Origin of the sequence: Embleya sp. NPDC059213, assembly GCF_042754445.1 — a bacterium.
GTDB lineage: Bacteria > Actinomycetota > Actinomycetes > Streptomycetales > Streptomycetaceae > Embleya.
Map to the genome: position 1 here is coordinate 1 of NZ_JBHZAV010000009.1, position 57,671 is coordinate 57,671.

A 57,671-nucleotide genomic window follows, 5' to 3' on the forward strand; every position below is an offset into this window, starting at 1 on the left:
CGCGGGGCTTTTCTTCGGCCTCGCGGGGGGGGGCGCGGGGGCGGGGCCCCCGGCCGCCCCCGCGCTGGGGCGGGGGGGGCCCCCGCCGCGACAATGAGTCATCTCGCACCGGCGGACGAACCGGCGTGCCGGGCCGCGCCGATGGAGTCGTACGGCGCGCGGTGACGTGATCGTCGACATCGCGCCGGCCCTGGTGAACGCCGCGAAGCAGCCCTCGATGTTGCGACGGGAGCCGGTACCGCCGAGCGGGCGGGGCGGCTCCCGTCGTCGTTGCCGGACGACGCCCGGCACCCGGAGGGTGGGACGAATGTCGCACAGACCCTTGACTGGTATAGACCATTCGTATTGAGTGAGCCCCGCAACATCCCGTCCAGGGGCCTCGAACGAGGCACGCGCCGGTCCCGGTACGGCAGTTGGAGTACGCCTAGCGGTACTTCCCGTCGTCGATCAAGCGCGGTATGTCCCCCGCGTGAGGGAGTTGGCTTTCCATGTCGAGACTTTCCAGGTCCGGGCCGTCCTCCGGGCTCGCCGTGCCCAGAAGCCGGATCATGGTGTTCCTGTTGGCCATCGCGGTCGTGGGCGCGTGTGCGGCGGTGTTGCCGTTCGCCTCGACCGCGGCCGCGGCCGGCTGCGCGACCGGATGGAGTTCGTCGGCCGTCTACACGGGTGGGGCGACCGCCTCGTACAACGGCCACAACTGGGGTGCGAAGTGGTGGACGCAGGGTGAGACGCCCGGCACCACCGACGTCTGGGCGGACCAGGGTTCGTGTGGTGGCGGGGGCGACCCGACCACCGGTGGCTCGACCGGCGGTTCGACCGGCGGCGGGGGCGGCACCTGTACATATCCGAACTGGGTCGCGGGCCACGACTACGCGGTCGGTGACGTGGTGCGCTACACGAACGGCAACCTCTACCGGGCGAAGAACGCGAACCCGGGCTACGACCCGGTGATCAGCACCTGGTTCTGGGAGCCGTTCACCTGCACCGGATCCACCACCGGTGGCACCACCGGCGGAAGCACGGGCGGCAACGGCGGCAATCCGGGCGACTTCGTGGTGAGCGAGGCGCAGTTCAACCAGATGTTCCCGAGCCGGAACCCGTTCTACACGTACGCCGGCCTGACCGCCGCGTTGAGCGCCTACCCGGGCTTCGCCAAGACCGGCAGCGACACGGTCAGGAAGCAGGAGGCGGCGGCCTTCCTGGCCAACGTCAACCACGAGACCGGTGGCCTGGTCCACATCGTCGAGCAGAACACCGCGAACTACCCGCACTACTGCGATGCCAATCAGCCGTACGGGTGTCCGGCCGGTCAGGCCGCCTACTACGGGCGCGGCCCGATCCAACTGAGTTGGAACTTCAACTACAAGGCGGCGGGTGACGCCCTGGGCATCAACCTGCTGAACAATCCCAACCTGGTCCAGAACGATCCGGCCGTCGCCTGGAAGACCGGCCTCTGGTACTGGAACACCCAGAACGGCCCCGGCACCATGACCCCGCACAACGCGATGGTCAACGGGGCGGGCTTCGGCGAGACGATCCGCAGCATCAACGGCGCGTTGGAATGCAACGGCGGCAACCCCGCACAGGTGCAGAGCCGGATCAACAGCTACCAGTCGTTCGTGGCCGTTCTCGGCACCACCGCCGGGAACAACCTGAGCTGCTGAGCATGAGCGCGGGGCGGACCGGTCCGGCGGCCCGCCCCGCGCGCACGCCATCGTGGGTCAGGCCGGCGGCGCGGGCGGCTCTCCCTCGACCGTGATCCGGGCGACCGTGTCGTAGAAGCACAGGTGGCCGGCGATGTCGGGGACCGAGTCGATCGGATCGGTGTACGCCCAGGCCACGTCGGTGCGCGGGCCGGTGCCGCCGTTGCCCTGATAGGTCCAGTAGGAGGCTTCACCCTTGAACGGACACGTGGTGTGCGTGTCGGTGGGCTCGAAGCGGGTCAACTCCACGTCGTCCGGCGGGAGGTAGTACCGGATCGGCAGTCCGGTCTCGTAGAGCACCACCGGGCGCTCGGATCGAGCGACGATCTCGCCGTCGATCTCGACCGTCACGGTCTGTGTGCTGTGCACGGTCGTCACGAGGTGGCCCTGCGGGGGTGTCGGCATGCGCATCTCCTCCGGTGCCGCCGGCGATCGTGGCGCCGCCGGCCGTCCTACGTGCAACGGTCGCGGTCGGCGAAGCATTCCGGCGCGGTGCGCGAGCCGGTCGTCCGCGCTCCGTGTGAGAAGCGTGTGGATCGATTCGATTGGTATAGACCTATTGCTCGCGACCCGGCCGGCGGCTAGCGTTTTCCGAGTGCGCGCCGGTACCGCAGCACGGCCCGAATTACCGTTCCACTGACCCGAGTTGCCCTCGGGGCGAGAAATGGAGTCGAGCACATGCGCAAGGCTATGGCGGGTGTCGCGTTGACCGCGGCGTTGTTGGGTGTAGGGGCTGCCGCGCAGCCCGCGATGGCCGATCCGTCACCGGGCGGCAGCTTCTTCCTGTACGGCTACTACCCGACGCAGGCGTCCTGCGACGCGGCCGGCCGGGCCGCCGCGCCGGCACACGGCCCGGTGTACCTGTGTCTCAACAACGGCGGCACCGTGTGGTCGCTCTGGGTGCACTAGCTCCGGGCGCACCGACTGCGGGCGCATCGACTGCGGGTGCAACGGCTCCGGGCCCACCCGCCCCGGGCGCACCGGCGGAGGCACCGCACTGATACCGGCGAGGCCACGGCGCACGGGCTGTGGCCTCGTCGTTCGTGCGGGCTCTCGGGTACGCGGCGAACGGATCCCGGTCCCCGTCGCCGATCAGGTCGCGGCGGGTACCCTCGCCAGACGCTCCCGGCGAGCCGCGCGGATGTCCTCGTCGTCCGGAACCAGCTCCGCGGCCACATCCAGATCGGCCGGCGCGTCGTCCCAACGCCCCACCTCCTGCGGGATGAACGCCCGGTTGTAGCGCACCGCCGGGTCGTCCGGGACCAGTTGGAGCCGAGGGCATCGGCCTCGCTGGGGCGGAGGGCGGCGCCGCTCGCGATCACCGCTCGGCGATGCTCCGGGTCCGGTCGGGCCCGTCGGCCCGGCGGCCGAACAGGTGGGCGAAACGGCGGCACCAAGGCCGCCGAGACCACCGGCCGTTCGCCGATGGACAGCGGGCGCCGCGGTCGGCCGGCGGCCGGGACGAGTCCGGCTCCCCGTCCCCGCGCCCGCCGGCCGAGCCCTCGACCGGCCGAGCCTGTCGACCGGATGCGCGCGGCGTCAGACCGGGGTGGCCACGATGGCCGAGGCGGCTCGGGAGGAGTCCTTGGCGCGAAAGGCGACCAGGCGGCGGTCGGGGGAGACCGCGGTGCTGGGCGGGACCAGGGCGAAGGCCATCACCAGTTCGTTGCGATCGGGCTCCATGGTCGGGTAGAGCAGCAGACAACCGCGCCGGGGCGCGACCAGGCCGTCCGCGACGGTGTCGCCGATCGAGGCGGCGCTGCCGGCGATGCGCCGGGCGACATAGCGGTGTTGCGGAAAACTGACCTGGTTGAACAGGGTGCCGGTACGTCGGCTGCGGCTGACCACGGCGAGCGGGCCGAAACCGTGCAGGGTCACCGAATCGCGGTCGGGACTCTGCAACTGCGGGGCGATCACCACCCAATCCTCGATGTGGCCGGAGATCTTGGGGTTTTCCAGGTACATCAGGTCGGGGCCGAACTGGCCGGGGTCGGACCAGCGCAGCTCACGCAGCACCGGCAGCAGCCGCTCGTTCGTGATCCGACCCAGGTAGGCCGGGAATCGGCGCAGCCGATCCTCCTGCGGAAAGGCCAGTTCGACCTGTTCGGGCTGCAATGCCTCGATCACCGGGGCGAACTGTTGGACGTTGTAACGCAGTTCGGCCGCCTTCGTCGGATATCCGGCCCGCTCCACCCACAACCCCGGCGACCGGGTCTCCACCAACTCCGCGTTGAACATCTTGTTCCGTGCCGTCGGCTTGAGCCAGGGCAGTCGCTGGGTGACCAGCGGCGGGATCTGGGCCGGCGTCACCTGCGGCGCCCCGTCGACGAGTTCGGCGTACAGCCGGAGTTGGTCGCGAAACTCCTCCTCGTCCCGACAGATCGCCTCGAACGCCTCGTACAGGTCGCCGTTGCGGCCACCCTCGTCCCGGCCGATGTAGAGCCGGACCAGGTCCCGGTAGTTCTTGCGGAATCCGAACCAACGCCCCATCTGCATGAGCGTGTCGGCGGCGAGCGTCTTGCGCCGGTAGTAGGAGACGGTCAGGCCCTCGATGGTGAAACCGCGCGAGAGCTTGGCGCCACCGACCAGGATTCGCCAGACCTTCTGCCGGTCGAAGTCGGCCGTGCGCTGCTCGATCTCCTTGTCGCCGTTGATCACCACGACCGGGCTGCCGATCGAGTCCTCGATCCGCATCGCGGCGATGCCGATGTACGGCGCGATGTCGGTGTAGGACGCGGGGATCGCCGCGCCCGCCGCGTGCGCCTCGCTGACCGGCCACACATCCTGCTCGTACAACTGCCGCAGCCGCGCCTGCGCGCCCGAGCCGAGGTAGCCCGCGCGGCGCCAGATCGCGTTGATCAACTCGGCCTGGTCCCGGTGTACATGCGTCTTCACCGACTCGTGCACGAGCATCGTGTGGTGTCGGAAGTGGTCGGCGCCCAGGCCGTGGTCCTCACGGAACAACTTGATCGCGCCGGTCAACACGAACATGTCGATCGCCGTGCACAGGTCGGTCTCGTCGTCGTCGTGCAGCGGTCGCACCGAACGCACGTGCGCGAGTCCGGCCGAATTGGCCACCGTGCGCTCGTCGACGGGGATGGTGGAATCGATGTCGTGGAAGTCGGCGACGCCCATGTAACCGTCCGGGCGGTCCAACGAGATGACGAAGTCCTTGGGGAAGATGTCCTCGGCGTCGGCCGGATCGATGAACACGTTGGCGAACGGCGTCGCGGTGTAGCCGATGTACTGGGCGCGCGGCAACATCCCGAGCAACTCCGAGATGATCCCGTTGATCGCGGTGCGCTGGACCTGGTCCTGCGCCCACTTCTTCGGATCCGAGGTGTTCACCGACGCCTGATCGGACTCGTCGTCGATGATCAGCGTCGGGATCTCGCCGCGCTCGGTCTTGATCCGCCCCAGGTCCTTGACCAGCTTCTTGAGCACCGAAGCGTTCTTCTTGACCACCATCAGCCGGGCCGAGCTGCGGTGCAGGTTCTCCGGCGCGTACAGCGGGGTGAACCGGTCGGCCTTCTCGAACTCCAGCGCACTGAGCCCCTGGCGCAGCGCCTGGTAGTCGTCCTGATGCCGGGTCAGCCGGACGATGTCGAAGCCGCCGAGCCGGGACGGCAGCGCGCCGTGCCGCAGGAACCCGCCGTCCAGCCGGTCCCGGTCGTCCAGGTAGTCGTAGTCGCGGAAGGCCAGGGTGCCCGAATCCGGGTCCTGGCCGTAGTAGATGTTCTCGACCCCGACCAGTTCCATGTCCAGGCGGCGCTGGGTCTGGGCGCGCAGCGCCTCGATCGTGCCGGTGAGCACGATCACCAGCCGATAGCCCGCGTCGATCGCCTTGGCGATCACGCCGGTGAAGTTCGCGGTCTTGCCGCTCTGCACGTAGCCGACGACCAAGCCCTTGGACTGGTACGGCTGTTCACAGGTCGGGTCGGCCAGTCGCTCGACCACGCGGCTGGTGTTGCGATCGAGTGCGGCAACCGCCTCCGGGGCCCACTTCTTGCCGAGCAGGGTGTCCCGGTAGGCATCCCAGTAGTGGCTGTGGTGTCGGGCCACTTCCTGGGTGTACCAGGGATCCCAACCCTCGTCGGTGATCACCACGGCGCCGCTGCTCCGCGCGAACGGCGAGCGACGGTCCAGCAGTTCACGGGTCGCCGGCTCCAGGCCGAGGGCCTGGTAGGTCGCGGTGCGGCGTTCCTCGGTGTTCGGCGCGGTCTCGCCGTCGGCGAAGTCCCAGCGGCTGAGCCGATCGCGCCACAGGATCAGCAGCGGATCGTCCGGGTGGGCGTGATGCAGTCTGCGGCGCAGCGCCCCCTCGCCGAGGTCGGGAAGTGCCCCGGTGTGCTCGTCGGCCTGGTAGGCCAGTGCCTTGGCCAGGTTCTTCGGTCGCACCGACATGCCGCCGAAGGCCGCCCGGTGCAGCGCGAGCAGCGCGAGGTCGTCGGTCATCGGTGCTCGTCCTTCGGGTGGTTCGGCTCGGACAGGTCCGACGCGACGTCGGGCGGCAGCGCGTGCAGGTCGACCGCGCGATCGAGCCCGTCCGGGGAGGGCGCGATCGAGGGGATCAGATCGGCGACGTCGATGCGGTAGTCGATGTCGCTGATGCGGGCCACCGCGGGCTCGGGCAGCAGCGCGAAGATGTCGTCGGTCAGTCGGGGGAAGGCCGCGTCGACGGGAAACGCCAGGGGGACGCCGGCGGGGGCCCAGTGATGTTCGCGCGGGATCGCGCTCTCGTTTCCGGTGACCAGTTTCAGGCGGGCGTCGAAGTCGTCCAGCGCGCCCGGCGCACGCACCCGGATCGTCGAGCGGATGCCCTCGATCACGCCGAGCACCGTGCGGCCGTGGTCGTTTTGTTCCAGCACATGCGAGACGAACCACAGTGGTCGCTTCGAGTGCGGCGCGAGTTGGCCCAGGCCGTGGATGGTGTGGATGCGGGCCGGCCCGGCCACGGTCTTGACCTCGACGTCGTACGGGCCGACGGTGAAGTCGTGGTCGGTGCACTCCGGGTGTTGCCACGCCGCGATGGCCGCGTGCCAGCCGCGGACCGCCGCCAGGCCGATCAGCGTGAGGAGTTCGCCGAACAGGCCGATCTCCTCCTCCAGCGACATCCGCCGCCCCCGGGCCAACAACCTGCGCCACGCCAGCACCGTGGTCTGCACGGCAACGACCGGCGCTGTGTCCTCCTGCTGGATGCGATCGGCGATCTCACAACACACGATGTGGAACTCGCGCAGCAGATCCACGCGTTCGATGAACACGTGCAGGAACTGTTGACCCCCGTCCAGCACGCACACCGCCCGAATGCCCTGCATCCCCAACCGCGGTGCCTTCGTCCCGGGCTCGACCGGGATACGCAGCGCCGGCCGCTGTCCGCCCGCCTCCAGGTGCCAGAACAACGGCGGGTCGCCCTCGACCGGGATCAGCATCGGCATCCGGTTGTCGAGATGGTCGCGCAGCGCGTCGCAGCTCAGATGCCTGCTGCGCCGGTCCGCACTCAAGAGGCCCCCTCGGAGCCGTACTTCGCCGTCTCGTTCTTCACCGCGGCCAACAACAGCGACTGCCACAGGTCCAGGTTGTCCTTGACCCGGGGGCCGATCCGCTCGCCCGTGAACGCCTCGTTCATCAGCAGGTACAGCAGCGTCTTGAGCACCGGCACGTCGTTGAGGACGGCGCGTCGTCCGCCGAGCAGCGCCGCGCGGAACTGCTTGTTCAGCAGCAGCCTGCGCTCCTCCCGGTCGATCTCGAAGAATACGTCGCCGCCCAGCGGCACCCAGCGCACGTCGATCGGCTCCTCACCCGGCACGAACGGGAGTTCCTCCTCGATCGCGGCACGCAGCTCCGGGGCGAAGCCCTTCCCGGGCGGCAACACCGCCTTGCGCTCGCGGGTGGTGGTGCGGGCCTGGCGGTAGGCCCCCTCGGCGTCCTTCAGGAAGTCCAGGAAGGTCCGGCCCTCGGCGTCGGTCGCGCGTTCGACCGCGTCCACGAAGCCCGGGATCGGCTGGAGTTCGGCCTTCTTGACGGTGAGTCCGAAGGCGTGTTCCGACTCGGCCGGCAGGTCGAATTCGATCCTGGCCAGCGACAGGTGTTGCTCGCTCTGACGCAGCCCGTGCCAGCCGCCGGCCTGCACGAGGCGGTCGTTGCGGTAGGCGTACAGGCCCTGGCGGGCCACGATGCCGCCGGGCAGGCGGAACTGCTCGGCGTTGGAGCGCGGCGTCCACACGTGGGCGGTCAGCTCCAGCGGACCGACCCCCTCCAGGGTGGTGGTGAACGTGCGCGGGTAGCCCGGGAGTCCGGAGATCGGGTAGCCGAACGGGTCGACGCCGATCACCTGCCAGGTCATCGGGGGCGTTTCCTCGTCGCTGCCCGAGACCGCGATGGTGATCCGGATCCGCCCGTCGGCCAGGAACCGGTGCAGGTGCAGACCGAGGTGGTCGGCCAACGAGCGCATCGTCTTGGTCAGGTAGATGTCGGTCTGCCCGGCGTCGCCGCGGGCCGGGAAGTCGCGGACGCCGTCCCAGCGCACCGCCGTGCCGTTCCACATCACGTACTCGTCGTAGCGATCCAGGAATCGTTTGGCGAACTCCAACTCGACGATGTCGCACTGGAAGCTCTCCTGCGCCTGCTCGGTACGCCAGCGCCGGCCCACCGTGCCGGCCCGCTTGGCCCGGCTGATCACGGTGACGCTGTCCGCGTGGCTGAAGGACGCCGCCTTCAGGCCCATCCCGAACATGCCGAGCGCCCGGTCGTCGTACGCGCGCCGCTTGCCCACGGTCATCGCGGTGTCCAACTCGGCCTCGGTCATCCCGCGTCCGTTGTCCACGATGACCAGCGAGGTCAGCAGGTCGCCGCTGCGTTGGAAATGCACGACGACGTCCGAGGCGCCGGCGTCGATCGAGTTGTCCACCAGGTCGGCCACGGCTTCCTCGAAGCGGTAGCCCTGACTGGCCAGTCCCTTGATGTACCCGGGATCCGGAGGCAGGTGCTTGCTGCCGCTCGTAGGTACGTCGAAACGCCAGTCGTCCATGCCCACCCCTGGATCCCACACCCTCGGTGCGCGCAGTCGCGCGCCCGCCCCACGTGCGCTGGGACCGACCGTAGCGGTTGGCTCGGCAACCCAAAAGCGGAACGCCCGACTCGTGATCTGCGCGCGCTCGGATCGAGGCCCGGTCGGCCCCGGTCGGCTACAGGCCCCGGCGTACTCGCGGGCGGGCGTAGTCGGCCCACTGGGCCGGGAATTCCGCCTCGATGCGCCGTGCGAGAGCAACCTCCTCGCCGTAGAGCAGGCCCCACGTGAAGGCGCTCTCGCCCGCGCTGTGCGCCCCGATGGCCAGTCGGCGCAGGGCCTTTCGGGTCTGCACGGTGTCCTGGTGGGTGCCCAGCAGGCTTTGCAACTCCTTGGCTCGCCTGGCGAGCCGCTTGGCGGGTTTGCCCAGCGCCGGGCGGGTGGCCTCGCCGGCGTAGCGGACCCGCTTGGCGGCCTTGCGCACCTCGTGCAGGGCGGCGTCGCGGGCCGGCCCGGCGGGGGAGCGCAGCGCGACGCGGGCCCGCCTGGAGATCCGCCGGTCGCTGCGACGCAGGGCCGCTGCGGCCGGACGGCGGGCCGGTTGGGCCGCTCGGGCGGTGAACGGTGGGCGGGCGACGAGGGTGTCCAGCGCGTCCAGGAGGGCGAAGTAGCGCGCGCCGTCGAGTTCGCCCAGGATCCGGACCCGGGCCTCGGCGGTGCGCCGGGCGTCCCACGCGGTCAGCCGGGCCTCCACCGGCCCCAGTACCGCCTCCGCGGGCAGCGCGTCGAGGCGGTCGCGCAGCCGTTGGGCCAACACCTCCTGGTCCCGAGCCCGGCCCAACTCGGCGGCCAGCCATTTGAGTTCGGCGCCCAGGATGCCGGTCACCCGTTCGTCGAGCACACGTGCGAAGACCCGGAACGCGCTGCGCAGCCGCCGGGTGGCGACCCGCATCCGGTGCACCGCGTCGGGTTCGTCGAGCCGGACCCGGGGGTCGTACGCGAGCAGCGTGTCGATTTGCTCGCGCACGTAGTCCAGTGCCACCGCCCCGGCGCTTCCGGCGCGCGGCTTCGCGACCTTGCGGCGCGGTCGCAGACCCGCCTCGGTCAGCGCGTGTCCGAGCTTGGACGCCGTCGGGGCCCGCCGCCAACCGCCCTTGACCAGCCGCCGATCCAGCGCGTCGAGCAGCGCCGGCTCACCGTCCACCAGTTCGACCTCGACCTCGGTCCAGGACACCGTGGTCACACCGGACTTGACGAACACCTCGGCCGTCACCGAGTCGTGCGCGATCTCGGCCAGGGTCGGCCCGCCCGCCCGGACCAGCCGCACCTCGCGCACGGTCCGCAGCCGCACGGTCGGCACCGGCTCGCCGTCGCGGGTGTGCGCCCGGATCCGCACCGCGAGCTCGGCCGGCACCACCCGCTCGGACGCGCCCAGCGGCACCCGCACCTCGTCCCGCGCGTCCACCCCGGCGGGCAGCTTCAGATGCCACCCGGCATCCGCGCCCCCGGTCCGCCGGCGCAGCGTGATCCCGTGCGCGGCCAGCGCCAGACCGGGCGTGTCGAAGTACATCGCGTCCAGCTCGACGGTCTTGCCGACCTCGACCCGCACCCCGGCCGACATCCCGGCGAAGTCGGGCACCCCGACCCCCTCCGGCGCGACATACTTGCGCTCGATCTCACGCACGACCTCGGCCATGGCACGCACCTGCTTCCTCGGGGCGTCGCGAGGGGCTCGACCGGGCGGTCGCACGCCACGCGGGGGCGGATGGTGGACGGATCCGGAGCTCGCCGACCCGGCTCGCGGATACGTGTGCCCGATTCGGCCGACCCGACACGGACGAGCGCGCCGGCTCAGTCGTCGAAGGTCCAGCCGAACATGACGTGGTCGGACTCGGTGTCGGCGGCGGCGGTGCGGTAGGTCGCGACGGCGGCGTCGTTGTCGCGGTCGGTGAGTACCCACATGCCGTAACAGCCGCGTTTGCGGGCCAGCTCGGCCAGCGCCTCGGTGAGGGCGCGGCCGATGCCGTGGCGCCGGTGGTCCTCGGCGACGGCCAGTTCGTACAGGAACATCTCGGTGCCCTTGTCCGGGTGCGTCGTCTCGACGCCGGTGACCATCCCGACCGGGGCGGCGCCCAGGTAGGCGAGCAGGATGTGATGCCCCGCCTCGCCCAGGAAGCGGGCCGCCCAGTCCGGGCGTACCGGGTCGTCGAACAGGTCCCCGGCCGCGATCACGTCCGCCACCGTCGTCACACGCCGAATCGTCGCCACATTCGTATCCACGACGACATTCAACGAGATTTGGGCCCATTCCAGAAGCCGTTGCAGGCAATGGACACCCCATGGTCGGGACAGGATTCGGGGTGGTTCGGTCGCTTTGCAGGTATTGGTGCGGGCGGATGCGGATGCGGATGCGGATGCGGATGCGGATGCGGATGCGGGTCGCGGGCGGGCGGCGGGCCCGGCTACTTGTCGGACGACCGGGTGCCGAAGGAGAGGGCGCGGCGCACGTCGCGGCCGGCCGCGCGGGATTGGGCCCGGACGGTGCGCGAGATCGCGCCGATCGGGGCGAGCGTCGCGCGCCAGGTGTGCGCGATCGTGCGGATGGCGGGCGCCAGGACCGCCGTCCTCGCCCAGACCAACGGTCGCCCGATCACCAGCCGGGCCGCAGACGCGCTCTTGCGCCCGGCCCAACGCGCGGGCAGCACGGTCAGCAGGCGCAATGTTCGGCCGATCCATCGGGCCAGGAGTACGGCCCTGCGGCCGATCCAGCGCAGTGGGAGGACGATCAGGAAGCGCAGTGCCCGGATGATCCATCGGGCCAGGAGCACGGCCTTGCGCCCGGCCCAGCGCAGTGGGAGGACGATCAGGAAGCGCAGTGCCCGGATGATCCATCGGGCCAGGAGCACGCTCTTGCGGCCGGCCCAGCGCAGTGGGAGGACGATCAGGAAGCGCAGCGCCCGGCCCAGCGCGCGGACGAGCCGGACGACCCGATGCCAGGCCCAGACCACCGGTCGGGCGACGACCAGCACGAACGCGACCCCGATGGCGCGCCCGACGACCACGAGGCCGCGCCCGACGAGCCGCAGCGTGTGCAGCGCGCCTCGGCCGGCCCAGCGGATCGGGACGACGACGCCGAGGTACAGCGCACGTACGGCGAACCGTGCGCCCAGGAGCAGGCCGCGCCCGACCAGGCCGGCGGTGCCGACCAGTGCACGCCACAACCACCGGGCCGGCGTCAGCACGGCGTGCCGGAGCACGAAGCCGACGCCTCGCCCGAGCACGACCAGACCGCGTCCGGCGACCCGCGCCCCGGCCACCACCCCGCGCCACAGCCACTTCAGCGGCACGATCAGCACGTAGTGCAGCCACCGCCGGAAGCCGCGACCGACCACCCGGGCGGCCCGCCAACCCCAACGGGCGGGTACGACGACCAGGAAGTGGCAGGCGCGTGCGATCGCGGCGCCCAGCAGTGCGGCGGCGCGGATCGCGAGCCGGGCCAGGGCGAGCAGCCCCGCGCCGAGCCGGCGCAACGGCCGGACGACCCCGTACCGGGCGACCAACCACAGCCCGCGCCACACCACCTCGACGGCCAGCCACCGCAATCCGCGGCCGAGTGCGAACACGGCGGCGCGGGCGGCCTTCGCGAGGGGGACCAGGAGGAAATCCCAAATCCACACATCGAGCGCGCGTCCCGCGGCCCGCAGCGCTCGCACGGCCGGGATCAGCAGCCAATTCCGGATGGCGAACCCGAGGCCGCGCCCGAGCAGCAGCACAAGGCGACCGGCCGGCGACAGGACCCGATCCCGGATGCCCCGGCCGAGCACCTTGAGCAGTTCCCAGGCCAGCCGGATCGGCAACAACACGACGACCGCGACGATCCGGATCGGCCAGCGGATCAGGTCGTAGAGCAGACCGGTCGGTTCCGACCCGGACGCGGCCACCCGAGGAGCCGTCACCGGTTGGTCGGCCGCCGGGCCCTTGCGTAGCTCGACCGGAACCGGATCGACCGATCGAGCGCCGCCGTGCACGATTTCCCCCATGCGTCCCCCCGAGATGGCCCGGCTTCCCGCCGGTCCTGCCTCCTTGGGACACCGCGGCGGGCGGATCCTCACGCTCGGCGCGCGAGCAATCCGCCGGCGGACCCGGTCCGCGCCGCCGCAGCGGTCGCGGGCCGGGCCCGGGGCCGGTCACGCCTCCTGGTGGGCCGGTTCCGGCAGCGGCGTGTCCTGGGCCGGCGAGGCGTCCGGCGCGGCGGCGGCCGGTGCGCGGCGCAGCACCAGGCCGACCGCGCCGACCACCACCGCGATGGCGATCAGATAGCCGAAGGTGCCCTGGAACGCGGGTACCACGTCGTGGCTTTCGGTGCGGTTCTGGAGGACCAGTGCGGCGATCGCGATGCCGAGCGTGCCGCCGATCTGGTTGGCGAGGTAGACGGCCGCGGTCGCGCTCGGCACCGATTCCGGGGCCACCGAGCCGAAGACGGAGGACATCGCGGGCGCGCCGACGAAGCCCAGGCCCGCGCCGGTCACCAACGAATAGCCGACCAGAACGGCGGTGTTGGTGCCCGCGTCGGCGGTGCTGAAGCCGAGGATGCCGAGCGCGGCCAGCAGGCCGCCGAACGGGATCAGCGCCCGGGCGCCGATCCGGTCGAAGAGTTGGCCGGCGATCGGCATGCCGATCCAGACGCCGATCCCCTGTGGCACCAGCAGCAGGCCCGCCGCCAGCACGCCGCGGTCGCGGGCCACCTGGTAGTACAGCGGGATCAGGAACAGCAGCGAGAACAGCAGGATGCCGGTCAGGAACACCGCGCCGATGCCGCCCGCGAAGCCGCGGATCCGGAACAACCGGACGTCGATCAGCGGGTGTTCGGTGCGCAGCGCGTGCAGGACGTAGCCCACGATCAGCGCGACGCCGGCGAAGAGCGCCGCGAGCACCTGTGGTGCGCCGAAGCCGCTGTCGCCGGCGGCCTGGGACAGGCCGTAGACGACCGCCGCGAAGCCGGGGCACAGCAGCGAGATGCCGCGCGCGTCCAACGGCGGCGGGTCGCCCGCGTGCGGCGGGTCGGCCGGGATCTGCCGGTAGGCGAGCGCGAGGGCGATCACCCCGATCGGCAGGTTGATGATGAACATCCAGCGCCAGTCGGCGTGTTCGAGCAGGACGCCGCCCAGGACCGGGCCCAGGATCGGCCCCAGGGTGACCACCGCGCCGACGATGCCGATCATCTTTCCGGCCCGCTTGGGTCCGGCGGCCAGGGCCAGCATGGTCAGCAGGGTCGGCTCCAGGGCGCCGACGCCGACGCCTTGGAGCACCCGGAACGCGATCAGGCTCTCCGCGTTCCAGGCGATCGCGGACAGGGCCGAGCCGGCCAGGAAGACGGTCAGGCCGCTGAGCCAGACCGTCTTGCCGCCGAACCGGGCCGCGGCCCAGCCGGCCAGAGGCACGGTCGCGGCGAGGGCCAACAGGTAGCCGGTGGCCACCCATTCGATGGTCTTGAGGGGTGCGTCGAACTCCTCGCCGAGGGTTTCGATGCCGACGTTGACGATCGTGGTGTCCAGGATGCCCATCACGCCGCCGAGCAGCATCACCAGCATCAGGCGCAGGAGTGGTCCGTCGATCTTCGTTTCCGGATCGGGGGGTGCGGTGGCCATGAACGCCTCCAAGTTACCGATGAGATCAGTTAACTAAACTCGCAAGTAAAAATTAACAGCACGTCTGGTAACGTCGCAACATGGTCGAGGGAACGAAGAGGTCGACGACGCGAACCGCCGGCGACACGCGCGGACGGATCGACAAACGGCGGGCGATCCTGGCCGCCGCCGAGGCGGTGTTCACCCGCGAGGGCTACACGCTGGCCGGGATCGACGCGATCGCCGCCGAGGCCGGCGTGTCCAAGCCGACCATCTACAACCACCTCGGCGGCAAGGAGAACCTCTTCCGCACCGTCGTGGTCGAGGCCGCGATCGAGTCCAGCGGCCGGATCCTGGCAGCCCTGGAGGCGTTTCCCGCCGATGCCGAGGAACTGCATCCGCGGCTGACCGCGATCGCCCACCGTGTCGTGCAGTGTCAGGCGGGCGAGAAGGGCTGGGCGCTCCAACGGCTGGTGTACGCCGAGGCCGCGCGCTTCCCGGACCTGTACGACACCATCCGCGAGGGCGGCACCGTACGGATCATCGACGCCCTGGCCGGCCGACTGGCCCGGCTCGCGCACGGCGGACACCTGGACATCGACGACCCGGTCACCGCCGCGAACCAGTTCCTGGCGCTGATCTCCGGCGACCTGCCCACGCTGACCGCGCTGGGTACCCGGCCGGTGGACGACGCGGCGCTGGATCGGGCGGTCACCGCCGGAGTGACCACGTTCCTGCGCGCGTTCGCCCCGCGCTCCGGCGCGATCACGGCGCCGCCCCGCCGCTGAGCACCCGTCCACCACGCGCGTGCGGGTCCGCCGCCTGCGCCGCCGGGTCCGCCACCGCCCCGACGGTCGCGATCGGGCGCGGTACGGCGGCCAGCAGCTCGCGGGTGTAGGGCGCCTCGGGCCGGGTGAACACCCGCTCGGCGTCGCCGCTTTCCACCACCCGGCCGTCCTTCATCACCAGGATGCGGTCGCTCACGTGCCGGATCACGCCCAGGTCGTGCGAGATGAACAGCAGCGCCAGACCCAACTCGGCGCGCAGATCGGCGAGCAGGTCCAGGATCTGCGCCTGGATGGACACGTCCAGCGCGGACACCGGTTCGTCGCACACGATCAACTCGGGCGAGGGCGCCAGGGCCCGGGCGATGGCCACCCGTTGTCGCTGACCGCCGGACATGTCGCGCGGCCGCCGATCCAGCAGATCCGTGGACAGGCCCACCAGATCCAGGAGTTCGGCCACCCGGGCCCGATGCGCCGCTCTGGTGGCACGCCATCTGCCGCCCGGCAGGCCCGCCGCGGCGACCGCCTCGCCGAGGATCCGAGCGACCGGATACCGGGGGTCGAACGAGCCGAGCGGGTCCTGCTGTACGGCCTGGATCCGTCCCCGCGAGGGGCGTCGCGCGGACTCGGGCAGCTCGCTCCACGGCGCGTCCCGAAAACGCACCGCTCCCGCGTCGGGGCGCTCCCAACCCAGCACGATCCGCGCCGCCGTGGTCTTGCCGGACCCGGACTCGCCCACCACGCCCAGCGTTTCGCCCGCCCGAAGCTCGAACGAGACGTCCCGGACCGCGTCGTGCCGGGTCCCGTCGGGTGCCCGGAAATGTTTGCCGATCCCGGCCACCTCCAGCAACACCGCACCGACCGGCGGCGCGGCGGGTACCGGCGCCCGGGTCGGGCCGACCGGTCCGGACAACCGGCTGCCCTTCGCCCGGCCGGACGGCACCGCCGCCAGCAGCGCCCGGGTGTAGGCATGCTCCGGCTCGGCCAGGACCCGTTCGGTGGGCCCCTGTTCGACGATCTCGCCCGCGTACATCACCGCGATGCGATCCGCCAGCTCGGCCACCGCGGCCAGATCGTGGCTGATCAGCAGTACGGCGGTGCCCTGTTCCTTGAGTCGGCCCAACAAGGCGAGCACCTGGGCCTGCACGGTGACGTCGAGCGCGGTGGTCGGCTCGTCCGCCAGCAACAACTCGGGACCGCCGGCCAGGGCGGACGCGATCAGGGCACGCTGGCGCAGGCCGCCGGAGAGCTGGTGCGGATACTGCCGGGCCCGGCGCGCCGGATCCGGGATGCCGACGTCCTCCAGGAGTTCGAGCACCCGCTCGCCGACCCGGTCACGCGGCACCACCGCGTTCGTGCGCAGCGCCTCGGCGACCTCCGCGCCGACCGTGCGCAGCGGATCCAGCGAGACCAGCGCGTCCTGCAGGACCAGGCCGATCCGACGGCCCCGCAACGCCCGCCAGCGCGCTTCGGACAGGGCCGTCAGGTCGGTGCCCGCGAAGGCCAGTCGCCGGGCGCTCACCCGGGCGCCGCCGCCGGTCAGGCCGACCAGGGTGCGCGCGGTGACGCTCTTCCCGGAACCGGACTCGCCGACCACCGCCAGGCATTCGCCGCGCGCCAGGGTGAACGACACGTCGCGCACCACCGGTTCGCGGCCGGGAAAGGCCACATCGAGTCCGTCCACGACGAGCAGTGGTTCGGTCGCGGCAGTACCGGTCATCGGGCCGTCCCTCCGGCGAATCGGGTGCGGGCGTGCCGACCGGCCACGTTCACCGCGATCACCGCGCAGGTCACCGCGGCGCCGGGGAACACCCCGATCCACCACGCGGTCTCCAGGAAGCCACGCCCCTCGGACAACATCGCGCCCCACTCCGGCGAGGGCGGTTGGGCGCCCAGACCCAGGAAGCTGAGCCCGGACGCGTAGATCAGCGAGGTGCCGAAGCCGACCGTGCCCAGCACCAGGAGCGGCCCGATCGCATTGGGCAGCACATGCCGCACGATCAGCACCGGTCGGCGCAGCCCCAGGCCCGCCGCCGCCTCGACATAGCCCGAGCGCCGCACCACCAGCGCTTCGGCGCGAACCAGACGTGCGTAACCGGGCATCGCCGCGATGGCTACCGCGACCATCACGTCCACGGTGCCGCGGCCGAGCAGGGTGACCACGAACAGCGCGAGCAACAACTCGGGCAGCGACAACATGATGTCGGCCAGGCGCATGCACACCTGGTCGGCGGCCCGCCCGCCGAGCGCCGAGAGCAGACCCCACAGGGTCCCGCCGACCAGCGCGAACACGGTCGCCCCCAGGCCCAGCAGCAGCGAGGGGCGGGCGCCGTGCAGGACCCGCGCGAACACGTCGCGGCCGAGCTGATCGGTGCCGAACCAGTGTTCCGCGCCGGGCCCGCGGAGGGCGGCGAGCGGATCGGTCTCGATCGGCGAGGTGCCGGTGAACAGGCCGGGCGCGAGCCCGATCAGCGCGAACAGCACCAGGACGACGAGCGCCACCACGACGCTCGCCCGCGGGGCGGGCCGGCGGCGGATCCGGACCCGCCGTTTGTCGGCGGTCGGTGTCGTGGTCATCCGCTCATCCCTTCCGCAGTCGTGGATCGATGACGGCGTAGAGCACGTCGGTGAGTTGCGAGATGAGCACGAACACCAGGGCGGCCAGCAACACCACGCCCATCACCACCGGCATGTCCTTGGTGTTCACCGACTGGAGGGTCAGCGCACCGATGCCGGGCCGGGCGAACACCTTCTCGACCAGGACCGTGCCGCCCAGCAGGGTGCCGGTCAGCCAGCCGGACAGGGTCAGCAACGGAATCGCCGCGTGCCGGAAGGCGTGCCGGACCCGTACCGCGCCACGCCCGAGCCCGCGTGCTCGCGCGGTGACCACGAACGGTTCGGCCAGCGCCTTCTCCAGGCCCTCGCGCAATACCTGGGCCAGCACCCCGGCGATCGGCAGGGCCAGCGTCACGGCGGGCAACACGAGCGTCTGCACGCCCTCGGTCCCGGCCACCGGAAACCACTGCAGGCGGAACGAGAACACCGTCAGCAGCACGATGCCCAGCCAGAACGACGGCGTGGAGACGGCGACCAACTCCCAAGCCCCGAGCGCCGAACGCAGCGCCGACCGGCGCCCGGCGGTGGCCAGCGCCGAGACCGTGGCGATCACCACGGCCAATACCAGCGCAGACATGGCCAGTTCGAAGGTGGAGCCGAACTGTTCGGCGATCAGCGCGGACACCGGCTGCTGGAGTTGATAGGACTCACCCAATCGTCCGTGCAGCAACTCGCCTAGATAGTGCAGATATTGACTGATCACGGGGTCATCGAAGCCGTAGTCGGAGCGGATCTGCGCCCGCACGGCCGGGGACGCGGTGGTCTGTGGGCCCAGCAGCGTGGCCACCGGATCACCCGGCAGCAGCTTGAGTCCGGCGAAGGCGAGCGTGGCGGCGCCGAGCAGCACCGAGGCGATCGCCACCAGCCGCCCGCCCACCGCACGCAATACGCGCGGCAGGCGGGCCGGTTCGGCCGGGGTCACGGCGGAGCTCATCGCCGGGCGCTCCACACGTCGTGGAACAGTGGCCAGGCGTTCGGGTCCAGACGCAGCCCGTTGATCTGCTTGCCGGTCGCGAACAGCGTCGTCGCCGAGTACAGCGGCACCACCGCGGCATGCTCGATCACCCATGCCTGGGTCTGGGCGTAGAGCCGGTCCCGGGTGGGCCGATCCAGCGTCGCGGCCGCCGAGTCGGTCCACCCGTCGATCTGCGGGTTGCTCAGCCAGGCCGCGTTCTGCCCGCCCGCGCTGGGCAGGTTCGACGAGTTGAAGTACAGCCGCAGCACGTCCGGCTCGAACCGGGCCCAACTCATGTCGAGCACGTCGTACTTGCCGGCGTAGGCGTTCGTGGTGAACGCGCCCAGATCCAGTGCCGGTCGTTGTACCTCGACGCCGATCTTCTTCAGGTCCGCCTGTACCGCCTGGGCCAGGATGTCGCGCTGCTCGCGCACCGCCGCCGGCGCGCTCGGCCACTGCACGCTCAGCCGCTTGCCGTCCCGGGTGCGATAGCCGTCCCCGTCCCGCCCGGTCCACCCGGCCTCGTCCAGCAACCGCCCGGCCAGCGCCGGGTCGTAGGGCCAACTGTTCTCCAACGTCTTGTCGTAGGAGGGCGTGGCCGACCCCAGCGGGCCCCAGGCGCGCCGATACTGGTCGAAGTAGATCGACTGCACGTTCGGCCCGATGTTGATCCCGCGCTGTACCGCCTTGCGCACCCGCTCGTCGTCGAACGGTGCCCGGGTGGTGTTCAGGAACAGGCTGTACACCGCGCCCGCGAAGTCGTGCCGCAGGATGCGCACGTCCGCGCGCCCCTCCAGGCCCTTGACGTTCACCGGCGGGATCGACCCGGCGATGTCCACCTGTCCACCGGCGAACGCGCCCACCCGTACCGAGTCCTCGGGCAGGAAGCGGAAGGTGAGCTTGTCCAGGTAGGCGGCGCCCTGGTGCCCGGCTCCGGTCGGGGCCCAGTTGTACGCCGGGTTGTTCTCCAGGGTCAGGCTCTGGCCCTTGGTGTGCGCGGCGAACTTGAACGGCCCGGTGCCCACCGACTGTGCGCCGCCCGCGCAGAGCTTGTCGCCGGCCGCGGCCAGCGCCTGTGGCGAGTAGAAGCCGAGGTAGGCGGTGCTCGCGGCCTGGAGGAACGGCGCGAAAGGCTTGGCGAAGCGGATCCGTACGGTCGCCGGGTCGAGCACCTCGGTGCCGGTGTAGGGGCCGAGCAGACTGGCCGCGTACTGGGACTTGGTGCTCTTGGCGGCGATCCGGTCGAAGTTGACCTTGACCGCGTTCGCGTCGAACGCGGTGCCGTCGGTGAACTTGACATCGGTGCGCAGTTTGAACGTGTAGCTGGTCAGGTCCGGCGCGACCTCCCACGAAGTGGCGAGCCAGGGGCGGAAGTTGCCCTGGTCGTCCTCGGCGACCAGCGAGTCGAAGACGTTGCGCTGGATGGACGCGGTGATGTCCTGCGGACTGACGTGGATGTCGAAGCAGGTCGGCTCGGTGTTGATCGCCACGGTGACCGAGCCGCCTCGGACCGGCGGACCCGCGTCCGCCTGGGCGGCGACGTTGCCGGACTTGGTGGTGGAGGTACAGGCGGACAGGACGAGCGCGGCGGCCAAGGCCGCTCCGACGATTCCGGGTGGACGGATGGCGCGCATGGTCGAGTCCTGTCGAGAGTGGGGGATGGTGCGAAGACGCCCAGGGCGGAGCAACGGCCGCCGCCGGCACTTCCAGGAAAGTAGTGGCGTCGCGCCGACCCCCAGCACCCCTAGCGGACCCCTACCGACCCTTGTGGGTACGGGCGTGATCGGGAAATTGGCCGGGATTGTCCGAGTGGGGGTCGTTCGTGCGTGCTGTCCGCGGCATAAGCGGACGAACGGCGCGTCCGGGTGTCGGCTTTCTTTCGCGACACCTTCGTGTTGACGCGACGCGGGCGGATTTCTAGACTGCCGTTCAGCTATGAAGCGAAAGTCCGGATCACCGGCTCGGAGCTTTTCTACTTCTTCCTCGGAGATGGCCGTGCAGGGGACCCGTGGTGCGAGCGCCTCGCGACTCGCCCTGGTGTCCCGCCTCGACGTGGATCTCGCCCGCATGTCCAGCGGACTGTGTCGCTGAATCCGTCGTCGTAGGGATCGTTCGTCGGGTCGATGCCCGGATGCCCGGTAGTCGGGGGCATTCGGCCGTCGCGCCCGTACATCCGACCAGGATCGGAACGATCCCGCTCCGCTGCCGAGGTCCGCTCGGACCCGCCGGCCCGCCCGGCACCCACCCGGCACCTCGGACCCCGAAATCGCGTGTTCCGGTCGTATCGAGGCGTGGATATCCCGCCGCGATTCGGGCCGGGCATGGTACGTGCGTGGGGAAATATTAATCAGAGTTAATAGCGAATTCAACACGCGGAAACACTTGGATTTCCGCCGGGGGAGTGGCACGTGTTTTTCGTGGGGCGAACCGAGGAACTCAGCCGACTGGATACCGCGCGGGCCCGCTGCGCGACGGGCGTCGGTGGCGTGACCACCGTGTGCGGGCCGGTCGCGGTCGGCAAGACCGCACTCCTGCACAGCTTCGGCGATCGGCCCGCGGCCGACGGCGCGCTCTTCCTGCGTGCCGTCGGCACCCCGATGGAACAGGACTTCCCGCTCGGCGTGGTCCGCCAACTCGTCCAGTCCGCGCCGTTGCCGGACGAGGACGCGCAGCGGATCGACCGGCTCCTGGACGACGGCGCGCACACCGCCGCCTTCGGCGGCACCGACGCGTTGGACGCCACCACGGTGCGCGCGGTGCACGAACTGTGCGCGCTGATCCTGACGTTGGCCGCCGCGCGCCCGGTCGTGGTGGTGGTCGACGACATCCAGCACGCCGACCCGGTGTCCCTGCAATTCCTGGCCCACCTGATCCGCCGGATCCGCAGCGCCTCGGTCCTGGTGCTGCTCGGCGAGCGAGAGCACGCCGCCCCGCCCTCGGCCGCCTTCGCCGCGTTCGCCGCGGACGTCGAACGCCAGCCGCATCACCAGCGCATCCGCCTGGCCCTGCTCGGCAAGGGCTCGGTCGGCGAACTGCTCGGTCACGAACTCGGCCCGGCCGCCGCCGCCCGGCTGACCGCCGACGTGCACGAACTCAGCGGCGGCAACCCGCTGTTGATCCGGGCGCTGCTGGAGGACATGGGCCCCGCCGCGCGCCTGGACCCGGCCCGGCGCCCACTGCGGCCCACCGTCGCGGACGCGTACTGCCGGGCGGTGGTCGGCTGCCTGTACCGACTCGACCCGGCCACCGTGCAGGTCGCCCGCGGCCTGGCCGTGCTCGGTGAATCGGAGACCACCCGGGGGCTGGCCGAATTGCTCGAACTCGAACCCGCCACGGCCACCCGCGCGGCGCGCACCCTCAACGACGCCGGACTGGTGGCCTGCGGCCGATTCCGCGACGACCGGGCCCGGGCGGCGGTGCTGGACACGATGACCCGCCCGGATCGCGAGCGTGGGCACGCCCGGGCGGCGACCCTGCTGCACATCGACGGCGCCCCGTCCGAGTCGGTCGCCAAACACCTCGCGGGCGCCGGGGACTTCCGCGCGCCGTGGGCGGTACGCACGCTGCGCGAGGCGGCCGAGGCGGTGGTCGCCGAGGGCGATCTGCGGCTCGCCGTGGACTACCTCAAGTTGGCCGAGCGGATCGCGCCGGACGAATGCACCCGGGTATCCATCAAGGCGTTCCTGATCGGACTGGAATGGCTGGTCAACCCGGCCGCCGCGGCCCGACACGTGCCGTGGTTGGCCGGCGCCGTCCGGGACGGCCGGCTCAGCGGTCGCGACGCGCTGGTGTGCGTGCGCTACCTGGCCTGGTACGGCCGGCTCGACGAGGCCAAGGCCGTGATCGACGCCGGTTGGCGCACCTGCGGGCCCGGCGAGGCGGACGCGCGGGTCACCGCCGCCGAGGCGCGGGCCGCCCGGGTCTGGCTCAAGTACTGGTACCCGGCCGTGGACGCGGACTCGCCCGAGCCGGAACCGGAGGTGTCCGTACTGCCCGCGACCATCGGCCGGATCGAGGGGCTGGACCTGCTGACCGCCGTACTGGCCGGCCGACTCGACGGCGATCGGGTGTACGACCGGGCCGAGCGCATCCTGCGCGGCTCGCGCCTGGACGACACCACGATGGAATCGCTCACCTCCACGCTGACCGCGCTGGTCTACGCCGACCGGGCCGCGGCGGCGCAGGAATGGTGCGTCGCGCTGATCGATCAGGTCGCCGCCCGGCGCAGCCCGATCGCACACGCCATGTTGAGCGCGGTGCTCGGCGAGATCGCGCTCCGCCAGGGGGACCTGCTCGGCGCCGAGGACGGTGCCAAGACCGCGCTGACCCGGATCGCGCCGGAGGGCTGGGGGGTCGCGGTGGGCGTGCCGTTGGCCGCGCGGATCTCCTCGGCGGTGGCCCGAGGGGACCACGAGCAGGCCGCCCGATTCCTGGAACTCCCGGTTCCCGGGGCGATGTTCCACACCCCGGCCGGGCTGCACTACCTGCACGCGTGCGGCCGGTACAACCTGGCCACCGACCGCCCGGACGCGGCCCTGCGCGACTTCATGTCCTGCGGCGAGCTGATGACGGCGTGGCGCATCGACCTGCCCGGGATCGTGCCGTGGCGGGTCGAGGCGGCCCGCGCCCAGGTGCGGCTGGGCGACCGTGACGCGGCCCGGGAGTTGCTCGCCGAGCAGTTCGAGCGCTTGCCCGACGAGCCGTCCCGGACTCGCGGGCTGGCGCTGAGCGTGCAGGCGTCGGTGGTCGAACTGCGGCGCAGACCCGCGCTGTTGTGGGAGGCGATCCGCGAACTGCAAGCCTGCGGTGATCGTTTCGAGCTGTCTCTGGTGTTCGCCGAACTCGGGCACGCATACCGCGAGTTGGGCGAGTTCGGTCGGGCCCGGCGGGCCGCGCGGCGGGCTCAGCACCTGGCCGAGGTGTGCCAGGCGGCGCCGCCGCGCACGTTGTCGCGCAGTGACCGGCTGGCCGCGGTGCCCGACCGGGACGGGGCGATACCCGAGGCGCGGGAGCCGGCGGCGCTGCACGAACCGGCCCGGATCGGCGAGGCCGGCCGGGTCGCCGAGCCCGGCCGGGTGCGGGCCCCGGAGCCGGCCGCGATGGTCGCCGCGTCCGCGGCCGTCGACGAGGAACAACCCGGCGCGGGGCTGAGCGACGCCGAGCGCCGGGTCGCCGCGCTGGCCGCCCAGGGCCAGACGAACCGGGAGATCTCCCGTCGGTTGTTCATCACGGTCAGCACCGTCGAACAACACCTGACCAGGGTCTATCGCAAACTCGGTGTGGCGCGCCGACTCGACCTGCCGCCGTGGTTGGAGGAGGAGATCGCCGGCTGAAGCGGGTCCTCCCCTATGGGGTCGGTAGGGGATCGACAGGGGTTATTCCGGTGGGGTGCGGCGGACGAATCTGGAGGCCGTTCGGCGCAGTCGTCGCCGTTCGGCAACGGACCGTTCGGATGAGGGGCGACCACTCCGCGATGATGAGCCGCGAGAACACCACCACCAGCAGGAACGACCGGCACGGCACCGCGATCGCCGTCATCGGAACGGCGTGCCGGTTGCCCGGCGCCGCCGATCCGGCCGCGTTCTGGGAGCTGCTGCGCGAGGGCGTCAGCGCGGTGGGCGAACCCACCGCCGAGCGCCGGCGCGGCGCCGAACTGCGGCCCGGCGGCTACCTGGACCGGGTGGACGCCTTCGACCCGGCCTTCTTCGGGATCTCGCCGCGCGAGGCCGACGCGATGGACCCGCACCAGCGGTTGTTCCTCGAACTCGGGTGGGAGGCCGCCGAAGACGCCGGCCTCCCACCCGAAGTTCTGGCCGGCACCCGGGCCGGCGTCTTCGTCGGCGCCATCGCCAACGACTGGTCCACCGTCGTGCACCGGCACGGCACGGACGCGATCACCAGGCACACCTTCACCGGCGTCGCCCGCGGCCTGATCGCCAACCGGCTTTCCTGGGCGCTGGACCTGGGCGGCCCGAGCCTGACCGTCGACACCGCGCAGTCCTCCTCGCTGGTCGCGGTGCACCTGGCCTGCGAGAGCCTGCGCAACGGCGAGTCGACCCTCGCGTTCGCCGGCGGCGTGCACCTCAACCTCGCGCCGGAGAGCACCGTGGGCGCGGAGCGCTTCGGCGGCCTTTCGCCCGACCACCGCTCGTTCACCTTCGACGCCCGGGCCAACGGCTTCGTGCGCGGCGAGGGCGGCGCGGTGCTGCTGCTCAAGCCGCTGGCGGCGGCGCGGGCCGACGGCGACGCGATCCACGCGGTCATCCACGGGAGCGCGATCACCAGCGACGGCGACACCGACGGGCTCACCGTGCCGGACACCGGCGCGCAGACCGACGTGCTGCGCCGGGCGGCCCACGCGGCCGGTGTCGCTCCCGAGCGCATCCAATACGTCGAACTGCACGGCACCGGCACCCGGGTCGGCGACCCGATCGAGGCCGCCGCGCTGGGTGCGGCCTACGGTGCGGGCCGAACGGGCGCCGATCGGGTCGCGGTCGGCTCGGCCAAGACCAACGTCGGTCACCTGGAGGGCGCGTCCGGGATCGTCGGGTTGCTCAAGACCGTGCTGGGCATCCGGCACCGCACCCTGCCCGCGACCCTGAACCACACCACGCCCAACCCGGCGATCGACCTGGACGCGGCCGGCCTGCGGGTACAGACCACCCCCGGACCCTGGCCGCACCCGGATCGCCCACTGTTCGCCGGCGTCAGCTCGTTCGGGATGGGCGGGACGAACTGCCATGTCGTGCTGGGCGAGCCGCCCGCCGTCCGCCCCCGCGACCTGCCCGGAGCGCGCGCCTTCACCGAGGCCGCCGCCGTGCTCCCCTGGCCGCTGTCCGCCCGCGACCCCCGGGCGCTGCGCGGCCAAGCCGAGCGACTGCACGCGGCGACCACCGCGCACCCCGAGCACCCCGCGCACCCCGAGCTCCCCGCGCCCCAGGACGTCGCGCTGACCCTGGCCGAGGGCCGCACCGCGTTCGCGCACCGGGCCGTCGTACTCGGCGCCGATCTCGCCGAACTCACCGAGGCCACCGCCGCGTTGGCCGGCGCGGTGCCGACCGCCGGCGCGGTGACCGGCAGCGCCCACCCGCACACCTCGACCGTGTTCGTCTTCCCCGGACAGGGCTCGCAATGGGTCGGCATGGCCGTCGAACTACGCCACGCCTCCCCGGTGTTCGCCGCCCATCTGGACGCCTGCGCGGACGCCGTCGCGGCGCACGTGGACTGGTCGCCGCACGACGTCCTGCGCGGCGTGCCCGGCGCGCCCTCGTTGGAGCGCGTGGACGTGGTACAGCCCGTGTTGTTCGCGGTGATGGTCTCGCTGGCCCGACTGTGGGAGGCGTTCGGGGTGCGCCCGGACGCGGTGATCGGGCATTCGCAGGGGGAGATCGCCGCCGCGCACATCGCCGGTGCGCTGACCCTGGCGGACGCCGCCCGGCTGGTGGCCCGACGCAGTCGCCTGCTGACCGGCCTCGCGCCCGGCGGCGGCATGGCCTCCGTCCCGCGCCCCGCCGACGAGGTGCGCGCCGGACTCGGCGACCGGGCCGACCGGGTTGGCATCGCGGCGATCAACGGGCCCGCCTCCACCGTGGTGTCCGGCGATCGGGACGCCCTGGACGCGCTGCTCGCCGAGTACACCGAGGCCGGCGTGGACGTGCGGTCCATCCCGGTCGACTACGCGTCGCACTCGCCGCACGTCGAGCCGCTGCGCGCCGACCTGCTTCGCGAACTCGCCGGGATCGCACCGGCACCGAGCCCGATCGCGTTCTACTCCACCGTCACCGGCGGCCTGCTGGAGACCACCGCACTGGACGCCGACTACTGGTACCGCAACCTGCGCGGCACGGTGCGCTTCGCGGACGCGGTCCGCGCCGCGCTCGCCGACGGCCGGCGCACCTTCGTCGAGGCGAGCCCGCACCCCGTGCTGACCATGGGACTGCGGCAGACCCTGGACGCGGACGAGGCCGCCGGGGCACCCGCGCTGACCGTGGGCACGCTGCGCCGCGGCGACGGCGGGCCGCGTCGGCTGCTGACCTCGCTGGCCCAGGTGTACGTGCACGGCACACCGGTGGACTGGACCGCCGCGCTGCCGGCCACCGCGCGCCGCACCACACTGCCCACGTACGCCTTCCAGCGCACCCGGCACTGGATCGCGGAGCCGGCCGCGCCCACCGCCACGCGCGCCGCCGCCACGCCCGCCACGCCCGCCCCGGCGGACCCGGCCACCGGGCCGGAGCCGGCCGTCGCGACCGGACCGGACCCGCTGATCCTGGTCCGTGCCACCGCCGCCGTCGTACTGGGCCACGCCGGCCCCGGTGCCGTCGACCCGGACCGCACGTTCAAGGACCTCGGCTTCGACTCGGTCGGCGCGCTGGAGTTCCGGGACAGGCTGGCCGCCGCGAGCGGCATCCCGTTGTCCGCTTCGCTGACCTTCGACCACCCGACCCCCCGGGCGGCGGCCCGCCACCTCGCGGATCACACGGCCGGCACCGTGCCCGCGGATGCGGGATCGTCCGGGGCCGCGCCGGCGCCGGTCGCAGCCGAGGACGATCCGATCGTCATCGTCGCGACCGGCGGCCGGTGGCCCGGCGGCGCGGACACCCCCGAGGCACTGTGGGAGCTGCTCACCGACGGAACGGACACGATCGGGGCGTTCCCGGACAACCGCGGCTGGGACCTGGACGCGCTCTACGACCCCGAACTCGCCAGGCCCGGCACGTCCTCGGTGCGCGCGGGCGGCTTCCTGCACGACGCCGACACGTTCGATGCCGGCTTCTTCGGGATCAGCCCGCGCGAGGCGGCGGCGATGGACCCGCAACAGCGGCTGCTCCTGGAGACCGCGTGGGAGGTGGTCGAGCGGGCCGGCATCGCCCCGAGCACGCTGCGCGGCACCCGGGCCGGCGTGTTCGTCGGCGCGATGCCGCAGGACTACGGACCGCGGCTGCACGAGGCGCCCGAGGGCTACGGCGGCCACCTGCTCACCGGCAGCCTGAGCAGCGTCGCCTCCGGCCGGTTGGCCTACACCCTGGGCCTGGAGGGCCCGGCCCTGACCGTCGACACCGCGTGCTCCTCGTCCCTGGTCGCCCTGCACCTGGCGGTCCGCGCGCTGCGCGCGGGCGAATGCACCCTGGCGCTGGCCGGCGGCGTCACGGTGATGTCCACGCCGGGCATGTTCACCGAGTTCAGCCGGCAACACGGCCTCGCCCCCGACGGCCGGTGCAAGCCGTTCTCGGCCGCCGCCGACGGCACCGCGTGGGCCGAGGGCGTCGCGCTGGTCCTGGTCGAGCGCCTGTCCGACGCCCGCCGGCTGGGCCACCCGGTGCTCGCGGTGGTGCGCGGCAGCGCGGTCAACCAGGACGGCGCCTCCAACGGCCTGACCGCGCCGAACGGCCCCGCCCAGCAGCGGGTGATCCGCCAGGCGCTGGCCGACGCCCGGCTGAGCGCGGCCGACGTCGACGCGGTCGAGGCGCACGGCACCGGAACCACGCTCGGCGACCCGATCGAGGCCCAGGCGCTGCTCGCCACCTACGGCGCGGACCGGCCCGCCGACCGCCCGCTGCTGCTCGGCTCGGTCAAATCCAACCTCGGCCACACCCAGGCCGCCGCCGGGGTGACCGGGGTGATCGCGCTGATCGAGGCGATGCGACACGGCGAACTCCCGCGCACCCTGCACCTGGACGCGCCATCCCCGCACGTGGACTGGTCGCGCGGCGGCGTCGAACTGCTCGCCGAGCGGACCGCGTGGCCCCGGCACGAGCGGCCGCGCCGCGCGGCGGTGTCCTCGTTCGGGATCAGCGGCACCAACGCACACGTCATCCTGGAGCAGGCCCCACCGCCCCCGCCGGCCGGCGGCACCGACCAGGCCGGCCCGTGGTTGTTGTCCGCCGCGAGCGAGCAGGCGCTGGGCGCCCAGGCGGCGCGGTTGCGCGGCCACCTCGCCGACCACCCGGAAGTGGCGCTCGGCGACGTGGGCTTCGCGCTCGCCGACGGCCGGGACACCCTCGCCCACCGCGCCGTGCTCACCGGCAGCGGCCGCGACGACCTGCTGCGCGGCCTGGACGCGCTGACCGACGGACTCGACGCGGTGAACCTGAGCCGAGGCGAGGCCCGAGCGGCCGGATCGCTGGCCGTGCTGTTCAGCGGCCAGGGCAGCCAACGCGTCGGGATGGGCCGCGAACTCTACGCGGTGGAACCGGTGTTCGCCCGGGCCCTGGACGAGGCGCTGGTGCACCTGGACGCGGCCCTCGGCCGCTCCCTGCGCGACCTGCTGTTCGCCGACCCGGCCGGCCCCGAGGCCGCGCTGCTGCACGCGACCGAGTACACCCAGCCCGCGCTGTTCGCGGTGGAGACCGCGCTGTACCGACTCGCCGAGTCGTACGGAATCCGCGCCGATCACCTGATCGGCCACTCGATCGGCGAACTGACCGCCGCGCACATCGCCGGCGTGCTCACCCTGGCCGACGCCGCGACCCTGGTGGTGGCCCGCGGCCGGCTGATGGGCGCGCTGCCGCCGACCGGCGCGATGGTCGCGCTCCAGGGCACCGAACGCGAGATCGCCGAACTGGTCGCCGGGCACGAGGCGGACGCGGGAATCGCGGCGATCAACAGCCCCGATTCCGTGGTCGTCTCCGGCACCGCCGAGATCGTCGACGAGTTGGCCGCGAAGTGGCGTGCCACCGGCCGCAAGACCAGACGACTGCGGGTCAGCCACGCGTTCCACTCGCCGCACATGGACGCCGTCCTGGACGAGTTCCGCGCCGTAGCGGCGGGCCTGACCTTCGCCGCACCGCGCATCCCGATCGTCTCCAACCTGACCGGGGACGTGGCCGAGGCCGCCGAACTGGCCGATCCCGACTACTGGGTCCGGCACATCCGCGAGGCGGTCCGCTTCCGCGACGGCATCCGCCGACTCGCCGAACTCGGCACCACCACCTACCTCGAACTCGGCCCCGACGCCGTGCTCACCGCCCTGACCCTGGCAAGCCTGGACGATCCCGCGCCGGTCGTGCTGGCCGCGCTGCGCGCCGACCGCCCGGAAGCACACACCTTCACCCTGGCCCTGGCCCGACTGCACGTCACCGGGACACCGCTGGACTGGAGCCCGGTCTGGTCCGGCCGCGCGGTGCGCCGCGTCGACCTGCCCACGTACGCCTTCCAACGCCGCCGACACTGGCTGGACGCGCCCCGGCCCGGCGCCGACCCGAGCACCGCCGGCTTCGATCCGAGCGAACACCCGCTGCTCGGCGCGGGTTTCGCCCGTGCGGACGGCTCCGGCCTGGTCTGGACCGGAGTGTTGTCGCACCGCACGCCGTGGCTGGCCGACCACGCCGTGCACGACTCGGTCCTGCTGCCCGGCACCGCGTTCGTCGACCTCGCGCTGTACGCCGCCGCGCAGGCCGGGGCCGGCGGCATCGACGAACTCGTTCTGGCCGCACCGCTGGTGCTGCCCGAGACCGGCACCGTGCGGATCGAACTCGCGGTGGGCGCCGCCGAGGCGGACGGTACCCGGCCGGTGACCGTGCACTCGCGGGCCGCCGACGCCGACGACTGGACCCGGCACGCCGCCGGCCGGCTGAGCCCGGTCGAGAGCGCCGAACCCGGCCGCGCCGACGGCGCCTGGCCGCCGCCGGGCGCCGCGGCGATCGAGGTGGCGGACCTGTACGAGCGGCTCGCCGAGCTGGGCTACCACTACGGCCCGACCTTCCGCGGCCTGCTCGCCGCCTGGCGAGACGGCGACGACCTGCTGGTCGAGGTCGCGCTGCCGGAGCCGACCGAGGAGGCCGGCCACCTGATCCACCCGGCTCTGCTGGACGCCGCACTGCACGGCGTGGTCGGGCTGCTGCCCGGCGGCCCGGCGGGCGGGCCCACCCGGTTGCCGTTCGTCTGGGCCGGGGTCGGGGCGCACACCGCCGGTGCCCGCGAACTGCGGGTACGGATCGCGCCGATCGGTCCGGACGCGGTCGCGCTGACCGCGACCGACGCCGAGGGCACGCCCGTGTTGTCGATCGACCGGCTGACCCTTCGGGCGATCCCCGCCGAACGACTCGGCGCTCGTCCGGCCGTTGCGGAGGACGCCTGGTATCAGGTGCACTGGGTGCCGCTGCCGAATCCGGTGCCCGGCGCCGAGGCCGTCGGTGAGCCGGGCGACTGGGTCGTGCTCGGCGACGGCGACCCGAACCCGGCGGGATCGGCCGCCCACACCGCGGAGTTCGGCCGGGCGGTCCGGGTGCTGCCCGACCTGGCCGCGCTGCGCACCGCGCTCGCCGCCGGAGCGCCGCCGCCCGCGTACGCGCTGGTGCCCTTCGAACGGCCGATCCCGGCCCTGGGCACCGCCGTCGCCACCCACGCGGTCACCGAACGGGCCGTCACGCTGCTGCGCGAATGGCTGGCCGAACCACGCCTGATCGACACCGAACTCGTCCTGGTCACCCACGAGGCGGTCGCCACGCACGCCGGCGAGGACGTCCGCGACCTGACCGCCGCCGGCCTGTGGGGTCTGGTGCGGGCGGCGGCGGGCGAACACCCCGGCCGACTTCGCCTGCTCGACCTGGACCGACACCCCGACTCGGCCGCCGCGGTGCCCGCCGCGCTGGCCGGCGGCGAGCCGCAACTCGCGCTGCGCGCCGGTGCGATCCTGGCACCCCGGCTGGCCCCGGTGCGCCCCGAGGACGCCCTCGAACCACCCGCCCCGCCCACCCCCTGGCGCCTGGACGTCACCGAACCCGGCAGCATCGACCACCTCGCGCTGCTGCCCGCCCCCGAGGCCGCCGCCCCCCTGGCGCCCGGCCAGGTGCGGATCGCGGTGCGCGCCGCCGGCTTGAACTTCCGCGACGTACTGATCGCGCTCGGCGGATACCCCGGGGCCGCCCGGATCGGGGCGGAGGGCGCCGGCCGGATCCTGGAGATCGCCCCGGACGTCACCGAACTCGCGGTCGGCGACCGGGTGATGGGGCTGCTCCCCGGCAACCTGGGCGCACACGCGGTGGTCGACCACCGACTGCTGACCCCGATCCCGGCCGGCTGGACGTACGCCCGGGCGGCAACCGTCCCGGTGGCCTACCTGACCGCGTATCACGGCCTGATCGAACTCGCCGGCCTGCGCGCCGGCGAATCGGTACTGGTCCACGCCGCCACCGGCGGAGTCGGCACGGCCGCCGTACAACTGGCCCGCCATCGGGGCGCCGACGTGCACGGCACCGCGAGCCCGGCCAAGTGGCCCACGCTGCGTGCCCAGGGCCTGGCCGACGACCGGATCGCCTCCTCGCGCACCCTCGACTTCGAGACCGGTTTCCGCGGCACGACCGGCGGACGCGGCGTCGACGTGGTGCTCAACTCGCTGGCCCGCGAGTTCACCGACGCCTCACTGCGGCTGCTCGCACCCGGCGGGCGCTTCGTCGAGATGGGCAAGACCGACCTGCGCGAGCCGGACGCGGTCGCCGCCACCCACCCCGGCATCGACTACCACGCGTTCGACCTGTTGGCCCTCGAACCGGCCCGGATCGGCCGGATGTTGGCCGCGCTGGCACCGCTGTTCGCGGCCGGCACGCTCACCCCGCTGCCGGTCACCGCCTGGGATGTCCGGCACGGTGTGCGGGCGTTGCGTCGACTGAGCCAGGCCCGGCACACCGGCAAGCTGGTGCTGACCATCCCGCCCACCCCGGCCGGCATCGACCCCACCGGCACCGTGCTGATCACCGGCGGTACCGGCGCGCTCGGTGCCCTGGCCGCCCGCCGGCTGGTCACCGGGCACGGCGCCCGCAGGCTGCTGCTGGTCGGCCGCACCGGCCCGGCCGCACCCGGCGCCGCCGAACTGCGCGCCGAACTGACCGCGGCCGGCGCCGAGGTGGAGATCGCCGCCTGCGACGTGGCCGACCCGATCGCCCTGGCCGAGCTACTGGCCACCATCCCGTCCGCCCACCCGCTCACGGCGGTCGTGCACACCGCCGGCGTGGTCGCCGACGGCGCGCTCACCACCACCGACCCCGAGCGGCTGCACGCCGTGCTGCGGCCCAAGGTGGACGCCGCGTGGAACCTGCACACGCTCACCGCCGACCTGGACCTGTCCGCGTTCGTGCTGTACTCGTCCGCCGTCGGCGTCCTGGGCAACCCCGGCCAGTCGGCCTACGCCGCCGCCAACACCTTCCTGGACGCGCTCGCCCACCACCGACGCAGCCACGGCCTGCCCGCGACCTCGATCGCCTGGGGCCAGTGGGCCCAGGCGGGCGGCCTGGCCGCGCACCTGACCGACGTGGACCGCCGCCGGATGGCGGGCAGCGGCCTGGCCCCGATGAGCACCGAAACCGGCCTCGACCTGTTCGACCGTGCCATGCACACCCCGCTCCCGGCGCCCGTGGCGGCCCGGATCGACACCGGCGCGCTGCGCCCGGACGCGGCGACCGAACTCCTGGCCGACCTGGCCCGCGCGGCCACCCCCGGTCGGGTGCCCGCGCAACGCGGCACCTCGACTCGCGCGGGCGCCGCCCGCAGGCCCGCGACCGGAATCCGGGAGCGGCTCGCGGGCCGCCCGACGGACGAACAACAACGCGAGTTGTTGCTGTTCGTACGACTCACCGCCGCGGCCATCCTCGGACACGACGGACCGGCCGCGATCAAACCCGAACGCGGCTTCCTGGAGACCGAGTTCGATTCACTGGGCGCGATCGAGCTGCGCAACCGGATCAACACCGGCACCGGCCTGGCGCTGCCCTCCACGCTGATCTTCGACCACCCCACCCCGATCGCACTGGCCGAACACCTGCGCGAGCGCCTGTTCGCCGCGCCGCCGGCCCCGGGAACCGGTTCGCTGCTCGCCGAACTCGACCGGTGGCGGCTCTCGTTGACCGGCCTGCTCGCCGACGGCGGGGTCCCGGACGAGGACTTCCGCGCCGGCGCGGTGAGCCGGCTGTACGAACTGCTGGACCGGCTCGGCGCCACCGCGCCCGCGGACCCGACCACGGCGCTGGTCGCCCGACTCGGCGCGGGCGACGACGACGAGCTCTTCGACTTCATCGACAACGAACTCGGCATCTCCTGAACCGGACCGGCCATGCCCGGCCGGGCACCCCCGACTTGCACCACGACCACGGCGAATCCGCTGCACGGAAAAGGCAGATACCCCCATGGCGAACGAAGAGAAGCTGCGTGACTACCTCACCCGGGTGACCGCCGACCTGCACCAGGCCCGGCGCCGCCTGCGGGAGAACGAGGAAGCCCGAAACGAACCGATCGCCGTGGTCGGGATCGGCTGCCGACTGCCCGGCGGCGTGCACTCGGCGGCGGACCTGTGGCAACTGGTGGCCGAGGGCCGCGACGCGATCGGCGGCTTCCCCGCCGACCGCGGCTGGGACCTGGACGGCCTGTACGACGCGGACCCGGACGCGGTCGGCAAGACGTACACGCGGCAGGGCGGTTTCCTCTACGACGCCGCGGAGTTCGACGCGGGCTTCTTCGGCCTCTCGCCCCGTGAGGCGCTCGGGGCGGACCCCCAGCAGCGGCTGCTCCTGGAGACCGCGTGGGAGGCCCTGGAGGACGCCGGGATCGATCCGGCGGCCGTCCGCGGCTCCGCCACCGGGGTGTTCGCCGGCGTGATCGCCCAGGAGTACACCCCACGCCTGTACAAGAGCACACCCGACCGGGTGGACGGCTACGTGCTGACCGGCAGCACCACCAGCGTGGCGTCCGGTCGGATCTCGTACACCTTCGGCTTCGAGGGCCCGGCGGTGACGGTGGACACCGCGTGCTCGTCGTCGCTGGTCGCGCTGCACCTGGCCGCCCAGTCGTTGCGCTCGGGCGAGTGCGATCTCGCCCTCGCGGGCGGTGCGACGGTGATGGCCTCACCCGGGATGTTCGTCGAATTCGCCCGCCAGCGCGGCCTGTCGGCGGACGGCCGCTGCAAGGCGTTCGCGGGCGCCGCCGACGGCACCGGCTGGGCCGAGGGCGTGGGACTGCTCGTCCTCGAACGGCTCTCCGACGCGCGCCGGGCCGGCCGCCGGGTGCTCGCGGTGATCCGCGGCAGCGCGGTCAACCAGGACGGCACCAGCAGCCAACTGACCGCCCCCAACGGCCCGTCGCAACAGCGGGTGATCCGCCGGGCCCTGACGAACGCGGGGCTCACCCCGGCCGACGTGGACGTGGTCGAGGCGCACGGCACCGGCACCCGACTCGGCGACCCGATCGAGGCACAGGCGCTGATCGCCACCTACGGCCGCGACCGGGCCCCGGAACGCCCGCTGTGGCTGGGTTCGTTGAAGTCCAACATCGGCCACGCGCAGGCCGCCGCCGGGGTGGCGGGCGTGATCAAGATGATCCAGGCACTCCGGCACGGCATATTGCCCAGGACGCTGCACGTGGACGAGCCCACCACCCATGTGGACTGGTCGGCGGGCGCGGTGCGGTTGTTGACGCAGGCCCAACCGTGGCCGGACACGGCCGCACCCCGCCGGGCGGCGGTATCCGCCTTCGGCGTCAGCGGCACCAACGCACACGTGATCCTGGAACTACCCGACGAGGACCGCGAGTCCACGCCGATCCCCACGCAGGTGGCCGCGCCGTCGACTCCGTGGGTGCTCTCCGGCAAATCGGCTGCGGCGCTGCGGGCCCAGGCAGCCCGCTTGGCGGACCGGCTCGACGCGGATGCGGGCGTCCGGGAGATCGGCTTCTCGCTCGCCACCTCCCGCTCGGTCTTCGCCGAACGCGCGGTCGTGCTCGGCGCGAACTCCGCCGCACTGGGCACCGGGCTCGGCGCGTTGGCGCGCGGCGACTCGATACCGGGCGTGGTCACCGGCTCGGGGGACGTGACCGGCCGGACGGTGTTCGTTTTCCCCGGTCAGGGTTCGCAGTGGGTGGGGATGGCGGCTGATCTGTACGTGCAGTCCCCGGTGTTCGGGGCTCGTTTCGGGGAGTGCGCGAAGGCGTTGGAGTCGTTTGTGGATTGGTCGCCGGTGGATGTGTTGACGGGTGTGGAGGGTGTGCCGTCGTTGGATCGGGTGGATGTGGTCCAGCCGGTGTTGTGGGCGGTGTTGGTGTCGCTGGCGCAGGTGTGGCGGTCGTACGGGGTGGTGCCGGATGCGTTGGTGGGTCATTCGCAGGGTGAGATCGCGGCGGCGGTGGTGGCGGGCGGGTTGACGCTGGAGGACGGCGCACGGGTGGTGGCGTTGCGCAGTCGGGCGATCGTGGCGTTGTCGGGTCGTGGCGGGATGGCTTCGGTGGCGTTGCCGGAGTCGGACGTGGTGGCGCGGATCGTCCGGTGGGACGGGCGGATCTCGGTCGCGGCGGTGAACGGCCCGGGTCAGGTGGTCGTGTCGGGTGAGCCCGAGGCCCTCGAAGAGTTGGTCGCGTCGGTGACTGCCGAGGGAGGCCGGGCCCGTCTGATCCCCGTCGACTACGCCTCGCATTCGGCCCAGGTGGAGGAGATCCGGGAGCGGATCGTGGCCGATCTGGCCGGGCTCGCACCGGTGTCCGGGACGGTTCCGGTGTGGTCGACGGTGACCGGCGACTGGATCGATACAGCGCGGCTGGACGGCGTCTACTGGGCGACCAACCTGCGCGAGACGGTGCGGTTCGCGGCGGCGGTGCGCGGTCTCGTGGCGGCGGACCACGGCGTCTTCGTCGAGGTGAGCCCGCATCCCGTGCTCACCGCCGCGATCCAGGACACCCTGGAGGAGGTCGGTGCGGCCGACGCCGTGGTCGTCGGCACGCTGCGCCGGGATCAGGGCGACCTGCTTCGGCTGCACACCTCGCTGGCCGAGGCGTTCGTACATGGTGTGCCGGTTGCCTGGGAGGCCGCGTTCGAGGCGGGCGCGGTCGAGCGGGTGGACCTGCCGACGTACGCGTTCCAGCGCGAGCGGTTCTGGCTGGACACGGGCGAGTACGCGCCACCGCCTGCCGCGGCGGCCGTCGACTCCGGGTTCTGGGACCTCGTCGCCGGGGGTGACCGGGCCGGCCTGTCCGCCGCGCTCGGCGATGTCGACGGCGATCTGAGCGAGCCGCTGGATGCGGTACTGCCCGCCTTGTCGTCGTGGTGGGACCGCCGCCGCACCGACGCGGGCACCGACGCGTGGCGGCATCGCCTCGTCTGGCGCCCGGTGGCCGGTGTGCCCGAGGGCAGGCTTGCCGGAACCTGGCTGCTGCTGGTCCCGGAGGGATCGCCGGCCGAGCCGTGGGCCGAGTGGTTCGGCACCGCGCTGGCCGCGTCCGGGGGCCGGGTGCGGCCCGTGGTGGTCGAGCGGGATCGGGCGGACCGGGCGGCGCTGGCCGCGCTGTCGACGGCGGCCGTGGCGGCGGCCGACGGGTCGGTGGCCGGGATCGTGTCGCTGCTCGCGCTCGCCGAGGGCTCCGTCGCCGGCTTCGCGGCGGTGCCGTGGGGCGCGGCGGCGACGGTGGCGCTGGTCCAGGGCCTGGGCGACGCCGGCGTGTCGGCGCCGGTCTGGGCGGTCACGAGCGGTGCGGTCTCGGTCGGCGACGGCGATCCGGTGCGGGTGCCCGAACAGGCCCAGGTGTGGGGCTTCGGCGGCATCGCCGCAGCCGAACTACCCGATTTCTGGGCCGGCTTGATCGATGTGCCGGAGCGGGTCCCGGCCGAGACCGGGTCGGCCCGGTTGGCCTCGGTGTTGTCCGGCGCGGCCGGCGAGAACGAGATCGCGGTGCGCGGCTCGGCGGTGTGGGCCCGCCGGTTGGTCCGGGCGCCGCACGCCGCCGGTGTCCCGGCCGGGTCCTGGCAGCCGTCGGGCACCGTACTGATCACCGGTGGCACCGGCGCGCTGGGCGGTCATGTGGCCCGCCGGTTCGCCGCCCGCGGCGCGGCGCATGTGCTGCTGGTGAGCCGATCGGGGGCCGATGCCCCCGGGGCGCGCGAACTTGCCGCGGACCTGGCCGGGTTCGGCGCCCGGGTCTCGTTCGTGGCCTGCGACGTCGGTGACCGGGATGCCCTGGCGGAGGTACTCGCGGGCATCCCGGCGGAGTTCCCGCTGACCGCCGTCGTACACGCGGCGGCCGTGCTCGACGACGCCCTGATCGCCGATCTGACCGTCGATCAGCTCGACCGCGTATTGCGGGTCAAGGTGGACGGCGCCCGCCACCTGGACGAACTCACCCGCGACCTGGACCTGTCCGCGTTCGTGCTGTTCTCCTCGCTCGCCGGCATCTGCGGCGTGCCCGGTCAGGGCAACTACGCGCCCGGCAACGCCCACCTCGACGCACTGGCCGCCCGCCGCCGGGCCGCCGGGCTGCCCGCGACGGCGATCTCGTGGGGCCACTGGGCCGGCGGCGGGATCGCCGCACCCGAGGTCGAACAGCGGCTGGCCCGCCAGGGTTTGCGGATGCTCGACCCCGAACCGGCCATCCGGGTCCTGGAACAGGTGCTGGACGCCGACGAATCCCACCTGACGGTGTGCGACATCGACTGGGACGTGCTCTTTCGCGGCCGACCCGCGCCGCTGGTCGCCGAGTTGCTCCAGGCGGGCGGCTCGCACCCCGCCGCCCCCGCGTCGACCCCCGCCGCGCCGGGCGGCGACACCCTCACGGATCGGCTGACCGGGCGCACCGGCGCCGATCGACTGCGGTTCCTGGTCGAGGTGGTGCGCACCCAGGCGGCGGTCGTCCAGGGACATCGTGGTGCCGCCGCGGTGGATCCCGGGAAGCCGTTCCGCGACCAGGGGTTCGATTCGTTGACGGCGGTCGAACTGCGCAATCGGCTGACCGCCGAGACCGGCCTGCGGCTGCCTGCGACGCTGGTCTTCGACTATCCGACCCCGAACGTGCTCGCCGAATACCTGCACGGCGAACTCGTCGGTCGCGTCACCACGACCGACGACGCCACGGCGCAGGGCGACGTGCGCGCCGACGACCCGATCGTGATCGTCGGGATGGCCTGCCGGCTGCCGGGCGGGGTGACCTCGCCCGCCGATCTGTGGCGGCTGGTGGACGCCGGTACGGACGCCGTGGGCGAATTCCCCACCGACCGGGGCTGGGACGTCGACGGGTTGTACGACCCCGACCCGGATCGGGTGGGCACCTCGTACACCCGTCGTGGCGCCTTCCTGCCGGACGCGACCGAGTTCGACAGCGCGTTCTTCGGCATCTCGCCGCGCGAGGCGCTCGCCATGGATCCGCAGCAGCGGCTGCTCCTGGAGACCGCGTGGGAGGCGTTCGAGCGGGCCGGGATCAACCCCGACACCCTGGTCGGCAGCCGGACCGGCGTGTTCGCCGGGATGGCCGGGCACGACTACGGGCGCGGACCGGCCGAGCCGCCACGGGAGTTGGAGGGCTATCTCGGCACCGGGAGCGCGGGCAGCGTCGCGTCCGGCCGGATCTCCTATTCGTTCGGCTTCGAGGGCCCGGCGGTGACGGTGGACACCGCGTGCTCGTCCTCGCTGGTGGCGCTGCACCTGGCCGCCCAGTCGTTGCGCTCGGGGGAGAGCGATCTCGCGTTGGCCGGCGGTGTCGCGGTGATGGCCACACCGGGGATGTTCGTCGAGTTCTCCCGGCAGCGCGGGTTGTCCGTGGACGGCCGCTGCAAGGCATTCGCCGGTGCCGCCGACGGGACGGGTTGGGCCGAGGGCGTCGGCCTCCTCCTGCTCGAACGCCGCTCGGATGCGCGGCGTTATGGGCATCGGGTGTTGGCGGTGGTGCGGGGCAGTGCGGTGAATCAGGACGGTGCGTCGAATGGGTTGACGGCGCCGAATGGTCCGTCGCAGCAGCGGGTGATTCGGCAGGCGTTGGCGAATTCGGGGCTGGCCGTCGGTGATGTGGACGTGGTGGAGGCGCATGGGACGGGGACGACGCTGGGTGATCCGATCGAGGCGCAGGCCCTGTTGGCGACCTACGGTCAGGGTCGGTCGGCCGAAGAGCCTTTGTGGTTGGGCTCGTTGAAGTCGAATATCGGTCATGCGCAGGCCGCGGCGGGGGTGGCCGGGGTGATCAAGATGGTCGAGGCGCTCCGTCACGGCGTGTTGCCGAAGACGTTGCACGTGGACGAGCCGAGTCCGCATGTGGACTGGTCGGCGGGCGCGGTGCGGTTGTTGACGCAGGCTCGGCCGTGGCCGGAGACCGGGCGACCGCGTCGGGCGGCGGTGTCGGCGTTCGGGGTGAGCGGGACCAATGCCCACGTCATCCTCGAACTGCCCGAGGACGCGGAGCAGGAGATCGAAGAGGGTACGACCCGACCTGCGGTCGAGGTGCTGCCCTGGGTGTTGTCGGGGCGGACCCCGGACGCGTTGCGGGCACAGGCCGGCCGCATCCGAGGCGTACTGCACCAGGACCCCGTGGACGTCGGCTTCTCGCTGGTCGCCTCCCGCGCGCTGTTCCCCGAACGGGCCGTGCTGATCGCCGATACGACGTCGCGCGCGCCGAGCCTGGCTGCGGTCGCGGGCGGCGAGGGCGCGGCGGGCGTGGTGACCGGGTCGGCGGGGCCGGTCGGGAAGACGGTGTTCGTTTTTCCCGGTCAGGGTTCGCAGTGGGTCGGGATGGCGGCGGAACTCCATGCGCAGTCCCCGGTCTTCGCCGCGCGTTTCGGGGAGTGCGCGAAGGCGTTGGAGTCGTTTGTGGATTGGTCGCCGGTGGATGTGTTGACCGGTGTGGAGGGTGTGCCGTCGTTGGATCGGGTGGATGTGGTCCAGCCGGTGTTGTGGGCGGTGTTGGTGTCGCTGGCCGAAGTGTGGCGGTCGTACGGGGTCGTGCCGGATGCGTTGGTGGGTCATTCGCAGGGTGAGATCGCGGCGGCGGTGGTGGCCGGCGGGCTGTCCATAACGGATGGCGCCCGTGTGGTCGCACTGCGCAGTCGGGCCATCATCGCGTTGTCGGGTCGTGGCGGGATGGGTTCGGTGGCGTTGCCGGAGTCGGAGGTCCGTGAGCGGATTGCCGGGTGGGACGGGCGGATCTCGGTCGCGGCGGTGAACGGCCCGGGTCAGGTGGTCGTCTCGGGTGAGCCCGAGGCCCTCGAAGAGTTGGTCGCGTCGGTGACTGCCGAGGGAGGCCGGGCCCGTCTGATCCCCGTGGACTACGCGTCGCATTCGGCGCAAGTCGACGCAATTCGTCGGGAGATCGTGGCCGATCTGGCCGCAATCATGCCGGTATCGGGGACGGTTCCGGTGTGGTCGACGGTGACCGGTGACTGGATCGACACCGCTGTGATGGATGCCGCCTACTGGGCGACGAATCTGCGCGAGACGGTTCGCTTCGAGGAGGCCACTCGGGGTCTGGCGGCTTCGGGGCACGGGGTGTTCGTGGAGGTGAGCCCGCATCCGGTGTTGACCACGGCGATCGAGGCGACGTTGGACGAGGCGGGTACGGAGAACCCGGTCGTGGTCGGCACGTTGCGTCGTGACCAGGGCGGCGTGCGGCGCCTGTACACCTCCCTTGCCGAAGCCTTCGTGCGGGGCGTGCCGGTGGACTGGACCCCGGCCTACACCGAACACCAGCCCGATGGCATCGAGTTGCCCACCTACGCGTTCCAGCGCAGGCGCTACTGGCGGGAGACCCCGGCCCGACCTGCGGCCGGTGCCTCGTCGCTGGGTCTACGGGCGGTCGAACATCCCCTGCTCGGCGCGTCGGTGGACACCGGCGAGGGCGACGAGGTGTTGTTGACCGGGCGGATCTCGGTGCGTTCGCACCCGTGGCTGGCCGATCACGCCGTCCAGGACACGGTGTTGTTGCCGGCGTCTGTGTTCCTGGAACTCGCCGTGCGAGCCGGGGACGAGGTGGGATCGGGCGCGGTGGACGAACTCGTGATCGAGGCGCCGCTGATTCTGGCGAACCCGGACGCGGCCACGCACCTCCGGGTCGCGGTGGGCACGGCGGCCGAGGACGGGCGGCGCACCTTCGCGGTGTTCTCGCGGGCGGAGTCGGCTGCGGTCGATGCGGAATGGGTGCGGCACGCCGCCGGGTTCCTGACGTCCGAACCGGCCGAGACCGAGGCCGAGACGTCCGCTGTCGGCGTCTGGCCGCCCGACGAGGCGGTCGAGGTGCCGGTCGAGGACGCCTACGAACTGCTGGGCGCCGCCGGGATCGACTACGGGCCGGTGTTCCAGGGGCTCCAGGCGGCCTGGCGCATCGACCGGGCGCTGTTCGCCGAAGTCGCGCTGGCCGAGGAACAGGCCGACGACGCGGCGCGGTTCGGGGTGCATCCGGCGCTGCTCGACGCGACGCTGCACCTTGCGGTGGTGGATGCGCTGCGGCGTGCCGAGGCGGCCGGCGAACCGGCCGCGACCAGCCTGGCCTACGCCTGGAACGACGTGCGGCTGCACGCGACCGGGGCCGCCCGGCTGCGGGTACGGCTCACCCCGGCCGGACCGGACGCGGTGTCGCTGGAGGCAACCGACGAGACCGGGGCGCCGGTGCTCTCGGTCGGGTCGTTGACCTCGCGCCCGGTGCCCGGTGGCCGGCTCGCCACAGACCCCGGAAGCCGACCGCAAGAGGCCGGAGCGGACGCGGCGCACCAGCGGCCCGCACGGCGGACCCGACGGTCGGTGCGCTCCGGGACGGCGAGCGCCGAACCGGCCTTCGCCCGGCGGCTCGCGACGGCGTCCGAGGGCGAGCGGGACGAACTCCTGGCCGATCTCGTGCACACCGAACTCGCCGTCGTGCTCGGCCACTCGCCGGACGAGTCGGTGGATGCCGACCAGGCGTTCCTGGAGGTCGGCCTGGACTCGCTGACCGCCGTGGAACTGCGCAACCGGCTGGCCGGCGCGACCGGTCTGCGGTTGCCCGCCACGGTCACCATCGCGCACCCCACCCCGCGCGCCCTCGCCCTGCATCTGCGTGCCGAACTGGCGGGCCGGGGCGACTCACCGGTGGCCCCCACGAGTTCGGAGCCGGCTCCCGTCGAGCGCACCAAGGGTGCGTTGGCCTCCTTCTACGTCCAGTTGTGCGCGGCCGGGAAGTACCTCACCGCAGCCGAGGTGATCATGGCCTCGGCGGGTCTGCGCGCGTCCTTCCCGGAGGCCGAGCGGGATCGGCACGTCAAGCCGGTGCTGCGCTTCGCCTCCGGCGACGCCGGGCCCGCGATCGTCTGCTTCCCGTCGTTGAGCGCGATCTCCGGTCCGCACGAATACGCCCGGTTCGGGCAGGTGTTCCAGGGCGAGCGGGACGTGTTCGTGATCCAGACGCCCGGCTTCGGGGCCGACGAGTCGTTGCCCGACCACGCCGACGCGCTGCTGCGGATGCATGTGGAATCGGTGCGGGCGGCCGTGGGTGATCGGCCGTACATCGTGGTGGGGCGTTCGATGGGCGGCTGCATCGCGCACGAGGTGACCCGCCGACTGGAGGCCGAGGGGGTGCCGCCGATCGCCCTCGGGTTGATCGACACCTTCCCGATCGACACCGCGCTGGTGCCGGGCATGGACTGGTGGCTGCCCGCGATGATCGAGGGTCTCCTGGGCCGGGTGGCGCAGTACGACATGACGCTCGACGACACCAACCTGAGCACGATGGGCCTGTACCAGCGCCTGTTCGCGGACTGGAAGCCGCAGCCGATCGCCACCCCCACGCTGGTCGCCCAGGCGCAGACGCCGGTGGCGGGCACCGTGATCGACCCGGAGGGTCGATGGGACTGGCGGGCGTACTGGCCCCTGCCGCACGACCTGATCGGGGTCACCGGCGACCACTTCACCGTGCTGGAGGACCACGCCGATCTGACGGCGGCGACCATCGTGGACTGGGCGGCCGGGCTCCCCGGCTGACCCGCTCCACCTCCGCAGTGTCACGCAACACCACTACGAGGCTGGGAAATTCATGACGAAGGTACTGTCCCCGTTGGATCTCGCCGAGATCCACCGCACGCTCGCGCTGTTCGCGCACGTCTTCGACAACGGCGACGTGGCCGGGCTCGACCTCGTGTTCACCGAGGACGTCGTGGTCGAGATCGGCGTCGGGCCGGCACGGGCCTTCCGGGGTATCGCCGAGTTCGCCGAGTACACCCGGGGCAAGAGCGCGGCGACGCCCGACCACCACACGCTCAACACCACCGTCGAGGTGGACGAGTACGGGCAGGTCCAGGCGCGCAGCCGCTACCTCGGGATCAACCCGGCCGGTCGGCTCACCGGCGGCGAGTTCCTGGACATTCTGCGGGAGACACCGGCCGGCTGGCGGATCGCCTACCGACTGAGCCTGCCGCGCGCGCCGCGGCAGCCGGAAGCGGGCTTGACCAAGGTCGAATTCCCGCTGCCGGTACGGCTTTCCGAGGTGGTCGCGCCGTGACCGCGGAATCCACCCTGACCGCCGAGGACGTCGCGGGGATCCACGACACGCTCGCCCGGTTCGCGCACGTCTTCGACAACGACGACATCGCGAACCTGGACCGGGTGTTCACCGACGACGCGGTGATCGAGAACACGATCGGCGGCGGCTACACGATCGACGGCCTGGCCTCGGCCCGGCAGTTCACCGGTCGGCGCAGCCCGGACACCCCGGACCACCAGACCCTGGACATCGTGCTCCTGGTGGACGAGGGCGGCACGGTCCGGGCCCGCAGCCGCTACATCGCGACGCTGATCGACGGCGAGGTGCACGGCGGGGACTACTACGACATCCTGGAGCGCACCGCGCGCGGATGGCGGATCAAGTACCGGGTCTCGGTGCCCAGGCACCCGATCCTGGATCGGATCGAGCTGCCGGCCGAGTTCGCCGAGGCGTGGCGGCCCACCGCAGCGAACGTGCCCCGGTTCGCGCGGGACTGACGGACGGATGCGGGTGGGGCCGAGGGCACGCCTTCGGCCCCACCCGATCGGCTCAGCTTCGGGCCACCGCGATCGTGGTCACCGCGATGCCCGCGTCGACCTGCCAGCGCCCGGCGAAGCCGTCCAGCGGGCGGTCCTCGATCAACAACCGGGCGGCGAAGGTGCCCGCCTCGGGGTCGAACCCGATCTCCGCCTCGGCGAAGTCCAACCAGCGCTCGGTGAGCGGGAACCACGCCTTGTAGACCGACTCCTTGGCGCTGAACAGCAACCGGTCCCAGGCGATCTCGGGCCGGCCGGCGGCCAGGTCGGCCAAGTGCTTGCGCTCGGTCTCCGACGAGACGGTGGCCAACACCCCGTCGGGCAGCGGCAACGCGGGTTCGGCGTCGATGCCCAGGGTCAGCAACACCGCCCCGTCCGCGACGGCCGCAGCGCGATATCCCGCGCAGTGCGTCATGCTGCCCACCACACCGGCCGGCCAGCCCGGCGCCCCGCGCAGCCCCGGCAGGAGAGGCGCGGCCGGTATCCCCATCCGGGCCAACGCGCGGCGTGCGCACCGCCGTACGGTGGTGAACTCGCGGCGGCGCTTGTCCACCGCCTTGGTCAGCAGCGCCTCCTCGGCCGGGAACAGCGGCGGCCCGTCCGGGTCGTCGAAGGATTCCTCGGCGAAGACCTCCGGCGGCAACACCCGGGCGATCATCGAACCTGCGGCGTCGGTTGGCGAGGTGGTCATCGAATCTCCGGCGTCGGCGTGCGAGAGGGTCATCGGGCACCCGCCTGGCGGCCCGGGCGGCTGCTCTGGGCGGTGTCGCTCGGCTCGGCGGGTACGATCCGGCGCGGGATCGGCCGCCGCAGCCCGTTCTTGCGCTCGCGCGGATAGCCGAGCGAGACCTCCTCGAAGCGCACCCCGTCGTACCAGGTGGTGCGCGGGATGTGCAGGTGGCCGTACACCACGGCGGCGGTGGGGAAGCGGCGATGCCAGTCGGCGGTGAGGTCGGTGCCGCACCACTGGACGAACTCCGGATACCACATCACGTCCGTGGGCTCCCGGACCAGCGGGAAGTGATTGACCATCAGCAGCGGCGCGGCCGGATCGGCCGCCGCCGCGAGCCGGCCCTCGCTGTACGCCACCCGGGCCCGGCACCACTCGCCGCGGCTGGAGTACGGATCCGGGTGCAGCATGAACTCGTCGCTGCACACCACACCGGCGGCGTACGCGGCGTCCAACGCCTCCTGCTGCGTGGCCGCACCCGGCGGACGCCAGGTGTAGTCGTAGAGCACGAACAGCGGTGCCACGGTGACCGGACCACCCGGCCCGTCCCAGATCGCGAACGGATCCTCGGGAGTGAGCACACCCAACTCCCGGCACATCGCGACCAGATGCCGATAGCGCCGCTCGCCGCGCAACTGCACCGAGTCGTCGGGCGTGGACCACAACTCGTGGTTGCCGGGCACCCACACCACCCGCGCGAAGCGGTCGGCGAGCAACCGGAGGGTGGCCTGGGTGTCCTCGACGTGCTCGGCCACGTCCCCCGCGACGATGATCCAGTCGTCATCGGTGCGGGGTCGGATGCCTTCGACGATGGCGCGGTTGGACGGGATCGCGGAATGCAGGTCGCTGACGGCGTACAACGCGCGCTCGGGCGAACGGGCTGTGCTCATCGATCGACCATAAGCCGGTTCGGGGGTGCTGGGAAGTGTGACGCGGCCGAGTGCGGTTACCGCGCAATTCCCGTGCAAGGTCACGTAGGGGTCGGTCAGGGGTACGCCACACGCCCGGCATATGTCACCGTCGTCAGTGAGCAAGACCGGACTGCCGGTGAACATGACCCCGACCGCCGAAGAGAGGGAAGAGCCGTTGCGGTACGAGATTCTCGGCCCTGTGCGGATCGTCGACGGCGCCGAGCCGCGCACGATCGCGGCGCCCAAGCCGGAAACCCTCCTGGCCGCCCTGCTCGCGCGGCGAGGCCAGATGTTGACGGTCGACCAGATCGTCGCCGAGATCTGGCCCGGCCCCCGGCCGCAGCGGGCCAAGTCCACGGTGCACGTATACGTGTCCCGCCTGCGGGCCGCGCTCGGCGCCTCGGGGCCCGCGCGCAGCGGCCCGTTGGCCACGTGTGCCGGCGGCTACATCCTGCACGCCGGACCGGACCGGCTGGACGCGGACGCCTTCCACGGCCTGGTCGACCGGGGCCGGGCGGCCCTGCGGGCGGGCCGGCAGCACGAGGCGGCCGAGACCTTCGGCGGTGCGCTGGAGCTGTGGCGCGGGCCGGCCTACGCGGGGGTCGCCCACGGCCCGATCGTGCGGGCGCACGCCGCGCGGCTGGAGGCGTCCCGGCTGGAGTGTCTCGAACTGTTGGTCGAGGCCGACCTCGCGCTGGGCCGCTACCGGGAGAGCGTCGCCCGCCTGTACGCACTGACCGCCGAGTATCCGCTGCACGAGAACTTCGCCCGACACCTGATGGTCGCGCTGTATCACTGCGGCCGACGCGGCGAGGCGCTCGCGGTGTACCAGGACACGCGCGGCGCGTTGCGCGAACTGCTCGGCCTGGAACCCTCCCGCGCGCTGCGCGAGGTCCAGCACGCGGTGCTCACCGGCGTGGAACCACTGGGCGCGCGCACGGACTCGATGGCCGGGTGAGCCCGGACACATCCGCGCCGAAGAAGGCGGCACCACCACGACCGCCACGACCGAGCGGCCACGGGCACGGTCACCATGGGCACCGTAACCACGGGCACGCCGGCCACGAGGCACGGTACCCGTGAGCACGTCGGCCACGACCGGAGCAGCGAAAACCGGGGCAGCGAAAAGCACAGCAGCGACAACCACCGCAGCGACGATCAAGAAGGGCTCGTCATGACAACCGCCTCCGCCGTATCGGACGCCTGGATCCGCCGGTTCCACCCGACGTCCGACCCGCTTCCGCGCCTGGTCGCCCTGCCGCACGCGGGGGGCTCGGCGAGCTTCTGGTTCCCGCTGTCGGCGGCGCTCAAGGGCCGGGTCGAGGTGCTGGGTGTGCAATATCCCGGTCGCCAGGATCGACGCGCCGAACCACTGGTGGACGACATCGGCACGCTGGCGGACCGGATCACCGCCGCGCTGGATCCGTGGCTGGACGAGGAGCGCCCACTGACCCTGTTCGGCCACAGCATGGGCGCGATCCTCGGCTTCGAGGTGGCCCGCCGGCTGCGCGTGCGGCCGGCCGCGCTGATCGCCTCCGGTCGGCGGGCCCCGGACCGGTGGCGGGACGAGGCACTGCACCTGCTGGACGACGCGGGACTGGCCGCCGAGCTGCGCTCGATGAGCGGCACGGACGCGAGTCTGCTGGCGGACGACGAGGTGTTGCAGATGGTGCTGCCCGCGCTGCGTGCCGACTATCGCGCGATCGAGACCTACACCTGCGCGCCCGGCGAGCCGCTGGAATGCCCGATCACCGTGCTGATCGGCGACACCGACCCGAAGGTCACCCTGGACGAGGCGATGTCCTGGCGCGAGCACACCAACGGCACCTTCGCCCTGCACACCTTCGCCGGCGGCCACTTCTACCTCACCGACCACCAGCCGGCGGTCACCGCACACATCGCCGACGTGATCTCGGCGACGACCGGTCGGGGCTGACGGCCGAGCGGACGACCGGCGCGGGTCGGCGGCCCGTCCGGCGCTGCTCGCTCGAATGGCTCCCGGTCGCCGGCGGGGCGCCGATGCGGGACGAGCAGGTCGGCGGCCGGTGCTTCGAACAGGCATACGAATCAGGCTCGGGCTCCGCCGGCGGCCCCGCAGCGCCCCGCCGATGATCGAGGCATGGCCGGTCAGGAACAAGTTCATGCCGTATTGCCCGAGATCGAGCCGATGCTGGCCGTCGCGGCGCCGTTGCCGGGGGAGGGACAGGACCTCGACTGGGGCTTCGAGGTCCTGTGGGACGGTGCCCGTACGGTGGCGTACTGCGCGGGCGACGGCACGTTGCGGTTGCTCTCCCGCGACGGTGGCGACGTCACCCGTACCTATCCCGAGCTGGCCGGGATCGGCAACCAGCACGGGCAGCGGCAGGCGGTGCTCGACGGCGAGATCGTGGTCCTGGACGACCGGGGGCGGCCCGACGTCGATTTGCTCCGGCGGCGGACGGGCGCGGTCAACCCGCGCAAGGTGGCCCGGCTGACGATGGACACGCCGGTGCATCTGATGCTCTTCGACGTGATGTATCTGGACGGCCGGTCGCTGCTGGCCACTCCGTATCGCGAGCGCCGGATGTTGCTGGAGAGCCTCGATCTCACCGGCGCGCGCTGGTCGACGCCCGGGTGGACCGAGGGCGACGTGCAACGCGCGTGGGCGACGAGCCTGGGACACGGGTACGAGGGCATCGTCGCCAAGCGGCTGGCCTCGGACTACCAGCCCGGCCTGCGCTCACCGGACTGGATCAAGGCCGGACACGTCGAGACGCACAACGTGATCATCGGCGGCTGGGTCGAGGGCCGAGCCGAGTTGCGCGGCCTGCCGGGCAGCCTGCTCGTGGGCGTCGACGCACCGGACGGCCTGCGCTTCGCCGGCACCGTCGAGCACGGCCTGACCGACGCCGAACGCGGCGAACTCGGCGAATATCTGGGTGCGCTCGCCCGCCCCGACACACCCTTTGCCGACTTCGTCGACGTTCCCGGCGCCCAGTGGGTCGAACCCCGCCTGATCGCCGAGGTCACCGTCTCCGGCCGCACCACCACCGGCCGCCTGCGCAACCCCACCTGGCAACGGCTGCGCCCGGACCTGACCCGCCGCTGAGCAGTCGCCGATCCGGTCGGGTCGGCGGCTCGAAGGTCCGTCGAAGCGAAGCCGCCGAGCAAGGATCCGGCGGAGGTCATCCGGCAGTCGCCCACCGCGCCCAAGGCCGGGACCGCAGGCGGACGATCGCTCCTCGCGGGGCCGAAATCCGTCTATGCAGTGGCGATTCGGGCACGGGACGATGGGGCTTCACGCCGAGTGCCACGGGCGACGACTGCGGAAGGGCCGGACGCGCGAACGGGCGTGGCGGCTCGGGCGGTTCGATGGGTCGACACGTTCAGGTACGGCAGCGCAACGCCCGTCGAGGCCTCCGCCGGCGTCCCCACGTCCGCCGAGGAGACCATTCGTGCTTTCGCTGCCCCGCACCCTGTCCGCGACGGCTCTCGCCGTCACCGTCGTCGCCGGCACCGCCCTCGTCGCACCGACCGCCCAGGCCGCCGCCACCACCAACTACGCCGCGCTGGGCGACTCGTACAGCGCCGGCGTCGGCGCGGGCAACTACTTATCCGACAGCGGCGCCTGCAAGCGCAGCGCCAACTCCTATCCGGTCTTGTGGAATCGCAGCCACCCGGGCGGCTTCGCCTTCGCGGCCTGTTCCGGAGCCAAGACCGCCGACGTGCGCGCCGGCCAACTCTCCGTGCTCGACTCCGCGACCACACTGGTGACCATCAGCATCGGCGGCAACGACGCCGGCTTCGTGGACACCATCAAGACCTGCGTGCTGGCCTCCGACGCGGACTGCGCCGTCGCGGTCACCAAGGCCAAGACCTACGCCACCAACACCCTGCCCGCCGACCTCGACGCCACCTACACGCAGATCCGCAACCGGGCGCCCAACGCCCGCCTGGTCGTGCTCGGTTACCCGCGCCTGTTCGAACTCGGCTCGTGCTTCCTGGGCCTGAGCAAGTACAAGCGCACCATCCTCGACGAGGCCGCCGACACACTGGCCGACGTCACCAGGCAACGCGCCGGCGCCGCCCGAGCCACCTTCGCCGACGTACGCGGCCGTTTCGTCGGCCACGGGGTGTGCGGGTCCAACGTGTGGATCCACGGTGTCACCCTGCCCCTGGACGAGTCCTACCACCCCACGAGCAGCGGCCAGAGCCAGGGCTACCTGCCCGAACTGCAAGCCGTCACGGGCGTCCGCGTCGGCTGACCCGCAGCCCGCCCGCTACTTCGTGGGTCGAGCGAACTGCCGTGCGATGACCATGCGTTGGATCTGGTTGGTGCCCTCGAAGATCTGCATGATCTTTGCTTCGCGCATGTAGCGCTCGACCGGGAACTCACGGGTGTAGCCGCAACCGCCGAAGACCTGGACCGCGTCCGTGGTGACCTTCATCGCCGCGTCGGTGGCGATCAACTTCGCCACACTCGCCTGTCGGCCGTACGGCCGGCCCAGGTCGCGGCGGCGGGCCGCGTCAAGGTAGGTGGCGCGTGCCGAGTCGACGGCGGCGGCCATGTCGGCCAGCAGGAAGCCCAGGCCCTGGTGGTCGACGATCCGGCGGCCGAACGTGGTGCGTTCGTTGGCGTAGTCCACCGCCGCGTCCAACGCGGCCTGGGCCAGGCCGGTCGCACAGGCCGCGATGCCCAGCCGGCCCGAGTCCAGCGCGCTCAACGCGATGGCCAGCCCCTGCCCCTCGGTGCCGATCAGCCGGTCCTGCTCCAGCACCGCGCCGTCCCAGAACGCGCTGGTCGTGGGCACCGCGTTGAGGCCCATCTTCTCCTCGGGCCGACCGAAGACCAGCCCCTCGGTCGCACCGGGTGCCAGGAAGCACGAGATGCCCCGACTGCCCTCGCCGGTCCGGGCGAACAGGGCGTAGAAGTCCGCCTTGCCGCCGTGCGTGATCCACGCCTTGGTGCCGTTGATCCGGTAACCGCCGTCGACCGGGCGCGCCTTGCAGACGATCGCGGCCGCGTCCGAGCCGGCGTGCGGTTCGGACAGGCTGTAGCCGCCGATCAGCCGACCCTCCAGCATCCGCGGCAACCACCGCTCGCGCTGGGCCGGCGAACCGTAGGTGGCCACCGGGAAACAGGCCAGCGTGTGCACGCTGGTGGCCACCGCCACCGCCGCCCAGCGCGCCGCGAGTTCCTCCAGCACCTGAAGGTAGACCTCGTACGGCTGACCGCCGCCGCCGTCCTCCTCCGGATACGGCAGACCCAGCAGGCCGACCTCGCCCAGGATGCCGAACAACCCTTCCGGATACGACTCCTCGCGCTCGTGCCGGGCGGCCAGTGGAGCCAGCTCGCGGTCGGCGACGGTACGGGTGAGATCGAGCAGGTCCTCGGCATCCCGAGTGGGCAGGAGGCGGTCGACGGTCACGGCTGCTCCGGAGGTCGGGGAAGGCGGGAGAGGGTGGGGAAAAGGTGGCGGGCCCGAGCCGACGGGGATCGGATCGGGCCGCCGGGCGGGCCGGTGGGTCAGCCGGCCGTGACGAGCGTGGCGTCCGAGGCGTCCGCGCCGGCCGCAGGGGCGGTCAGCGCGGTCAGCGCGGTGCGTACCGCCGCGCGGTACTCGGCGACCCGGGCGAGCTTGATCTCCTCGTAGCCGCGGATCGTCTCCGGCAGTTCCACCAACTCGACCACCGCGTCGACGTTGTTCGCGGACAACTCGCGCAGCGCGGTGCGGACCAGCCCCCGGTACTGCGGGACCAGTTCGCGCTCGACCCGACGCACCTCGGCGTAGCCGAACAGGTCCCAGCGGGTCCCGCGCAGGCCGCGCGCCGCACGCAACGCCCGGAAGGCCGGGCCGGCCGTGCGCCGCAGCCGGATCTTGCGGTTCATCCCCAGGTAGCGCAGCACCGGCGGGTGCAGCATCACCGACACCGTCGCATCCGGGCCGAACTCCGCGTCCCGCCTGGCCTGTTCCACCGGGTCCAGGTGCAGCCGGGCGACCTCGTACTCGTCCTTGTACGCCATCAGGTGGTGCAGCGCCCGCGCGTACGCCACCGCGACCCGCTCACCGGCCGCCGTGCCCGCCCGCTCGACCGCCAGGGTCCGGATCGTGCGCACGTCGTCGGCGTACCGGCGGGCGTAGGTCGCGTCCTGGTAGCCGGTCAGATCGGCGATCCGGGTGCCCAGCACCTCGCGCAGCTCCGCGTCGCCGCCCGCGCCCTCGGCCAGCGCGACCGAGGCCGCGTCGACCTCGACCACCGCGTGCGGCGGCGCCGCGACGGCGGCGGCCAGTACCGCGGCCGGGTCCACGGCCGTCGCCCGTCCCCAGCGGAACGCCGCCAGGTTCTTGGCCACGGCCGCGCCGTTGAGGGTGATCGCCTGCTCGATCGCCGCCACGCTCAGCGGCAGGCAGCCGTGCTGGAACGCGGCGCCGATCAGGATCATGTTGGCCGGCATGTGGTCGGCGAACAGTGCCTCGGACAGGCCCAGGGCGTCCAGATAGAGGTTGTCGGCCCGCCGGGTGGCCGCGTCGATCCGCTCCAGCGTCTCGGTCGGCGACCCGGGCAGCGCGATCTGGTTGGTGACCATCGCGGCGGTCGGCACGATCGCGGTGTTCACCACGGCGATCGTGCGATCGGAGTCGGCACTGGCCAGGTTGCTCGCCGCCGCGGTGCCGAGCAGGTCGAAGCCGATCAGCACATCGGCGCCGGCCCGCGAGGCGCGCAGCGCGCCGTCGATCGGCCGGTGCGAGATGCGCAGGTCGGACACCACCGGGCCGCCCTTCTGGGCCAGCCCGGTCTGCTCCAGGCCGGCCGCGTGCCGGCCGTCCAGGTGCGCGGCCATCTGCAGGATCGAGGACACCGTCACCACGCCGGTCCCGCCGATGCCGGGCATCCGCAGCAGCACGTCGGCGTCGGCGAACCGGGGCTGCGGCAGCGCCGGTTCGAGCGGCAGGTCCGGTATCTCGCGGGCCTTGCGGGTGCCCGGCTCGACCAGCAGGAAGGACGGGCAGTCGCCCTTGAGGCAACTGAAGTCCGAGTTGCACGAGCCCTGGTGGATGTGCGTCTTGCGGCCGAACTCGGTGTCCACGGGCTGCACCGACAAGCACGTGGACTTGTCCCCGCAGTCTCCGCAGCCCTCGCACACCCGCTCGTTGATCACCACCTTCTCGGCCGGCGTCGGCAACTGCCCACGCTTGCGCAGTCGGCGCTCCTCGGCCGCGCACCGGTCGTCGTGGATCAACACGGTCACCCCGTCGAGCCCGGCCAACTCGACCTCGGCCGCCGAGAGTTCGTCGCGGTGCCGGACACTGGCGATCGGGTCGAGCCGAACCCCCCGGTAGCTGCGCGGGTCGTCGGTGGTGACCACCACCCGGCGCACCCCCTCGACCGCGAGCCAGCGGGTCAACGACGGTACGTCCAGGCGCCCTTCGGCCTTTTGACCACCGGTCATCGCGACCGCGTCGTTGTACAGCAGCTTGTAGGTCATCTTGGCGCCGGCCGCGACCGCGGCCCGGATCGCCAGCGAGCCCGAGTGGTGGAAGGTGCCGTCGCCGAGGTTCTGCACGAAGTGCTTGTCGTCGGTGAACGGCATCAGGCCGATCCACTGCGCGCCCTCGCCGCCCATCTGGGTCAGCCCGAGCTGGTGCCCGCGGCCCTTGCCGTCCAACGCGATCATCACGTGGCAGCCGATGCCGACGCCGACCAGGGTGTCGTCCGCAGTGCGGGTGGACGCGTTGTGCGGACAGCCGGAACAGAAGTACGGGGTGCGCGAGGCCAGCATCGGCAGCGCGATCCGGGCCGGCCGCTTGGGCGCGAGCGTGGCCAGGTAGGCGGTCGCGGACGCGGGCAGCCGGTCGCTGCCGAGCCGCGCGGCGACGGCGCGGGCCACGTCGTCCGCGCCGAGCGTGCCGCGGGCGGTGAGCAGCGGGCGGCCGGTGTCGTCCCGGCGACCGACGATGCGCGGCGCGTCGGGCCGGCGGTACAGCGCCTCCTTGAGCCGGGCCTCCAGGAACGGCACCTTGTCCTCGACCACCAGGACCTCGTCCAGCCCGGCGGTGAGCTCGGCCAGTTCGGCGTCGTCCAGCGGGAACGGCATGCCGATGCGGATCAGCCGGACGTCGAGGGCGTCGTCCGGCTCCAGGCCGAGGTCGGCGAGCGCGCGGCGGACCACCGAGAACGACACGCCCGCGGCGAGGACGCCCAGGCGGGCGTTCGGGGTGTCGTGCACGATCCGGTTGAGGCCGTGCTCGCGGGCGTACGCACGGGCCAGGTCGAGCCGGCGGGTGATCAGGTCGTGCTCGGCGTCGAGGGCGGCCGGGCCCACCAGGGTGGGCAGCGTGCCGCGCTTGGTCGCCGCCGGGACCGGGATGTCCCTGCCCCACTCGGACACGTCCACCGTGGTCGAGGCGTCGGCGATGTCGGCGACGATCTTCAGGCCGGTCCACAGGCCGCAGGCGCGGGACATGGCGACCGCGTGCAGGCCGAACTCGACTATCTCGCCGACCGTTCCCGGCGCGAGCAGCGGCATCGACAGGCTTTCCATCATCGGCTCGCACGAGCTGGGCACCGTCGACGACTTGCTGCCCGGGTCGTCGCCGATCCACGCGACCGCGCCGCCGAGGGGAGCGGTACCGGCCATCGTCGCGTGCCGGATGGCGTCCGCGGCCCGGTCCAGGCCCGGGTTCTTGCCGTACCAGAAGCCGGTCACCCCGGCGTGTCGGGCGCCCGGGGTCTGGTCCACGAGCTGGGTGCCGGCGACGGCGGTCGCGGCCAGCTCCTCGTTCAGGCCCGCCTGGAACACCACGCCGGCCGGGTCCAGGAACCGCTTGGCGCGGCCCATCTCCAGGTCCACCCCACCGAGCGGCGAACCCTGGTATCCGCTGACGAACACCCGCGTGTCCAGGCCGCGCGCCTCGTCCAGCCGACGCTGCTCCAGGGTCAGCCGGATCAGCGCCTGCACGCCCGAGATCAGCACGCGGCCGTGCTCGGCGGTGTACTTGTCGTCCAACGAGACGGCGGGCGCGGCCGGTGCGGCGGGCGATGCGGGCGTCGGCGAGCCGGAAGCCGGAAGCGAAGGCGAAGCCTGATCTGTGCGCACGGAAGCCTCCGTCTTAGCCGGATGAGGGTGCAGGCGGCTGGGGTGGGGTGGGGTGGGGTGCGGTAAGCACACCAACGGTTCCGTCTGGACGCAAGTACCTTGCGAAATTTCGGGTTCAAGACGCAAAGTTCTTGCTGAAGAGCGCGATAGGCATCGTTTAGTTTGCGCGTGAAGCCGGTTACCGACCGGTTATATATCGGCGTGTGCCGTTCGGGTCCGCCGCTCCCGGGGTAGCGGAATCGCGGGCATCATGATGCGGACCGAGCGAAGGGCGGTGCGGACGGGATGGACGATCCGACGGTGCGGGAGCGGGCGCACGCGCAGCGCCTGCAGGTGCGGGAACTGCGCGAACTCGGCGAGTTTCGCGATGTCGAGCACCTGTACGGCGGGATCTGGCCACCCGTGCCGGGCCAGGGCCCGCCCGTGGGCGTCGAACTGCTGCGGGCCTTCGCGCATTCCGGGAACTACGTCGCCGGGGCCTATCGGGACGGCCGCCTGGTCGGCGCGACGGTTGCGTTCTTCGGCGCGCCGCTCGGCGAGACGCTGCACTCGCACGTCACCGGGGCCATGGCCGGGAGCGGGGTGGGCTTCGCGCTCAAGACGCATCAGCGCGAGTGGGCCCTGGCCCGAGGGCTGCGCCGGATCACCTGGACGTACGACCCGCTGGTGCGCCGCAACGCCCACTTCAACCTGGTCAAGCTGGGTGCGCGGCCGGTGGAGTACCTGCCGGACTTCTACGGCGAGATGGTGGACACCCTCAACAGCGGTGACGCGAGCGACCGGGTCCTGGCGGTCTGGGAGTTGACCGACCCGAGGGTGCTGGGGGCGGTGCGCGGCCGGCGCACGCGGGTCCCGGTGCCGCCGGACGCCGGCGCGGCCCTGGTGACACGGGAGGGCCTGCCGGTGTCGGGCGACCCGGACGGCGACGTCGTGCTGATCGCGCTGCCGGCCGACATCGAGTCGTTGCGACGGACCGCCCCCGAGGCCGCCCACGCCTGGCGCACCGCCCTCCGGGAGACCCTCGGCACCCTGCTCGACGAGGGCGCCACGGTCCTGGGCTTCGACCGCGAGGCGGGCTATGTGGTGTCGCGGGGGCGGATCGGGTGAGCCGGTCGCGAACCTTCGTGGTGCGCGGTGCGCGAGCCGGCGACCTCGACGCGTGCGCGGCGTTGCTCGCGCTGCACGAGGGGGCCCCGGCGGACGCCGAAGCCGATCTGCGAGCACGCGTGCGGACCTGGTTCGACCGCCCGGACGGCTGTTTCCTGGTCGCGACGGAGCCCTCGACCGGCGCCGACCCGGTGGTCGGCTACGCCCGCGCGGTGCACCTCGACCCGTCGCCGACCGCCCCCGTCGGCTACTACCTGGCCGGAATCGTGGTCGCCCCCACCGCCCGCCGCACCGGCCTGGGCCTGCGCCTGACCCGGGCCCGCCTGGCCTGGATCGCCGAACGTGCCGAGTCGGCCTGGTACTTCACCAACGCCCGCAACACCGCCTCGCTGCACCTGCACGAAGCATTGGGTTTTCACGAGGAGACCCGCGAATTCACCATCCCCGGGGTCGACTTCACCGGCGGCGAGGGCGTCCTGGCACACCTCCCGCTGACCGGCCGCCCCTGCCCGGCGGCGCCCGGGGGACGGGGCCCGGCCGAGGGGGGCTGACGGGGCCGGCGAGCGGATCAGCCGGCGCGCGGAGCCGGGGCGAAGGTCCAGGTCGGGTGTTGTTTGGCGAGGTAGGGGAGGTGGGCGGTCCAGTCGGCGGGGGTGAGCGGGCGGGCCGGCCGCAGGGCGATGGTTTCGCGGGTGTCGATCGAGAAGCCCCAGGAGAAGCCGACGAGCGGGACGACGTGGGGTTCGATGGTCTCGGCCATCGGGGTCCAGCCCAGGAAGGTGTGCGCGAGCCAGGTCATCGGGGCTCGGGTGTAGCGGGCCGGGGAGTCGAAGAGGGTGGGTGCGACGCCGAAGTAGCAGTACGGGGATCCGGCGTCGGCGAACAACGGGAACGGGTCCATCTCGAACTCCGCGCCGCCGTCGGTGGAGCGCACCAGTTGCACCCAGCCGAACAACGCCCCATAGCCGCGTCCCGGGTAGACGATCCGCGCGGTGAGACAGGGGAAGTCCCGGGCCTCGGCGGTCTGTCCAATTGCCGCCGGGTCCTCGACGCGCTCGACGGTGGCCTCGATCGAGCCGGTCCTGCCTTCGCGTACGAACGGGAGCATCATCCCCTCAATCTGCCGGGCCCCGGGGCGCCGGACAAGGTCGAAAGTGGTCACCCGGGTCGACCCCGATCGTCCGTCCGAGTGCATCTCGACCCGGGATCTGCCCGAAATCGGGCAGATTCTTGCCGTAGGTGCCGGCCGGGTCCAGGATCGGGGGGTGGCTGACGGCGAACTGGTGGAGCGGATCGCGGCGACGACCGGCCTGGCACCCGCCGAGGCCGAGCGGATCGTCGAGGACGTGCTGGCCTGGTACCGCGAGCCGGTCGAGGACTACGTCCGGCGGCGGCATCGGCACCACCGGGTCTACGGCAAGCGCAACGCGCAGATCTACC

32 protein-coding genes and 1 pseudogene (1 of these 33 running past the window's edge) are annotated in these 57,671 nt (G+C 72.6%); 15 read left to right on the forward strand and 18 right to left on the reverse strand.

The genetic code is table 11. From position 1 onward, the window contains the following. The first annotated feature begins 488 nt into the window (after positions 1-488). Positions 489-1,664: a glycoside hydrolase family 19 protein gene (locus ACFXMF_RS05610; RefSeq protein ID WP_379989950.1), complete on the forward strand. Its 1,176-nt coding sequence runs from the start codon at positions 489-491 to the stop codon at positions 1,662-1,664. 57 nt (positions 1,665-1,721) lie between these two features. On the opposite strand, the gene ACFXMF_RS05615 is transcribed toward ACFXMF_RS05610, so the two are convergent. Next, on the reverse strand, positions 1,722-2,108 hold the full coding sequence (locus ACFXMF_RS05615; protein ID WP_360309777.1) for a DUF427 domain-containing protein: 387 nt from the start codon (positions 2,106-2,108) through the stop codon (positions 1,722-1,724). A gap of 273 nt (positions 2,109-2,381) precedes the next feature. Here ACFXMF_RS05615 and ACFXMF_RS05620 point away from each other — a divergent pair, with 273 nt between their 5' ends. Next, entirely contained in the window at positions 2,382-2,612 is a 231-nt protein-coding gene (locus tag ACFXMF_RS05620; RefSeq protein WP_360309775.1) for a hypothetical protein, read from the forward strand. Positions 2,613-2,795: 183 nt separating this feature from the next. On the opposite strand, the gene ACFXMF_RS05625 is transcribed toward ACFXMF_RS05620, so the two are convergent. The 8 genes from ACFXMF_RS05625 to ACFXMF_RS05660 all read right to left on the reverse strand — a co-directional run bounded on the left by ACFXMF_RS05625 (position 2,796) and on the right by ACFXMF_RS05660 (position 14,360). Beyond that, the gene (locus ACFXMF_RS05625; protein WP_379989951.1) at positions 2,796-2,948 is read right to left on the reverse strand and encodes a hypothetical protein; all 153 of its coding nucleotides are present in this window, start codon (positions 2,946-2,948) and stop codon (positions 2,796-2,798) included. A 294-nt stretch (positions 2,949-3,242) separates the two neighbouring features. Continuing rightward, on the reverse strand, positions 3,243-6,158 hold the full coding sequence (locus ACFXMF_RS05630) for a Z1 domain-containing protein (protein ID WP_379989952.1): 2,916 nt from the start codon (positions 6,156-6,158) through the stop codon (positions 3,243-3,245). After that, on the reverse strand, positions 6,155-7,207 hold the full coding sequence (locus ACFXMF_RS05635; protein WP_379989953.1) for a PD-(D/E)XK motif protein: 1,053 nt from the start codon (positions 7,205-7,207) through the stop codon (positions 6,155-6,157). The genes ACFXMF_RS05630 and ACFXMF_RS05635 overlap by 4 nt, the downstream gene beginning before the upstream one ends. Further along, complete coding sequence (locus tag ACFXMF_RS05640; protein WP_360309767.1) at positions 7,204-8,733, reverse strand: ATP-binding protein; 1,530 nt, start codon at positions 8,731-8,733, stop codon at positions 7,204-7,206. Before ACFXMF_RS05640 ends, ACFXMF_RS05635 begins: the two co-directional genes overlap by 4 nt. A gap of 157 nt (positions 8,734-8,890) precedes the next feature. After that, complete coding sequence (locus ACFXMF_RS05645; protein WP_360309765.1) at positions 8,891-10,408, reverse strand: CYTH and CHAD domain-containing protein; 1,518 nt, start codon at positions 10,406-10,408, stop codon at positions 8,891-8,893. Positions 10,409-10,563: 155 nt separating this feature from the next. After that, complete coding sequence (locus ACFXMF_RS05650; protein WP_360309763.1) at positions 10,564-10,962, reverse strand: GNAT family N-acetyltransferase; 399 nt, start codon at positions 10,960-10,962, stop codon at positions 10,564-10,566. A gap of 212 nt (positions 10,963-11,174) precedes the next feature. Further along, positions 11,175-12,752 carry a hypothetical protein gene (locus tag ACFXMF_RS05655; RefSeq protein WP_379989954.1) on the reverse strand — a complete coding sequence of 526 codons (1,578 nt, stop codon included), beginning with the start codon at positions 12,750-12,752 and terminating at the stop codon, positions 11,175-11,177. A gap of 147 nt (positions 12,753-12,899) precedes the next feature. Further along, entirely contained in the window at positions 12,900-14,360 is a 1,461-nt protein-coding gene (locus ACFXMF_RS05660; protein ID WP_379989956.1) for a DHA2 family efflux MFS transporter permease subunit, read from the reverse strand. 80 nt (positions 14,361-14,440) lie between these two features. Here ACFXMF_RS05660 and ACFXMF_RS05665 point away from each other — a divergent pair, with 80 nt between their 5' ends. Continuing rightward, positions 14,441-15,127, forward strand: coding sequence for a TetR/AcrR family transcriptional regulator (locus tag ACFXMF_RS05665; protein ID WP_379989957.1), 687 nt, complete (start codon positions 14,441-14,443; stop codon positions 15,125-15,127). Here ACFXMF_RS05665 and ACFXMF_RS05670 read toward each other — a convergent pair. From ACFXMF_RS05670 to ACFXMF_RS05685, 4 genes are read right to left on the reverse strand one after another with little or no spacing between them, the layout of a single operon-like run. Continuing rightward, positions 15,105-16,844, reverse strand: a complete 1,740-nt coding sequence (locus ACFXMF_RS05670) for a dipeptide ABC transporter ATP-binding protein (RefSeq protein WP_379989958.1) — start codon at positions 16,842-16,844, stop codon at positions 15,105-15,107. The genes ACFXMF_RS05665 and ACFXMF_RS05670 overlap by 23 nt on opposite strands. Continuing rightward, positions 16,841-17,701 carry an ABC transporter permease gene (locus ACFXMF_RS05675; protein ID WP_379989959.1) on the reverse strand — a complete coding sequence of 287 codons (861 nt, stop codon included), beginning with the start codon at positions 17,699-17,701 and terminating at the stop codon, positions 16,841-16,843. The genes ACFXMF_RS05670 and ACFXMF_RS05675 overlap by 4 nt, the downstream gene beginning before the upstream one ends. Positions 17,702-17,705: 4 nt before the next feature. Beyond that, complete coding sequence (locus tag ACFXMF_RS05680) at positions 17,706-18,674, reverse strand: ABC transporter permease (RefSeq protein WP_360309751.1); 969 nt, start codon at positions 18,672-18,674, stop codon at positions 17,706-17,708. After that, the gene (locus tag ACFXMF_RS05685) at positions 18,671-20,329 is read right to left on the reverse strand and encodes an ABC transporter substrate-binding protein (RefSeq protein WP_360309749.1); all 1,659 of its coding nucleotides are present in this window, start codon (positions 20,327-20,329) and stop codon (positions 18,671-18,673) included. Before ACFXMF_RS05685 ends, ACFXMF_RS05680 begins: the two co-directional genes overlap by 4 nt. A gap of 774 nt (positions 20,330-21,103) precedes the next feature. Between ACFXMF_RS05685 and ACFXMF_RS05690 the strand changes: the two genes are divergently transcribed. The 5 genes and pseudogenes from ACFXMF_RS05690 (at position 21,104) to ACFXMF_RS05710 (ending at position 44,365) form a co-directional block, all read left to right on the forward strand. Then, positions 21,104-24,028, forward strand: coding sequence for an AAA family ATPase (locus ACFXMF_RS05690; RefSeq protein ID WP_379989960.1), 2,925 nt, complete (start codon positions 21,104-21,106; stop codon positions 24,026-24,028). A gap of 119 nt (positions 24,029-24,147) precedes the next feature. Continuing rightward, positions 24,148-33,729 carry a type I polyketide synthase gene (locus ACFXMF_RS05695; RefSeq protein WP_380020538.1) on the forward strand — a complete coding sequence of 3,194 codons (9,582 nt, stop codon included), beginning with the start codon at positions 24,148-24,150 and terminating at the stop codon, positions 33,727-33,729. 91 nt (positions 33,730-33,820) lie between these two features. Then, positions 33,821-43,369: pseudogene (locus tag ACFXMF_RS05700) on the forward strand (type I polyketide synthase); the annotation flags it as partial. A 52-nt stretch (positions 43,370-43,421) separates the two neighbouring features. Further along, positions 43,422-43,886 carry a nuclear transport factor 2 family protein gene (locus tag ACFXMF_RS05705; protein WP_379989987.1) on the forward strand — a complete coding sequence of 155 codons (465 nt, stop codon included), beginning with the start codon at positions 43,422-43,424 and terminating at the stop codon, positions 43,884-43,886. Then, entirely contained in the window at positions 43,883-44,365 is a 483-nt protein-coding gene (locus tag ACFXMF_RS05710) for a nuclear transport factor 2 family protein (RefSeq protein ID WP_379989986.1), read from the forward strand. The genes ACFXMF_RS05705 and ACFXMF_RS05710 overlap by 4 nt, the downstream gene beginning before the upstream one ends. A gap of 52 nt (positions 44,366-44,417) precedes the next feature. On the opposite strand, the gene ACFXMF_RS05715 is transcribed toward ACFXMF_RS05710, so the two are convergent. Then, the gene (locus tag ACFXMF_RS05715) at positions 44,418-45,062 is read right to left on the reverse strand and encodes a 4'-phosphopantetheinyl transferase (RefSeq protein ID WP_379989989.1); all 645 of its coding nucleotides are present in this window, start codon (positions 45,060-45,062) and stop codon (positions 44,418-44,420) included. 62 nt (positions 45,063-45,124) lie between these two features. Further along, positions 45,125-46,024 (reverse strand): metallophosphoesterase, encoded by a 900-nt coding sequence (locus ACFXMF_RS05720; RefSeq protein WP_360309731.1) that lies wholly within the window; start codon positions 46,022-46,024, stop codon positions 45,125-45,127. Between the two features lie 136 nt (positions 46,025-46,160). Between ACFXMF_RS05720 and ACFXMF_RS05725 the strand changes: the two genes are divergently transcribed. From ACFXMF_RS05725 to ACFXMF_RS05740, 4 genes are all read left to right on the forward strand, one after another. Beyond that, entirely contained in the window at positions 46,161-47,003 is an 843-nt protein-coding gene (locus tag ACFXMF_RS05725; RefSeq protein WP_360309729.1) for an AfsR/SARP family transcriptional regulator, read from the forward strand. 216 nt (positions 47,004-47,219) lie between these two features. Next, entirely contained in the window at positions 47,220-47,981 is a 762-nt protein-coding gene (locus tag ACFXMF_RS05730) for an alpha/beta fold hydrolase (RefSeq protein WP_360309727.1), read from the forward strand. Positions 47,982-48,164: 183 nt separating this feature from the next. Beyond that, positions 48,165-49,133: an ATP-dependent DNA ligase gene (locus ACFXMF_RS05735; RefSeq protein WP_360309725.1), complete on the forward strand. Its 969-nt coding sequence runs from the start codon at positions 48,165-48,167 to the stop codon at positions 49,131-49,133. 346 nt (positions 49,134-49,479) lie between these two features. Beyond that, positions 49,480-50,289, forward strand: coding sequence for an SGNH/GDSL hydrolase family protein (locus ACFXMF_RS05740; RefSeq protein WP_379989985.1), 810 nt, complete (start codon positions 49,480-49,482; stop codon positions 50,287-50,289). Positions 50,290-50,304: 15 nt separating this feature from the next. Here the strand turns inward: ACFXMF_RS05740 and ACFXMF_RS05745 are convergent, their stop codons facing one another. Together ACFXMF_RS05745 and ACFXMF_RS05750 are read right to left on the reverse strand one after the other, a co-directional pair. Next, on the reverse strand, positions 50,305-51,453 hold the full coding sequence (locus tag ACFXMF_RS05745) for an acyl-CoA dehydrogenase family protein (RefSeq protein WP_379989984.1): 1,149 nt from the start codon (positions 51,451-51,453) through the stop codon (positions 50,305-50,307). A gap of 98 nt (positions 51,454-51,551) precedes the next feature. After that, positions 51,552-55,124, reverse strand: coding sequence for an indolepyruvate ferredoxin oxidoreductase family protein (locus ACFXMF_RS05750; RefSeq protein WP_379989983.1), 3,573 nt, complete (start codon positions 55,122-55,124; stop codon positions 51,552-51,554). 285 nt (positions 55,125-55,409) lie between these two features. On the opposite strand from ACFXMF_RS05750, the gene ACFXMF_RS05755 reads away from it, so the two are divergent. Further along, positions 55,410-56,231, forward strand: a complete 822-nt coding sequence (locus tag ACFXMF_RS05755; RefSeq protein ID WP_379989982.1) for a GNAT family N-acetyltransferase — start codon at positions 55,410-55,412, stop codon at positions 56,229-56,231. Beyond that, positions 56,228-56,782: a GNAT family N-acetyltransferase gene (locus ACFXMF_RS05760; protein ID WP_379989980.1), complete on the forward strand. Its 555-nt coding sequence runs from the start codon at positions 56,228-56,230 to the stop codon at positions 56,780-56,782. Before ACFXMF_RS05755 ends, ACFXMF_RS05760 begins: the two co-directional genes overlap by 4 nt. Before the next feature lie 17 nt (positions 56,783-56,799). Here the strand turns inward: ACFXMF_RS05760 and ACFXMF_RS05765 are convergent, their stop codons facing one another. Continuing rightward, the gene (locus tag ACFXMF_RS05765) at positions 56,800-57,342 is read right to left on the reverse strand and encodes a hypothetical protein (RefSeq protein ID WP_360309713.1); all 543 of its coding nucleotides are present in this window, start codon (positions 57,340-57,342) and stop codon (positions 56,800-56,802) included. Positions 57,343-57,496: 154 nt separating this feature from the next. Between ACFXMF_RS05765 and ACFXMF_RS05770 the strand changes: the two genes are divergently transcribed. Next, positions 57,497-57,671: the 5' portion of a hypothetical protein gene (locus tag ACFXMF_RS05770; protein ID WP_360309711.1), read on the forward strand. 86 nt of this gene lie beyond the right edge of the window; the window shows 175 of its 261 coding nt (coding positions 1-175); its start codon is at positions 57,497-57,499; the stop codon falls past the right edge of the window.

Excerpts from the sequence above, each read along its gene's own strand:
- ACFXMF_RS05730 (WP_360309727.1), top strand. The coding sequence starts at position 47,220 with ATGACAACCGCCTCCGCCGTATCGGACGCCTGGATCCGCCGGTTCCAC.
- ACFXMF_RS05685 (WP_360309749.1), bottom strand. The coding sequence starts at position 20,329 with ATGCGCGCCATCCGTCCACCCGGAATCGTCGGAGCGGCCTTGGCCGCC.
- ACFXMF_RS05755 (WP_379989982.1), top strand. The coding sequence starts at position 55,410 with ATGGACGATCCGACGGTGCGGGAGCGGGCGCACGCGCAGCGCCTGCAG.
- ACFXMF_RS05620 (WP_360309775.1), top strand. The coding sequence starts at position 2,382 with ATGCGCAAGGCTATGGCGGGTGTCGCGTTGACCGCGGCGTTGTTGGGT.
- ACFXMF_RS05665 (WP_379989957.1), top strand. The coding sequence starts at position 14,441 with ATGGTCGAGGGAACGAAGAGGTCGACGACGCGAACCGCCGGCGACACG.
- ACFXMF_RS05660 (WP_379989956.1), bottom strand. The coding sequence starts at position 14,360 with ATGGCCACCGCACCCCCCGATCCGGAAACGAAGATCGACGGACCACTC.
- ACFXMF_RS05680 (WP_360309751.1), bottom strand. The coding sequence starts at position 18,674 with ATGAGCTCCGCCGTGACCCCGGCCGAACCGGCCCGCCTGCCGCGCGTA.
- ACFXMF_RS05655 (WP_379989954.1), bottom strand. The coding sequence starts at position 12,752 with ATGGGGGAAATCGTGCACGGCGGCGCTCGATCGGTCGATCCGGTTCCG.
- ACFXMF_RS05615 (WP_360309777.1), bottom strand. The coding sequence starts at position 2,108 with ATGCCGACACCCCCGCAGGGCCACCTCGTGACGACCGTGCACAGCACA.
- ACFXMF_RS05695 (WP_380020538.1), top strand. The coding sequence starts at position 24,148 with ATGAGGGGCGACCACTCCGCGATGATGAGCCGCGAGAACACCACCACC.
- ACFXMF_RS05705 (WP_379989987.1), top strand. The coding sequence starts at position 43,422 with ATGACGAAGGTACTGTCCCCGTTGGATCTCGCCGAGATCCACCGCACG.
- ACFXMF_RS05640 (WP_360309767.1), bottom strand. The coding sequence starts at position 8,733 with ATGGACGACTGGCGTTTCGACGTACCTACGAGCGGCAGCAAGCACCTG.
- ACFXMF_RS05645 (WP_360309765.1), bottom strand. The coding sequence starts at position 10,408 with ATGGCCGAGGTCGTGCGTGAGATCGAGCGCAAGTATGTCGCGCCGGAG.
- ACFXMF_RS05715 (WP_379989989.1), bottom strand. The coding sequence starts at position 45,062 with ATGATCGCCCGGGTGTTGCCGCCGGAGGTCTTCGCCGAGGAATCCTTC.
- ACFXMF_RS05610 (WP_379989950.1), top strand. The coding sequence starts at position 489 with ATGTCGAGACTTTCCAGGTCCGGGCCGTCCTCCGGGCTCGCCGTGCCC.
- ACFXMF_RS05765 (WP_360309713.1), bottom strand. The coding sequence starts at position 57,342 with ATGATGCTCCCGTTCGTACGCGAAGGCAGGACCGGCTCGATCGAGGCC.
- ACFXMF_RS05630 (WP_379989952.1), bottom strand. The coding sequence starts at position 6,158 with ATGACCGACGACCTCGCGCTGCTCGCGCTGCACCGGGCGGCCTTCGGC.
- ACFXMF_RS05670 (WP_379989958.1), bottom strand. The coding sequence starts at position 16,844 with ATGACCGGTACTGCCGCGACCGAACCACTGCTCGTCGTGGACGGACTC.
- ACFXMF_RS05735 (WP_360309725.1), top strand. The coding sequence starts at position 48,165 with ATGGCCGGTCAGGAACAAGTTCATGCCGTATTGCCCGAGATCGAGCCG.
- ACFXMF_RS05675 (WP_379989959.1), bottom strand. The coding sequence starts at position 17,701 with ATGACCACGACACCGACCGCCGACAAACGGCGGGTCCGGATCCGCCGC.
- ACFXMF_RS05720 (WP_360309731.1), bottom strand. The coding sequence starts at position 46,024 with ATGAGCACAGCCCGTTCGCCCGAGCGCGCGTTGTACGCCGTCAGCGAC.